Here is a 45,789-nt window from a genome sequence, read left to right as displayed (position 1 = left end):
GGGCTGCATCGGCACGCGGCCGCCTGAATTGCCGATTTCGCTCGGCGGCTGCTGAATGGCGGCGGCTTGCGGGGCCCACTGCCTCTCCGCTGGCCGCAACGGCGCCGTCGAATGTTCATTGTTGACGATGAACCGCTCGGGTGGCGGGAGGTTGCCCTGGTCAAGCGCATCCGGCGAGGGCCGGATCTGCTGTTGGCTAGCAGCTAACGCTGGCGGGGCGGCCTCAACTCCGGCGTGCCCAGAGCCGGCCGCTGCCAAAGCGTCCGCCACGATCCTGTCTGACGCGGGCTTCGCATCGCGAACCCGTCCCAACGCCAAGCGGAGATAACGATTGCCTGGAAACAACCCCTCGGCGAGTTTGATCCGCGAATCATGATCCAGCCCAGAGATCGTCTGGCCCTGACTCTCAAGCACCTTAGAAAAATTGCGAAGATTACGACCATAGATAAGACGGGTGGTTAAGGCCAAGCTGCTGTCACTGGTCACTTGTTCCAAGACATGCGCGTCTGCCTTTGAGGGCGCCGTCACTGGCCACCGGCCAGTCGCTGAATAGCCCGGCTCATGATACGCACGCAGGACGTTCAACGCCGGCTTTATGTCCTTGTTTTGCGGAAAGAAAGTATCGACGTGATCGACCAGGGATTGGTGATTTTTTAGATCAGTCGCTTGGCCACGAGCGCCGAGATCATTCGCCAATCGGCGAAGCGCAGACGAGTATATTCCGAGCGTCGGCGTGCTATGGTGTTGCTGAGCCGCAGCGTGGGCGATCGCCTTATCAATCACGTCCCGGTGTTCGTCCGACAGATGGGGATAGCGGGTAGCAGAAGTCGCTGAATAGCCCGGCTCATGATAGGCACGGAGGGCGTTCAACGCCCTCTTTATTTCCTCCTTATTCGGAAGAAAAGCATCGACGTGATCGACCAGGGATTGGTGATTTTTTAGGTCAGTCGCTTGGCCACGAGCGCCGAGATCATTTGCCAATCGGCGAAGTGCATACCTGTATTTTAGGACCGTGCTCTCGCTATATTTTTGCTGAGCCGCAACGTGGGCGATCGCCTTATCAATAAGGTCCCGGTGTTCGTCGGAAAGATGGGGATAGCCGGTAGCACGGGCGCCACTCGCGACAGGATCGGCTCGGCGCGGCTCGGCCACGTGCGGCTCAAAGCCCGCTTGCCGGGCCTGGCCCGCATTCGGCAAGGGGTCGTGGCGGTCCACGAAAGGGAGCATCGCGTCTGGGACGCGGTGAGTCCCATGGGAGAAGCCTTTGGGGACCGCAAATGAGACGTTTATGGAGTTCTCGATCGCAGCGAGGTGCTTCTCAGACCATGCGGACGGCGCGGCCTCCGCATGCAGCCTTCCGATGTGTTCGGACCATGTCCCTTGAACAGGTACCCCTTCCAATGGCAATTCACCCAACTGCTGCATGGGGGGCTGCATCGGCACGCGGCCGCCTGAATTGCCGATTTCGCTCAGCGGCTGCTGAATGGCGGCGGCTTGCGGCGTATTCAGGGCCCTCTGCCTCTCCGCTGGCCCCAACAGCGCTGTGTAATGTTCATCGTTGATGATCACCCACTCGGGTGGCAGGAGGTTGCCCCGGTCAAGCGCATCCGGCCAGGGCCGGATCTGCTGTTGGCTGGCAGCTAACGCTGGCGGGGCGGCGGCCTCAACTCCGGCGTGCCCAGAGCCGGCCGCTGCGAAAGCGTCCGCCGTGATGCTGTTGAGGTCACCCGGTCCAGCGGGCATCCCTGGCTCGCTGAAAAAAGACGAGGCGGCTTGGTCATCCTGCCCTCGCTGAAGCAGTTCGCTCAACCCCTGTTCCAGTCGCAGAAGCTCCTCTGGATTGGTTGGCGACTCGTCAGCTCGATCATCGAACAGCCGCCGGACCGCCTCGGGAACCCCGTCTGACACGGGCTCCGCATCGCGAACCCGTCGCAACGCGAAGAGGAGATTGCGGTTGCCTGGAAGCAACGTCTCGGCGATTTCGATCCGCGAATCGTGATCCAGCCCAGAGATCGTCTGGCCCTGACTCTCAAGCACCTCAGAAAATTTGCGAAGATTACGACCATATTCAGCACGGCTGCCTAAGGCCAAGCTGCTGTCACTGGTCACTTGTTCTAAGATATGCGCGTCTGCCTTTGAGGGCACCGGCACTCGCGACGGGACAGTCGCTGAATAGCCCGGCTCATGATACGCACGCAGGACGTTCAACGCCGTCTTTATATTACCGTCTTTCGGAAAGAAACTATCGAGGTGATCGACCAGGGATTGGTGATTTTTTAGATCAGTCGCTTGGCCACGAGCGCCGAGATCATTCGCCAATCGGCGAAGCGCAGACGAGTATATTTCGAGCGTGCTCTCGCTATATTTTTGCTGAGCCGCAGCGTGGGCGATCGCCTTATCAATAACGTCCCGGTGTTCGTCGGACAGATGGCGATAGCGGGTAGCACGGGCGCCACTCGCGACGGGAGCCGGATCGGCTCGGCGCGGCTCGCCCACGTGCTGCTCAAAGCTCACTTGCCGCGCCTGGCCCGCATCCGGCAAGAGGCCATGGTGGTCCAAGGAAGAGAGCATCGCGTCTGGGACGTGTTGAGTCCCATGGGAGAAGTCTTTGGGGACGGCGAATGGAACGGGTGGCAGGTGGTTGCCCTGGTCAAGCGCATCCGGCCAGGGCCGGTGTTGGCTGGCAGCTAACGCTGGCGGGGCGGCGGCCTCAACTCCGGCGTGCCCAGAGCCGGCCGCTGCGAAAGCGTCCGTCACGCTTCTGTCTGACGCGGACTCCATATCGCGAACCCGTTGCAGCGCCAAGCGGAGATAGGGGTGGCCTGGAAACAACGTCTCGGCGAATTTGATCCGCGAATCGTGATCCAGCCCAGAGATCGTCTGGCCCCGACTCTCAAGCTCCTCAGAAAATCTGCGAAGACTACGACCATAGACAGCACGGGTGGTTGAGGCCAACCTGCTGTCATTGGTCACTTGTTCCAAGACATACGCGTCTGCCTTTGAGGGCACCGTCACTGGCCACCGGCCAGTCGCTGAATAGCCCGGCTCATGATACGCACGCAGGACGTTCAACGCCGGCTTTATATCCTTAATATCATTGTTTTTCGGAAAGAAAGCATCGACGTGATCGACCAGGGATTGGTGATTTTTTAGATCAGTCGCTTGGCCGCGAGCGCCGAGATCATTCGCCAATCGGCGAAGCGCAGACGAGTATATTCGAAGCGTCTCCGCGCTATGGTGTTGCTGAGCCGCAGCGTGGCCGATCGCCTTATCAATAACGTCTCGGTGTTCGTCGGACAGATGGGGATAGCGGGTAGCAGGGGCGCCAGCAGTCGCTGAATAGCCCGGCTCATGATACGCACGCAGGACGTTCAACGCCCTCTTCATATCATCGTTTTTCGGAAAGAAAGCATCGACGTGATCGACCAGGGATTGGTGATTTTTTAGGTCAGTCGCTTGGCCACGAGCGCCGAGATCATTCGCCAATCGGCGAAGTGCATACGTGTATTTTCGGACCGTGCTCTCGCTATATTTTTGCTGAGCCGCAACGTGAGTGATCGCCTTATCAATAACGTCCCGGTGTTCGCCGGAGAGATGGGGATAGCCGGTAGCGCGGGCGCCATTCGCGACAGGATCGGCTCGGCGCGGCTCGGCCACGTGCTGCTCAAAGCCCACTTGCCGGGCCTGGCCCGCATCCGGCAAGGAGCCATGGCGGTCCAAGAAAGAGAGCATCGCGTCTGGGACTTGAGTCCCATGGGAGAAGCCTTTGGGGACGGCGAATGAGACGTTTATGGAGTTCTCGATGGCAGCGGGGGGCTCAGCCCTTGCGGGGGGCTCAGCCCTTGCGGAGGGCGCGGCCTCCGCATGCAGCCTTCCGATGTGTTCGGACCCTGTCCCTTGAACGGGTACCCCTTCCAATGGCAATTCACCCAACCGCTGCATGGGGGGCTGCATCGGCACGCGGCCGCCTGAATTGCCGATTTCAATCAGCGGCTGCTGAATGGCGGCGGCTTGCGGCGTATTCAGGGCCCTCTGCCTCTCCGCTGGCCTCAATAGCACTGTGGAATGTTCATTGTTGATGATGACCCACCCGGGTGGCAGGTGGTTGCCCTGGTCAAGCGCATCCGGCCAGGGCCGGATCTGCTGTTGGCTGGCAGCTAACGCTGGCGGGGCGGCGGCCTCAACTCCGGCGTGCCCAGAGCCGGCCGCTGCGAAAGTGTCCGCCACGATGCTGTTGAGGTCACCCCCAGCGGGCATCCCTGGGTCGCTGAAAAGAGACGAGGCGGCTTGATCATCCTGCCGTCGCTCAAGCCCTTCGCTCAATTGTTCTAGTCGCAGAACCTCTTCTGGATTGGTTGGCGACTCGTCAGCTTGATCGAACAGCCTCCGGGCCTCGGCAAGGTGCTGCTCAAAGCTCGCTTGCCGGGCCTGGCCCGCTTGCCCCTCTTCCAAGGCGGCATCCTGCACCTGCGACGAAACTGTTACTCGGGATGGATTACTATTTCGCGGGTCCACATTAGCCTCACATCAAACTGTATCGTCAAAGTCCTGCGCTAATCCACGCAGCGGCTCATCGAGTTGAGATTCTGCCGAGAGCCTCTCGTCTGCTATCGTCAAGGGTGCCGGCTCCGGAAGGGCGCCTGTCTGGCTTTCAAAGATGCGTTTCAGAATGCGATCCGAATAATATCGCACCTTCCTCAATTGCAATGGTGGCAGACCTTTGATGAGAACGATCTCGTACTCGTCATTGAGCAGCCGCACCTGTTCGGGACGCAACAGCGGTGCACCTTGATGTGAATTCTGAATGTTCCAATCGAACGTGCGCGCCTGGCTGTAGGAAATCGATTGGGCTTGAAACGTGTATTCACCGATAGCTTTGGAAATGTAGTTCGGAGTCTCGTCATCGGCAGTGGCCATGAACACTTGCAGGCCGGTATTGCTGAGAAAATTCTGCTTGCCAGCCTCGCCATAGGCCCCCGTCAGTGCCGAGAGGCTTTGGATGATGAGCATGAAGCGACCCTTGTAGCCCGCGATGGTCGTAATTGCGGTCTCGATCGCCTCCAGCTTACCCAAGTGCTTGAATTCATCGAGCAGAAACAGAACTTCGTATTTTTCATCCCGGCGAGGCAGCGACCGCTGTAGAATTGAAACGACTTGCTGAAAGAACAGGCGTACCAAAGGCGCGACCACCTCAAGATCGTTCGGACCAACGCAAAGATAGATGCACGTTTTGCGACGGCGAAGATCATAGACCGAAAAATCTGAGCGACTTGTCGCCGCCTTTACAGCGGGATCCGCCCACAAATTGAGCCCGCCATCGCCAAGGACGGACGTGTAGGAGGTTAGGATTTTTGTATCGTTCCCGGCCATGTCGTCGAAGATGCGTTGTGCCTCTTTGTTCCGGGTCTCCATGGCGAGTCGCGCGAAGAGCTTAAACTTCTCCCCCGGCTGGGCGAAGAGATCGTAGACGGCGCCGATTGTTGGCGTGCCCCGCTCGATGCAGGCGAGGATACCCGCGACAAAGAGATCTCGCGCGCCGTTGACGAAACCTTCCGCGCCCTCCCCCTTCGCCGTAATCAGGTTTGCTGCCAAGCGGCGGGCCTCGGTGAATTGCTGCTGTGGAGACAGCGCAATAAGGTCCAACAGCGGATTATAGCAATTCGTGCGCCGCTCCGAATCCAGCGGCGCAAATTTGAACACCTCGGCGCCGGCGGTCTGCCGCGCCCTCGAGGTAAGCTCAAAGAGCTCCCCCTTGACGTCGAGAGCTATCACCGAGCCTTTGAATGTAAGTAGCGTTGGGATGACTATGCCGACGCCCTTACCAGCACGGGTCGGTGCAACGATGAGGCTGTGAGGCTGCTCGCCATTGGTCAGGTAGTAGCCAGGCCAGAAAGGGCCACTCGTCTTCCCAAATACCGGGCCTGTCACGCCACGGTATCGTCGCAGATATCCGGTGCGTCGCATTTCATCCACTCGAGCCCAACGAGCCGTCCCGTGGTGTTCGAGCTTACGGCGCAATACGATCTGCTGAATCAGCAAGACGACCGCGGATGTCGAGAGCACGATAGCCGCGCCCCGATAGAAGACGGGGGTTGCGAAACCCAGATAGAAGGGCGTCTCAAACCAAAAGGCACGGACGTCAAACGTAATCAAAGCCTCGCCGCCACCCCCGTGAAGGAACGTTGCGTACAGACTTGCCGCACAGAAGCCCAAGGCGAGTGAGCAGGCGATGCTAACGGCTATGTTGGGGGGCGTCGTTTTTGTTGAAGGCATTGTTCCATTGCCGGATTAGCCGTAGCTAATGCTGCGGCTTCAAACACCGAACCGACGTCGCGCGATGTCGCCGCCCGACAGATCGATGCCGCAGCGGGTGGTGCAATGGTTGCATCGCACCACCCGGCAGGCGTGGTCTTGAAAGTTACACCAGGCAGGTACATCAACGGCCAGCGAATTGGAGATGGCAAGGCCGTGAACGGAATTCGGGGAGAAAGCGTCACTGTACCATGGCCGAGACCTCAACGGCCGGAGCGATCTCTGCTTCTCGAGGCAGCCATCAGGTCGTCTCGAGCGTGACTGAAGTCGTGGTTAATGGCCTGACCGACTAGACCACCCCGCTGCAGCTGTTCATAGGAGATTTGCGCGCTTGTCGCACGGACTGCAGCCTCAAGACCTGCTATATGGCCGTCCAGATTCGCATTCCGTTCCGCTGCTGCATACCGCGGCGGAGGCATGTGCGGCAAGATATCTTGCATGCCGGGAACTGCGTGAGCTTGGGCCTGTTGATTTGCGTCTAATTCATGATACACGGCGATAATGGCATTTTGTGCGTTCTCCTTGACCATGTGGTGATTATGAGGATCAGCCGCCAATTCAATGGCCTGCTCAAAAATGCGGGATTTATTTGCGTCATTAAACTTACCGAAGTTTTGTGAAGCGTAAAGAGCTCCGAGAGCTTGCTCCGGTGGCTCCATGTTGCCAATGCGATTAACAACAGCATCTTGCATCTGTGGCGTTAGGTAATTGGCTATACTACTGACCGCTCTGACTTGCTCCAATGCGACGTTATCCGGCTGGTACCCCAATCCGTCTGTCAATTTCCGGGCCAGCTCCATGGCTGATTGTCCGAGCTGATTGGCCCGCCTTTCAAATTTCGCGAGGTCAGTTTCTGGCCCGGGTTGAGTGCCCCGAACGGCTGTCCGCGCTTGCGTCCCGAGGTCTTTGAAGCCCCCAAGATTTCGCGCTGTATCGCGCGGGTTAGCGGTTACCAGCCGTTCTGCAACATCGCTCAATGGCCCCTCTGGAAGATCCAGGAGGCCACTGAGTCTCCCCCCGCCTTGGGATGAACTTGCAGCTGCGCGTGCCCGTTTGTTATCGCGATCCATTGCTCGGCCTCCAAAGGCGTTTCTCTACCCCATGAGGTTACCACCGAAGCTTGATCTGCTGAACCAATATGGTGTTACACTTGTAGTCTCGGGGGCTTCTCCCAGCTCTCTGGGTCACGCCGCGAGCCCATCTAAGCCAAAGAAATATGATGAAGTTGGCCTCAAAGACGATGCATGTTTCGCAGCCTGATGGCACGAATGGCACGCCGATGCCGCCTCTTTCGCCTGCTCCTACCCGCCGTTGGAAAACGCCGGCATGATGTCGCTCGCAGCAGCTTCTCCTTTGAGAGCAGACCTGTATGCTCGAGCGTTTCGATGACGACCATCGCCTTTCCAGCCGACACCCGCGGCTGTCCTCCTCCCTTGGCAAGGAAATCAGTCGCGACCTGGTCGGCAATTTGCACAACCCCGCGCTAATGCATTGCCGTGCCATGCCACCACCAAGCCGTTCCTGCTGCAGTTGGGCTTCGACAGCCTTCGCTATCCAGGCGGTTTTCATTTTCGGCAAAGGGTCGCCGCCCTTCCAGGCAAACTCGTCCCGTTTTCTCGATGGTATGAAGGACATCTCGGCGGGAAGCCAAAGCAACCTCAGCCGATGCCGGTCACTACAGGGAGGCAAGTCTTGCCGCATTGGCCGATCGCGATTTCGGCGCTTACCTCGCTACCCAATGCGACAAGCACTCTGCCGAAGGCAGATCGCGCTACCCCGGCGCGCGTCGACGGAAATGCATGCCCCTTTGCTGTGGGCGCCGGTTCCGGTACTGAACCACACCGTCGTCATCGCGACAGGCTTCCCGACCTGGCCGGAAGCTACTTCCTCTACGATCTGAGGCACCGCGCGCGGACGTCCGCCACACACGCTGGCACACTCCGAAACAAAAATGCCCATAGCCCACCGCGCACTGTCATCGGGTGAGGAATATTCCCTGATTGTGAGCATCGAAGACTTCCCTCGTTGGCGCTGCTGCCGCCCGCGACGCGTCTCGGAACTGGCGGCTTTCGCTCCGGCCTCGATGGTCCGTTCCGATTTGATCGGAATAGGAGCGGCGTTAGTGGTCCAAGGAGAACTTCTGATCATTTGGATCTACTCAAGGCCTGTCCGTGACGGCGATCGCCCGGCGAACATGCCGCGACCCAAGATGGTCTGCAAATACATCGAGCGCGGGCTCGAACTCCCGGCCTATGGCCCGGGACAGGCGGGGCGGCCAAACAAGATCGCCCCCTTTGTCGACTATCTACGCGAACGGAACTCAACCTTTCCCGATCTGAGCGCCTGCGCCTGACGCGCGAGATTCGTGAGACCGGCTATGACGACGCCTACACCGCCGTGAAGCGCTTCGTGGCCATGATCCGACTGCAGGAGCAGGTGCGTCCCTTCGAGCTGCAGTTCGAGGCTCCGGCCGGACATCAAGCACAGATCGACTTCGCGCGGTTCGTCACCGAGTTCACCGACGCGCCGGGCGTGATGCGCCATCGTCCGGCTGTTCTCGCTCGTGCTTAGTCACTCGCGCTGGTTCTTCGCCCGCTATGTCATGGACCAGGACCTGCAGACGTATTGCCGCTGTCATATGCAGGCTTTCGACGCCATTGGAGGAAACCCGTCGAGGGCCGACCCACGCGGGCGGCCTCAATACGCGATGACCCGCTCTCACGAAGGTACCGGCCAGCCGTACTGCGCGCGCAACCGAATTCCTTTGTGATCCGTTTCGCGCCTCAGCCGCATCGATGCAGCCGCACCATCGACATCACTTCCTCTGCTTGCAGCATCCCTTACCCTGCATCGCCCCTCGACGGTGCAGGACGCACAGAAATCCCACCTCCCAAGGAGAGGGGGCAGTTCTTCGCCTCGTCAGGGTCAGTTTCTCAATTCGGTCGACACCATCCACCGGCCATTCTGGTCCTGACAGCCTGTTGGCTGGGGTGATCGGGTGGATAGTCCGGACATTGGATTGCGCGCAAGCTGTAGCTGAAGCCCTTCGAAGCCATTCTCCGCTCCGTATTTGCGGGCAGCCTCCTTGCCCGGCTTGAACCGCTGACCGGAACGACGGGCCGTATCCCGAGCGGCGCGGTGAGCGCCAGCGTGAGCGGCTCGCCCGATGCGAGCTTGCGTCGCCTTCCTGATACCCTCCTCCCGCCTGATGCCGGCCCGAGGTGCGTCTGGCCTGACGGCCGACGCCCGCCTAACCACTGTGGCGTGCAGGTCTTTAACGGGCTGTGCAATTTGGAGTATCGATCAATGAGCGGATCAGCTTGCTTCTGATGCCCGCCATTTGCTTTTCGGGCGTCGCACCTGATTCCTCAAGAAGAGCAGCAGGGTGGTTCGATCCGGCACTGACCCTTAAGCGGGGGGCTGGTTTGAGCCGGTGCCGGACCGAACCGTCTCAGGGCAACGCCGGCTATCTCGTGGATGATTGGGACGATCTCGCGGCTAAACGGTGGCGACAATGTGTCACGGAATCACCGTTTCCAACACGCACTTGGCAAATGTGACTAGACGTTTCCGACTGTGCGGCGCAGCCCGGCTTCGGCCAAAGCTCTGCAGTTCGGCCGCGAAACGTGATGTTCGCTGTAGGAAGAGCACTGACCGGCCACAGCGGTCGGGATGAAGGATAGGGAAACACTCACAAGACTGATCCCGCAGCACGACGGGTGATCAACGCACAGTGACCAGCCGCTGCGGCTCGATGGCGCGAACTCGACCAGATCCTCATGCCTTAAGGACTCACACTGGAAAGCCACTGAGTGACGGGATCACCTTCCCGGTTGCTCACATCTAGCCTACCTGAGGGACTCGGAATCATGGCCACACCTAACTGTTGAGACACGTGGCGCCATCGCGCCCTGTCGACCGAGGTCCCTGACCAGCAATGCTGCGTTTCTGGGCGGCGGCCGCGACTACCAGAACTCCTGAATGTGGGACGATGCAAAGAATTGGGTCAATTGTGGGCTGCAGTACATGCCAACCAGCCGCCCTCCGAACGAAACGACATGGTGCAGCATTTCGGCGAGCAGCTGTCCGACCTCGCTTCACCCAGCATGGCTGGGTACAAAGTTATTGCTCCCGCCACGTGCGCCTCCCATTATCTTCGGCGACGTACCGCGGCCCAATCCGATGACGGTGCGCTGGTGGCGATTCGCCCAGTCGATTAGGAAACCAATGCTCACGCGCCCGACGCGATCGTTTCCCTGGATCTACGATTGAGGTCGAGGTGTTGTCGCCGTTTCAGTGGGTAAGATGGGATAGGCTATCTCCGGTAGCTTTCCGGTCAGCGAATTAAGGAAGGCAACGAGCAGATCGACTTCGTTTTGCGTTAATTCTTCGCCAAGCTGGGTGGTCCCCATGATGGCGACGGCCTGTCTCAGATCCCAAACCTTGCCCGAATGAAAGTACGGCGCCGTGATTGCTACGTTGCGCAACGGTGCCACGCGGAAAACATAGGAATCGTCGGCTGCATTGGTGAGGGCAAATCGGCCCTTGTCGTACTCCGGCAGAACATCCGCGCTAGGCTTCTCAACGAGGCCGAATGGGTAATATCCTTCGCCTCCAACGTTGATACCGGAATGGCAAGACGAGCAGCCCTTTTCGATGAAAAGTGCCAGGCCCTGTTTCTCTTCGGAACTGATGGCGGCGTCATCGCCATTGAGAAAGGCGTCGAAGGGGGCCGGCGTGACCAGTGTCGCCTCAAAGGCTTCGATTGCTTTGGCCACGTTTTCGAAGGAAATGCGATCGGCTTCATCCGGGAAAGCCGAATTGAACCACTCGACATATTGCGGCATCGACTTGAGGGTGTCGATGACTTGATCCGGTGTGTTGGCCATTTCGCCACCGGCCTGTATCGGTCCCTTGGCCTGAGCCTTCAGGTCCGCGGCGCGACCATCCCAAAACTGTCCTTTGTTAAAGACGGCGTTAAATACCGTCGGCGCGTTGCGCCATCCCTTCTGCCAACCATGCCCAATCGACGTTTCGCGATTGTCGTCGCCTCCGGTCGCCAAGTTGTGGCACGAGTTGCACGAGAAGACTCCTGACGACGACAGGCGTGGATCGAAGAACAGGGCCCTGCCGAGGGCAATCTTCTCCGGTGTGATCGGGTTGTCGGCGACCGCCGGCCTGGATGGCAAAGGCTTGAAGGTGGCCAGTGCCGTTTGTTTGAGATCTACTGGGATCAGTTGCGCAGCAAATGCGGTGGCCGCCAGAAAGGCAACAGCCATCGCAATGAATAGCATTTTCATAAATGGTGTCCTTGCGGTATGCACGGCAACCATTCTCCACATGCGGTTCGCGAACGCCTTGCGCTAGATCAGCGGATCGAGAGAATCTGGCCTGCCGGCCGGGCCGTCATACGGCATGGAGCGGCAGAAACCGTAACGGTGTGTTCATCGCTCCGGCAGCGGATTCAAAGAGGTGGGCGCGCAACATCGCTGTCTGTTCGCCCGAGGGGTTGGTTGGTTCCGTGGTCCGTCGCGACAATGCCACGATAACGCCAACGTGCTTCTACGACCGAAGTTTGGTACTCCAGCCGATGCACGGCTGATGGCATCGAACCAAGCTTTCTGGGTCTTCCGCTCTCGCTTTTGCAAAATTCAAAGGGACGAGATCGGGAACGAAAGACAATACTGACCCAGTTACGGGACAGCCATAACCGCGCAGATCAGCGTTCACGACCGCTTGATACGGCGCTACAGACCTCGATATTGGGACGGTATCGAATAATCCTGTCGAGACATTTGTTGCTTTCAGCGGAGACCACCACTAGAAGCGACGCTTCGCCGACTAAGGTTCAATCCGCCCGGAGAGTTTCATGACAGAAGAAGCCTACAAAAACATCGACAACCTCATCCAGCTTACCGCTGATGTCGTGTCAGCCTATGTCTCCAACAATCCGGTCCCGGTGGGCGATCTCCCTGCACTGATCGGCCAAGTGCACGCGGCACTCGAAGGCAGGATCGGAAGTGTCTCCGCAGAAGAGCCGCAGGTTCTGAAGCCTGCTGTCCCGATCAGGAAATCGGTGACGCCGGACTACATCATCTGCCTCGAGGACGGGAAGAAATTCAAATCGGTAAGGCGCCATCTGTCGACCCACTATGGTATGACGCCGGATGAATATCGCGCAAAATGGGGGCTGCCCGCGGATTATCCCATGGTCGCGCCGAATTACGCCGCCGCGCGCTCTGCGTTGGCCAAGACGATGGGGCTCGGCCGCAGACCGAAACAGCCAGAGACGAACACGCCGCCGAATAGGACCCGTAAGAAGGTCGCAGCTTGATACCATCTTTCTAGATCCGTTCTGGAGCGGGCGGCTGCAACAGGCGTGATCTGTACAGAACGTGAAAAAGGCGGGGGCCCACTCCCGCCTCCTTGGAGACGACGTGACTTCACTAGGAATTTACGCCCGCTTGCAGCCACCTGCTGCCTCGGCCTTCCGGTCGATCCATGTTCTCGCCCGCTCTTATCAGCAGTCATCAGCACATCCGGCAGGTGCCGCGTCATTCCGGCTCTTGCCCGGACGCAGGAGAAATTCAGCCAGCTCTGCTGAGGCTGCCAGCGAGGACTTGCCAGCGCGTCAGTCGATCTCAAGTTTGACTTCTCCCGTAAGAGACGTCTCGAAAGGACCGGGCTTGATGTCTCTGGTCCCGGCAGTCTAGTTAGCCCGCGTCAGTTCCGAATTTTGGGCGGACAGGCGGAAACAAACTTGGTCAGCCGTTTGAGTTTGCTGCGTCAATCCATCTTCCGTCGACGAAACCTCGGCACTGCGGATCACGCGTTGAGGTTGACTGGGTGCTTGGGCGCAAGACCCCTGCGCCGGCAGGATTCGACCGGACGACACTTCACCTCCGCCTTTCGTTGACAAACGCTGGTTCGCGGCCAAACCGGAACGAATTTGACATAACGCAGAGACACAGGAGATCGCAGCGGTAGAAGGAGGACAGTTGTCAGCTTGGGAGAGAAACTGTTGCGGACTTCTATCTTGAAAAAATATCGCGAGGCTCTCCTGCCTTGGTACACCATCTATCCGACTGTGCCGGAGTTCTCCGCCGCGGTCGGCGCCGAAACTTATGAGGGATGGCTTAGGGGTCTACCGGCTGACGATTCGGTGTCGCTCTATCTCCATGTTCCGTTCTGCCAATCGATTTGCTGGTATTGCGGCTTCCCTACCACCATCTCCCGCAATGATGCGCCGATCCTTAATTATCTGGCGGTCGTACGTGACGAAATCCGTTTGGTCTTGGAGCAAGTGCCGCAGGGGCTGCCCGTGAACGACGTGCATTTCGGCGGTGGAACCCCGACCCTTATCGGGCCGGCGGAGTTTTTGGCCATGATCGAACTCCTGCGCCGCCGCTTCGCGTTCAGGAAACCCGCTACGATCGCCGTCGAGATTGACCCGCGCACGTTCACGGCCGAGATCGCCGAAGCGTTGGGATCAGCCAACGTGAATCGCGCCAGCCTCGGAGTGCAGAGCTTTGATCCCATTGTTCAAAAAGCGATCAACCGGGTCCAGAGCGAGGCGCAGACGGCCGCTGCCGTCGATGAGCTGCGTCGGCATGGAGTAAGTCGCATCAACTTCGATCTGATCTACGGTCTCGCGCATCAGACGGTCCAGTCATGCGTCCAGACCGCGACGTCGGCGGTCGCGATGCGCCCCAACCGGCTTTCGGTGTTCGGGTACGCGCACATTCCGTCTGTCATAAAGACTCAGCGCCTGATTGAGGAGACAGCCCTGCCGGACAGCGTTGCCCGCGCGGAACAGGCCGCGGCCGTGGCCGAGACGCTGGTTGCCGCCGGCTACGAAGAGGTCGGCCTCGACCATTTCGCCTTGCCGGACGACGAACTTATCGTGGCGCAGACTAGCGGTCGCCTGCGGCGTAACTCGCTGGGTTACTCGGCCGACACCTGCAAAACCCTGATCGGTTTCGGCACATCGGCTATCGGTCGTGTCGGCGAGGGTTACGTCCAGAACGAGGTTACACGGGATTTCTACAGCCGGCACATCGCAGCTGGCCGGCTGCCAACGTCAAAGGGCTACCGTCTCACGGACGAAGACCGCGTGCGAGCCGCCATTATCGAGCGGCTGATGTGCGATTTGGAGGCCGATGTGCCGGCAATCTGTGCGGCCCATCGATTTGATCCGATTCGTTTTCGCGGTTCAGCTGAGCGGCTGGCAATGCTGGCTGAGGACGGGATAGTGGACATCGAAAAGGGTTTCATCCGAGTGCGGCAGGAGCATCGCTTCCTGATTCGCGCTGTTGCTGCCGCATTCGATGCTTTTCGCGACCGGGTTGGCTCGTAAGCACATCCAAGCAACGTGAGGCGAGTCCAAGGGATGACCGATCGTGCTAAACGGCACGCTCATGAATCACCGCAGGCGCCAGTGATGGCGGCCTTGCGCCGCCTGAAGTGCTTCGCGTTCCGAATGGACCAGCGTTGCCGCCTATGAACGCGTCACAATCATTCGACCGTGACTGATTTGCGAGTTGCTCGGCTGTTCGACATGCCCCATGACTACCGCCGTTGGGTAGGCAAGAAGCTGTGTCGGCAGCGAGAAGATCAGGATGATCTCGTCTGTGGCCGGCAGCACGAGTGCATCGTGTCAAGTTTCGATTCGGCTGCCCCCTTTTTCATCAGTGCCGAGGATCAACAGTTGGCGTCATGGGCCGAAACTAGCTTAGCCATAGCCAGTCTAGCCATGGCTAGTAAAGACGTGGGTACGATCCCAGAATCCTAATGCCATCGATAGCCGCCAACGCAGCCAGCGCCGGGTGCGTCGAAACGTGTCCAGCGACATCGATGACATACTGATGGGTGTCCAGCCGCTGGCATGTTGGACGCTGATAGATGTTGAGAACCACTAAATCTTCCTTCGAGAACATGTTCAGTACATAACTGAGGTCTTGCTCTGAAACGCGGAGATGAAGTGTCGTCCGGTCGAATCCTGTCGGCGCAGGAGTGTTGCGCCCAAGCACCCACCACCGGGTTACGTTATGTAGCCCTTCTTCGATTCCTGTTCGCAAGATCTGCAGATTGTACAGCTTGGCTCCAAGTGCAGGACCAAATGCCGCTATAGATAGAGACTTTTGCTCAGCCACGAAAGATGTCGTTCCCATGCGGCTCTCTCGCTCGACGTTCGGCATGTTCTCGTCCAGCCACGCGGCCACCTCCTGCAAGGCTACGGGATGGCCCATTACCTTGGTGATCGTCGCGAAACTCGCATCCTTGCTTGCAATCAGGCTGTAGCTCAGGACCTTCGGATACTCGGCGATGATCCTGGGAGACCTCGAGCTTAGGATTTGATCGAGGTAAGGAGTGGTTCCGACCAGAGAGGTCGTAGCTGGGGCGCATGCGACGTCGACGCAGCCCTTTTCATATGCTTCGAACAATCCGTCGCTGAACGGAACGAGTTCAACTTGGTCACCAAAGATGTCCAGCGTGGCTTGATGTGTCCAGGTACCCTCGGGGCCAATGTACCCGGCCCTCTTGATCCCGGAGATGTCAATCGCTGGAGGCCGCTTGAATTGCTCGTTCATTCTCCGGCCACACTCGATCGAGAGTGCGTCAGACCCCACATCCCAGGCAGAATCACATGTGGAGAGATTGACTGCAGAACATAAGAAGCCGGGGACCCGCCCCTCTCCACTCGCAAACATCTTGTTTCAGTAGGAATTGGCAGCTTCCCCAATCTGCTGCCCCGGTCGGCGATGGGATCCAAGTTCTTGCCCGCTCTTATGGGGCGGTCGGTGGCACGTCTGCCCGGCTCTTGCCGGGCAGAAGCAGAAGAGTTCAGCCAGCTTTGCTGAGACTGCCAGCGGAGGACTTGCCAGTACGGCGGTCCTGTTCGATCTCGTAGTTGATCTTCTGGCCCTCATTAAGGGTCGAAAGGCCCGCTCGTTCGACAGCCGAAATGTGGACGAAAACATCCTGACCGCCATTGTCGGGCTGGATAAATCCAAATCCCTTGGTGCTGTTGAACCACTTTACCGTTCCGGTCGCCATAATCGTATTCCTCTGTAACCATTTCGATGTGGGCAGGCCATGAGCCAGTCCGCTTCATATCCGAGATTTCAGGAGGAGCAAAAGCGAAAATTGCAAAAGCCCCGCTCCAATGGCAAAGCGGCTCGCAAGGCCCGCGGTGACCGCCTGTCGCCGGAAGCATCTCCCGCGCTGGCGCTCGGAATGGCCCAAAAAATCAAGCAAGTCCTGCAACGCTCCAGAAATTCCAGAACCGCGTCTATCGCTGGTTTTGGAGCCCTATCGCGGGATCTGCGATCTACATGTGAGCAAGGGTACCCTGACGACCCAGCAGCTGCGGCGCGCGCTAACGCCACCACATTCGTCGCTCTCCAACGGGTAGTTTACCTAGCCACCTTGTAGAGCGGCAAGGGATTCCCATTCGCCGTGTCAGATCCGACAATGTCGGATAGACAACAGAGCAGATCCGATAAATCACATTGCCGAAAGGGTTTTGCCATTTGGCACGGCTCGTGCGCGGTCATCGCAAACGCGTCACGAAGCCAGGAGAGTCGCCCCGTGATCCCCCACCAAAAATTGCCGCCTCACCTTTCCCCCTCGGACTCAAAGATAACGCTCGAGCCGGCCTGGAAGCATGCTGAGGGCTCATCCCGGCCCGGCTCTGTCCACTGATCCACCTGCTCCCAGTAAGGCCGACGAGGACGCGGAACCTTCAAAATGAGGACAACTCACTTCGCCTCGAACCTTGCCCACCGCCCGGTCACCACAACCGAAGGCATCGATAAATCTTCGGTCTGGCTGGCTGTGCGGGACACTTTTTGCGACCGCGGTGGCGGTTGTGACCACCGCTCCGGTTCTGGCTGCCACCGATGACATAAAGGCAACGAATTTACTGCTCGACAACGGCATGGAGGTGGTCGTCATCCCCGATCATCGCGCGCCCATCGTCACTCGCATGGCGTGGTACAAATCTGCAGCGCCGACGAGCCGCCGTGGAAACCCGGCATCGCGCATTTTTTCGAGCATATGACGTTCAAAGCGACGGCCAATCATGCCGCCGGCGAGTTGAACCGCGCGGTGGCCGAGATCGGCGGCGCACAACGCCTTCCCTCTTACCACTATACCGCCTTCTACGAAGGAGTGGCGTCCTCGGCGTTGGAGCAGATGATGAGCGCTCGGATAGCGTCCACGACGAATACGTATCCGCTCCGGTCTGCGATTCAGCGTTATTACAGCTCCAGTTTCCTCTTCAGTTCCGCGTTCTCCTTGCGCAAGCGTTCCGCGAGCAGGCTCTTCAGTCGCTTGTTTTCTTCTTCAAGCGCGAGGAGATCCTTCAGATTGTCACCATCCGATGCAGGCGGCGCAGCCTTCTTCCATTTATAGTAGGTCTGTTCCGAGATGCCGGCCTGCTTTACGGCATCCTTGTGACTGGCGCCGCCGCTAATAGACTTCTCGATCTGGGCGAGCATCTGGGCACGCTCCTTTTCAGAGTAAATCTTCCGTCCGGTCCGCACGGCCGCTGCTGGTCCTTCCTCCGCCTGAGGCGCCGTCTTGGCGGCATTCTTCCGAGCAGGCTGCCTAGGCTCAGCCTTCGCCTTCCGCGACCGGGGGGCTTTCTTCTTTTCAGGCGTCTCCACTTTCGCTGCCGGTTCTGTGGCAGTTTTTACTGATTCAGCTTCCAAGGGATTTGCCATAAGATGCTCCGCTCCCAGTTTGTGCATGTGTTCAGCATCAAGCGCTACGGCACTAGAGTCAATAAGGCGACCATTTGGCAACTCCATCTCCTGGAGTTCCCTTGTTGTCTCGGCCATTGCTGCGGAGAGATCGACATCGCTCCAGATGGAACGACCCCGTTTTTGAGAACTGCGCTTCTGTCTGATCTCCACCGTGAACGGTCGGGTCTGCCGCCTCATAGTTTCTTTCCTTGTTGGACACGAATTTACGCGGAAGTCGCGGCAGACGACGAATGAACGTCAGGGCCTTCTTCTGTCGCCCGAGCTATATGCACCGACGGCGCGAGCAAGCCTGCTGGCTACCACACCCTGAACAGACCGTTTCCTATGAAGCCTGTGAGCAGGTGGGCTATGCCATCGGCATCGACGAGGAGGTCGATATCCCCAAACCTGTCAACATGCAAAGGCTATTTCCCCGTGTGTCCGATAGTACATCGACGGCGTGCATCCAAACTCAGAGAAGCTGCTCCAGAGCGCCGTTCCAATCTCGGTCCCGGAGCGCGTGCCCGTAAAGGCCAACTCGTGACTGCAGGCCTGCACGCCTTCTGTGCCTCCGATCTCTCTCTGCCTTCGCTCGACGCTTTCTCGCCGTGCCCTCGCCAGCGCTAGCGCAACGGTCGCCCTGCCCCGGATACCGAGGTTCGCGTTCAATTTGGCGAAGCCGCCTGAGGGAGTGCAGCAGTCGCCGCCGCTCTGGTTCTTCTTCTTCCAGATGCCGCCAATCTCGATCCGGCGGTTGCGCGGCGTCCTGCCATAGAGGCGATACACCGGAGCCTTCGGGTTTGTGTTTCAACCGGCTCGCCAGTGATGTGGATGTCGAAGGTCAGAGTGGCGAAGTTGCCGCTCAGGGTGTTGGTTTCGGCATCGCGATCGGATCAAGTCGACGATGTGGCTAATCGGAAGCCTCGCCGGAGGCATACGCTCAGCCGGATGCCATCGTCGGATCTTCATCGCTCGCGCTAGGCATCACCGGTTATCTGGACTCTAACAACCTGTCCGCGGCCGAGACCCATAGAGCCACGGCCGTCTGCAATGCCCAGGCAAGGTCTTAAAAACCTCGCTGTGCCTGAATGCGCTTCGAGGAGCATTGCACACTGCGTAGTTCCAGGTCCTACATCTCCGATAAATCCAGCGCCAATCATCCGTACCCTTCAGGTGCAGTTGATGGGTTCCGAGCTCAACAATCGGATTCGAAGCGTAAACCTCCGTTCGTTTAATTCCCCGCCTTTCCACCACTTCCGACTTTAGCTCTACGCCAGCGACGTCGATCAAATGGAAACATAACGCAATCGCGCACGGTGAGCGGCTCGAGTTGGTCTCGGAGCTAACTTCAGGCCACTCGTTCTGTTTTGGCCAGTATGCCGTTGCAAAAAATCCTATCGTAGATAGTTGAAAAGAAGCCGTAGTTTCGGCGCTGGTGATGCGGTTCCAACGAGTGGTGAATGCGATGGGCCTTGTCGTCGCCAACGACATATCGAAGCGACCCAAGACCGATGCGGGTGCAGAGTGTGAAAGATGGGTCTGAAAAGCAATGAGCGTCATGGCAACACAAGGCACTACGCCAGATTCGAAGCGGAACAGCGTGAGTGGTAGTGCCACCAACCCTAGCCTTCCGGGGCGTTGTGACATCGCCGCGTTCATCGCGCGCTTCAGGTCAGCGCCGGGAAATCAGATGGCGCGAGGTCGCCATACCGGAAATCGACCTTCAAGCGGTCGGGATGGTAATCAGGCCATGGCGGACTGGCGCGCAGTCGCTCGCCGTAGCCGCAAACTGCATCGGGCCGGTCCGTTTTGGCAGCGCGCTGCTGGCCTTGCTGCGGACCAGCGAAGACGTACGCGAGTCCTTGCGCCTTGAACGACCTGGATTAAACGTTCCGCAGCCAACTGGTCGTAAGCGACGCTAACCGGCGTTCGCGAAACGCCGAGCTCATTTGCCAGGCGGGACGACGGCAGCTGACCGCCCCGTTCATAGAGCCCGGCCAGGATCTGCCCGCGAAGAGCTTCGTAGATTTGGCGAGCGCCCAGCCCTGGCGAGCGACCTGCCGACGCGGCACGGGAAGACTGGACCATTTGCTTTATCGCCAACTGGACGCAATCTGAACCAGTGTGACGGCATTGTCCCCGAAATCAAGAGGACTCAAAATCAATGATCGGCGCCGAAGATCAACTTGGAACCGATGCACCAACAACGCCGGCCTCGAACGACGCCGATCTAGCATTCTCCACCCGGGCCATCCATCATGGCTACGATCCGGCCGGCTTTTCCAATTCCGTTCAGCCGCCTGTGTTTCTTACCTCGACCTACGGATTTGAAAGTGTGGCAGCAAACGAGGCGGCCGCAGCGCTTGGCGGAAGACTCTACGCACGCGAATACAACCCGACCACCGAGATCCTCGAAAAACGGCTCGCCAATCTCGAAGGAGCCGAAGCTGGGCTGGTCGTTGCCTCGGGGATGGCGGCTTTCGGCACGCTGATCCTTTCGCTGCTTTCGCAAGGTGACGAACTCATTGTCCACAAGACGATCTATTCCAACACGCTCGCCATGGTCGAACAGGGATTGCCGCGGTTTGGCATCAAGGTCGTTGCGGTCGATCTCTCAAATCCGAGCAATCTCGATGGCGCCATCACTGACAGGACCCGGCTCGTTTTCTTTGAGACGCCGATCAACCCGCTGAGCCGAATCCTCGACATCGCCGCCATTGCCGAACACGCCCATGCGCGCGGCGTGAAAGTCGCGGTCGACAGCACCTTCGCCTCGCCTGCCCTCCAGCGTCCGCTGGAACTCGGAGCGGACATCGTGATGCATTCGTTGACCAAGTACATCAACGGCCACGGCGATGCGCTGGGCGGCGCGATACTCGGTGATGCGAAAACACTGCACCTGCTGCACGAAACTGGCCTGCGTTATGTCACCGGGGCAGCGCTCTCGCCGATGTCGACGTTCCTGATCTTGCGCGGGTTGAAGACGCTCACCTTGCGTATGGAACGTCACAGTGCCTCTGGGCTTGCGGTCGCTCAGGCGCTCGAGGGGCACCCGGCTGTGGCTTGGGTGAGCTATCCGTTTCTCGGCTCTCATCCCGACCATGAGATCGCGCATAGACAGATGTCGCAGGGCTCGGGCATGTTGGCTCTGGGCCTCCACACTGGGTTCGAAGGCGCGCGCCGTATGATGGACCGGCTCAAGCTAATCACCCGGGCGGTCAGCCTCGGCGACGCAGACAGCCTCATCTATCATCCGGCAAGCCTGACCCGCTCGCGCAAGTCAATTCGCCAGGAAGCGCATTTGCCTGATGAAGTTGGCGACGACCTCATGCGCCTGTCGGTAGGACTCGAAGACGCGGCCGATTTGATCGCGGATCTGCAGCAGGCACTGGACGCGGTCTGATGCCCAACGCTTTACCCAACCCAACGACGGGAGCTTCAGCATGGCGTTCCTGACCGGCCTTTCCGCCTTCCCAATCACACCGGGAGATGCTGAGGGCCACGTCGATGCCCTGGCGCTGCGCAAGCTGATTGCACGGCTTTGCGCAGCAAACGTGGATTCCATCGGCCTGCTCGGCAGTACCGGCACCTATATGTATCTCTCGCGCGAGGAACGCCGCCGCGCGCTTTCCGAGGCACTGGACGAGACGGGTGGACGGATCCCGGTCGTGGCGGGCGTGGGCGCCTTGCGCACTGACGAGGCGGTAAAATATGCAAGTGACGCAAAGGCCCTCGGCGCAGCCGCTGGCTTGCTCGCGGCCGTCTCCTACACTCCGCTCACCGACGACGAAGTTTTCGAGCATTTTTCTACAGTGGCGCGCGAAAGCGGTCTCCCAATCGTGATCTACGACAATCCTGGAACGACGCATTTTCGCTTCACGCCAGCGCTCGTCGGGCGCCTGGCACAGCTGCCTGGCATCCTCGCAATCAAAAACTCAACCGGCCGGGGCGATGCCATCAAACGCCATCTGGTGCACCAGAAAAAAATCGTGCCAGAAGGTTTCTCGATCGGCTACAGCGGCGACTGGAACGCCGCCGAGGCCATGATCGCCGGCGCCGATACATGGTACAGCGTCCTCGGTGGCATCTTGCCCGAGCCCTGCCTGGGGATTGTCAGAGCCGCTCAGCACGGCGATCACGCAGAAGCACACCGGATCGACGCCACGCTGGCCCGGCTGTGGGAGCTTTTTGAGCTGTTTTCGAGCCTTCGCGTCGTCTACGCGCTCGCCGAGCTCCTTGACATCTGTCGCGCAGAGCCCCCACGGCCAATCATGCCGCTTCCCGCTGCCGCGAAGCGCCAGCTCGCGGGCGCCCTGGCCCGCCTGGGATCAGATACCGGATCGTAAGCCGCGAGACTTCAAATCATTGAAGGGAGAACATGTACTACTGGAACCTAGCCGAGAGGTTCTCTACGATCTGATCGAGAACGACGCGCGCTCGGCGTCCTGATCACCCATGGATCGACGGGACTCGAAGCCAATCACATCCCCTCCGAACTCGACAGCTCGCCAGGAGAATTTGGCGCCCTTCGAGCCACGTTGCACCTAACAACCTGGTCTGGCGGGATCGGCGAGGAGGTGCTCGTCGTGTTCCGGGCCTCCGACGCCTACATTTCTCCGCAATGGTATACGATCAAGCACGAGTTCCACAAACAGGTGCCGACATGGAACTAGCTCGTAGCCATGCACACCCTAAGTATCAAAGCGTCGACGTGCAAACAGCATCAGTCGCTGCGCAGGATCTTTGCTTCAAGCGCGGCTGCCACAAAAGCTCGTCGAGCAGCTGGTGGATGAGCCTCACCACGCAGTACCTGCAAACAGGCGTTCATCGCTACCGTCCGTTTCTCGGTCTGACGATGAAGATCACGCAGCAGGATAGCGGCCGCGTGATTGACATCGAATACGATACGCTCTGAGCTGCGGCCGCCAACCTGAACAACGACCGCCCTCTCAAATCTCTGCAAGCCGGTCATCTCTCGACCCCCCGGCGTTCATGCGTCAATAGGCCGAGCTCGTCTTCTTTGCCGAGCCGAGCCGGTTCCGCTGCGAACTGTGAAATGTCGAGCCAATGCCCTCTTGACCAGCCCCGCGCCAGCCTCACACGAGTCGCCGAAGCCTAGGCTCGGTCTTTTCCACTGCCCCCCTGCAGTCAGGCAGCTATTGCTTGGCGGAGGCTGCATCCTCCAACATACGGCGCGATTCGCAAAGCTGAAAAGGCGTCGCGCGCTGCACTTACAGACCTCCTCCTTTCGCAACGTTCAGATTGCTCCCTCAAACTCTGGATCACCGGCGCTGCTGGCCTCTGTCCAAAAAAAGCGCCGTTAACGAATTTTTTTAACCCGCCAATGCTTAATCGCGAGACTGAAGGCGTGAGGTGATCGATGGGGGACTCAAACATAAGCGCGTTTCCGCTGCATCGGCGGCGGAAATTGGTCGAAGGTATCGCCCGGGTTCTGGAATGCAAGAACGGGGAGGACGCCAATGCCTTCTGGCGCAGCACCGTGAAGACAATTCTCGTCCAACTGTCCCAATTAGGAATTGCACGGGGGCTCGCCGAACAGGAAATTGGAACGCTTCTCCGTGCTGTCTTAAGCGATATAGCCACCCGGTCTGCGAGAGTCGCACAATAGCATGGGCTCACGGAAGACTTGCGCGTGAAGAACCCCGGGGCTTCGCCGAGGCTAGCATCATTGCATCCGTCAATTGTAAGGTCTTCTCGAGGCGCCTATATCCAAGGACCGATGGCGGCGGCCTTGACTGAATTGGTAGCTGCCGCCGCAGAGCGTGTCGCTCGAAGACTTTCAGGTACGAGCTGACGACGACGACAGCAGACCCTCCTGCTTTGGTATCCGACCGCAACGCCTGTTGAGACGAATGTCCGTCCGGCAGTGAAGATTGAGTCAGGCGTGAAGTCGGCACTCGACCCGAACACGCCGCAGATCATTCGACCTTATGTCGATGAAGATGCGCCAGGTCTCGATCTGAGGGTGCCCAACGTCACCACGGTCGATCCAGAGCGGACCTTTTGGGATAAGGCCGTGATTTTTCACGGCCTGCGTCGCTGGTTTGAGCGTCGCGGCGAACTGCGTGGTGACGGCCAACGGATCTCGCGCCACTACTATGACATTCATCGGCTCATGAAATTCGAAACCGGCCGCCGGGCGATCGCGAAGATGGAGCTTGGCGCCGACTGCGTGGCTCATGCTCGCATGTTTTTCAATCGCAAGGACTACGACCTTGCGACTGCGGAGCCGCCGACATTTGCTCTGCTGCCATATGACGGAATGATTGACGCTTTGGGGCGAGACTATGTTGCCATGAGCGCCATGATCTTCGGACCCGTCCCGAATTTCGACTTGGTGATCGAGAGCGTCCAACGGTTGGAAACCCTGTTGAACGCGCCAGAAGGCTGACATCTTGCCTCCCGCGTGTTCGCCACTTGTGCTTCGAAACTCGCATAAAGGCAGACTGGTGTGATGTCCGGAAATGTCTTGGCACTCACGGAGTTTACCAGTCCGGAATTATGGGTCGCTGGTGTGTGGCTATGCGATTGTAAACAGGAGAGTTTTATGGCTGAGGGTAGGTTTCCGATCCTGAGACCGAGTTTACCAATGGCCTCAATGACAGGTTATTCCGGATTGGCATTAAGTGACTGGATTTCCGCCGGATATGGGCGCCCTGTTGGTCAACCAATTATAGTCGGCAACAGATTGGTCAACCTGAAACGACAGGATTGGTAAAAACTGAGGCAGCCCGTCGACCAAGGTCCCGCTCTGCGCTTCCCCTACAATCGCGTTGTGCCAGACGGCGTCAGCATCTCAGCGTGGGCATTGTGCGCAGGCTTCAAAGTCCTGACTTAATTCCGGACAGCGACAGATAATTCTGAACGCCACAGCACTGCGCTTGGAGGAAGCTCTCCACGATGCTGGGCGAGGGTGCCAGCCTACTTCCTTGTCCGCCGCCATGAGCCGATTGTGGTGGCGAAGAAAGTCCATCCAGGTATGGCGTGCGGAATGTCTCTGTCCAAAGTGAGGGCGTTGAACGTTTCCGTGGAGCAGTTGCGCGCGTCAGCGCGGTAAATCGTGTCGGTATGCGCCGCAATGCCGCAATGCAGCCCAGAAAGGCCTTGAGTCAAAGATTGGGCGCAGCGGCTAAAGTTGAGCCAATGAATTTTTTAGACGATTGTCGGCCTCGGCCGGGTCCGGAAATTCCGGTCCGAATCTACGAGCGGCAGCTATGGGTCGCACTCTGGCGTCTGCAAGGTGCTTATCCAACGACTGTTGTGTGGCGAACCGGCCATATCGCGTCGTGTGTGCGTCGCCGTGGCGCTTAGGGTGTCATTTTGCCCCCTACCGGAATCGACCCGGGAAGCTCGGCAAATGAAAGGCGCGCCGGCGGACGCCACTGGTTTCCTTTCTCAGTTGAACTTGATGCTCGCCTGCACGAACATGCCGTAGCGCTCTGCCTGCCAGTCCACGACCTGCGGGGAACCGCCGGCCGGAGTCTCTTCGAAATGCGCGGCACCTTCAGATGCCACCCTCCAGTAGCGGGCGCCGACGCCGATGTTGAACAAATCTGTGACCTTGTAGTTCAACACCGCCTCGAGTTGGACCCCATGCCCGTCGCCGTCTTCAGGAGTGGGGTTGATCGCTGGGCGCCAATGGTGCCGATCTTTGCCGTTTAATCGCGTGAACAGGAGCGCCACGTCGCCAGAAAGGCTGAGCCGTTCGGTGAGTTGCGTCTGCCCGGCCAGTCCGAGTCGCAGCGAATGCCAATCGTTGTCCTGGCTGATCACGCCGACATTGGTCGGCAAAGCCGGCGCGCATACCTGCGAGATAGCCGCCTGCTGCGCGCAACCGACAGCGTTGTAGCGCTCGTTCCAGAAGTTATAGCCGACCAAAGCACCGATGCGGTAGCGCGGCGTGTTCCAGAAATAGTATCCCAGATCAGTGGTGAAATAGGTGATGTCGCCGGCGCGCTGATCACTCGACGTATTCGAATAAGGTTCGACTGTTGGCGGGAAATCCTCGTCGACGAGAGAGCCCTCGCTGACTCCGCCCGCACCGAGGAGGCCCTTGACGAAAATGCCGGTCGGATTGTGGGTTGCGTTGAAGAAGACTTCGCTCGAATGCATATCGAGATGGTCGTAAGTGAGCCGAGAGATCAGCAGCGTGCCACTGTCGTCGTAAAGGTCCTTCGATGCTTCGCCGGTACTGTACCAGTTGCGTAGCCCAGCCTCGAACGAAAAGACTGGGGCCGCTGCCCCGGCTACAATTGCCGGATCGGTTATCACCGGAACATCGGCAGCGGTAGCGATCTCCGTCAGCCCACAAAGCGCCAAATATGTCAGAAACAGTCGCTGCATCAGATAATTCTCCTTCGTGTCCCCGGGTGTCGGTCTCGGGCTCTGTCGCAAATGTTCGGTAAGAAGGTCACGGCTTTGAGCGCTCTTCGGGTTCTGAGAAGCTCATGATGTAAAGGCCGGCAGTTGGACTGATCGGGAATCCGGCTGTGCACGTACGCCTATCAGCATGCCCTCCACACAGTTCTGTCTCACCTCCACTGTCTCTACCGGCGGAGACGACCTTTGATGGCACTTCCGCAAGAAACTCGTCGTCACGAACGTACCCATGCGGGACAATCATTGATCCGCCATTGCGTCCGCCCGGTGACAGCAGAATCGTAGCAAAACGCATGCCGAGCTGGCGCACTGTCTGGCTGCACCGTTTTCTCCATACCGGCGGCCTCGCCCATACGCTTTTTGGTCGGTCTTCCGACATTCTTGCCGAGCTTCCGACGCAAAAAAGGTTTGCGGATTGAAGCGTTCGTGACCAGGCCCATGCTGCAACGCCTCCAGCTCAGCGGCGAGATGTGCTTGAGCAGATGATCCGGAATCTCGCTACGCACGTTGCGTAAGTGGGTAGCGGCCCGTTCGATATACACCGTATTCCAGTGTACGATCGCGCTGACGACGAGGTTGAGGCCGGAGGCGCGGAACGCCTGGCTTTCGAACGATCGGTCCCGGATCTCACCGCGCTCGCGGAAGAAGACGGCGCGCTTCAGCTTATGCGCCGCCTCACCCTTGTTGAGGGGGCCGGCCTGGCAACGTCGGCGTAGCGCTGGACTTGAGTACCATTCGATTATGAACAGCGATCGCTCGATTCGGCCGAGTTCGCGCGGGGCCCTTGCGAGTTGGCTTTCCTTCGGTGATGCTGACAGCTTCTTCAGGATCGTTGACGGCACGACTGATCGCGTCGTGATCGACGCCGCCAGATGAAGAAGATCGTCCCAGTGGTCGAGAATAAGCGTGGTGTTGATCGGCGCTCCGATGTGGTCCGACAGCGCCGGGTAGGCATCATTTTTCTCGAAGGTGTGGAACTTCCGATCTTTGAGATTGCGCAGCCGAGGCGCAAAGCGCTTGCCGATCAGAGCGAACAACCCGAACACGTGATCGCTCCCGCCGCCTAACGATAGCACGCACTCTCAAGATTATGGACAGGCGACGGCCGTTCGGCAGCGGGCTTCGTCGCTAGCGAGGACGAGGGTGTCGGGTCTCCAACCAAATGTCGGAGGTCGGACATCGAAGGCAGCTTACCATTTGGGTCGTCGAAAGCTTTGTTGCCTTGGCACGATTGGTGCAACGGATGATCCGCAAACGTTGCACAAACCAATCCGATGTGAGGGGGGCGTCATTGCGTTGACCGTCCAATCAGTCTTCACGCAGTGGCTGCCGCGCTCGCTTGCGGACGCCGGCCAGCCCAATAGCTCATCAATCCAGTCTGCGCAGAACAATACATAGAATGGGAGCGAGATCAGCATGAACTCGAATTTGAAATGTTTGGCCCAAGCAACTGCCATGAACTTGCTCTGGACGGTCACCGCTACGTCGGCGCACGAAGGTATGTGGATGCCGGGCCAGACTGCGGAAGTGGGCGCGGCCATGCAGGCGGATGGGCTCCAGATCGATCCCGCGCAGTTGAGCCGACTGTATGCTGCCCCGCTTAACGCGATCGTATCACTGGGCGGATGCTCCGCCTCCTTCGTCAGCCCGCAAGGACTGGTCGCGACCAATCATCACTGCGTGTTCCCATCCATGCAGTATAACAGCAGGGAGAGCCAAGACTATCTAACCAACGGCTTTCTAGCGAAGAGCCTGAGTGAAGAATTACCCGCCGCGCCCGCCAGCCGCATCTATGTGATCGAGGATGTGCGGGATGTGACCGCCGAGATGCTTAGGGGCGTCTCGGACATGCTGAGCGGCTTTGCCCGCCATGAGCAGCTCGACACGAACCGCAAGGCGCTAATCGCTGCATGTGAAGAACAGCCCGATCGCCGCTGCGACGTGAGGCCCTATTATGGCGGCGCCTTCTACTACCTCCAGCAGAAGCTTGAAATTGAGGACGTGCGCCTCGTCTACGCGCCCGCGCTCGGCATCGGCAACTTCGGCGGTCAAACGGACAATTGGATGTGGCCGCGCCACACGGGCGACTTCGGTTTTTATCGCGCGTATGTCGCTCCTGATGGTTCCTCCCGGCCCTATGCGCGCGACAACGTGCCCTACCGGCCGAAGAGCTGGCTGCGCATGGCCTCTAAAGGCGTCCAAGAAGGCGATTTCGTGATGGTCGCCGGCTTTCCCGGCGCAACCCACCGGCTCCTCACCGCCGATGAAGTCCGGTTCAACTTCGCCGACTACGAACCACTGTCCCAGCGTTTGCTCTCGGATTATGCCGCTCAGATCAACCAAGCCACGGCAGGCAATCGCGAAGCGCAGATCCGCTACGCCTCCATCCTGCAAGGCGTGGAAAACTACAAAAAGAAGCTGGCGGGCGATCTAGCCGGCGCCGACGCGATCGGCCTCGACGCGCGGAAGGCCATCGAGGAGAAAGCTTTTCGCGCCTGGGTCGCCGAGTATCCCGTGCGGCAGACGCGCTTTGACGCAGCAATCCGCGAACTGGACGGGATGGTGGGCGAGAATAGCCGGGCTTCGCTGGCGAGGCTGCGCCAGGCGTTGCTCAATCGCGCGCAACTACTGTCATCGGCACGCATTCTCTATCGCTGGACAAAGGAGCACGAGAAGGCCGATGAAGACCGTGAAAGCGGCTTTCAGGATCGTGACCGTAAAGAAATCTCGGATCAGCTGACGCAGATCGAGCGCGCCTATTTGCCAGACATCGATCGAAAGCTGTTCGAGGCCGCACTCGACGAATATCGCCGGCTGGATGCAAAGGACCGCGATACTGCTTTCGAAAGCGCTTTGGGCCAAATTGGCCTTGACCGACTTTATGCAGACACCAAGCTCGCAGACACGGCAACGCGGCTCGGCTGGCTTGACAAGCCCGCTGCTGCCTTCGAGGCGTCGGAGGATCCTTTCATCAAGCTGGCGGTCGCTCTCTATCCCGGCGACATAGCTGCGGAGCACGCTGCGAAGGACCGCGCTGGACGCACCCAGGCGGCTCGCGCCATCTATATGCACGGCCAGCGTGCCTACCAGCAGGCAATCGGCCGGCTGATGTATCCCGACGCGAATGGCTCGCTGCGCATCACCTGGGGCAAGGTGGCGGGGCGAACACGCGACGGGCAGATCTGGATGCCCTTCACCACGGCCGAGGGACTTCTGGCCAAAGAAACGGGCAAGGGTGAGTTCGATGCTCCAGATGCGGCTATCGCAGCGATCCGAGCCAAGGATTATGGCCCCTATGTCGCGCCGGCGCTGGGCACGTTACCGGTCAACTTCCTGTCCACCGCCGACATCACCAACGGCAACAGCGGCTCGGCGACGCTGAACGGACGCGGCGAGTTCGTGGGTCTCGCCTTCGACGGCACGCTCGAGGGCGTAATCGCTGACTGGGGGCGCGACGCGGACCTCAGCCGCAGCATCCATGTCGACAGTCGCTTCATGCTCTGGACCATGGACAAGATTGACGGCGCTGGCCGGTTGCTAAAGGAGATGGGAGTGCTGCCGTCGCGCTCCTGAGCGGGGTAGTCTGGCGGTAGGCGCACGCGTCGGCCTCAGCCAGCCAGAACGGCACTTCGGCGACATTGACGTGAGCTTACCACAGCGATCGTTGACGTGCTCGCCTCGCGGCAAGGTCCGGTTGCCGTTGCGCTTAAGTGACCAACTCGTCCGCATCCGTCCCATTCTCGGGTGGTACGGGCCTGCGGCGACCGGTCGATCTGGACGGAATGGCGTCGGCAGACGGAACTGCTCAAGTCGATCGTCGACGGCCTGCATTGTAACCATCCAGATGGATATCTGCGGCCGCACGGCATCGACTACGAGTACTTCGCCGTAAACGCTCAGAGGAGGAAGGGCAAACCCCCTCCACCCCGCCGCTCAGCCCGTAACAGACCGCTTTCCGGTTTGCCCCCGGGCTCTTACACTAACCCGGAAACACCGCCGGTCGGATGACGGATATCTCTCCGGTTTTCCCTCTTTTCAACCCAGGTGCCTGCCGCTCGTGGAAATGAGTTTTGGAGGTAGCGCTCAGCGAGGAGCCGCGCTCCGGCGCGGAGCGCAAGCTCGCGGCAAGGAAGAAGCCGATACGCGCTGGCAGACTTTGATTATAGGCCCACAAGATCACACACCAATCACACTTAACCTCGCTTGAACGGGCCAGGCCGCCGAGGTTCGTTGAGACGCTCTGTACGACACCGCCGGTGGTCAAACCGCTGCAACAGATCCTTCACATCAATTTACAAGATCTTCACGATCCCCAGCCGTTGACAATGGTACGGTCACCGCAAGCCTGAGGTCCGGCACGGCTAACAGAAGTAATGCCGAATACCCTCGGACCGCCGCACAGCACGCAACATCGGGTTAACAGCAATGGTAAAGAAGAGCGCTCATCTTGGTTGAAGGTCATTGGGGTATTGGTCTGCTATACGTCCAAGCGGCTCAGTGTCTTGGTCTTCAACGTCATTCGCTGCCCGCAGCGCCTGCCGGTCACCTTCCGCCCTTTCCATCGCTTAGAGAGTGAAGTGCCACCATGTCCGAACAACCCTTGCCGACGCTGCCGATGTGGCGCGTCGATCACATCGAGCCCTCGCCCGAGATGTTGGCGTTATGCGCCAATGGCCCGATCCACCGCGTGCGCTTCCCGTCCGGACACGAAGGCTGGTGGGTGACAGGCTACGACGAGGCCAAGACGGTGCTGTGCGACGCGGCATTCCGGCCCGCGGGAATGCCGCCGGCGGCATTCACCCCGGATTCGGTGATTCTCGGTTCGCCGGGGTGGCTGGTCTCGCACGAGGGGGGCGAGCATGCCCGGTTACGCACGATCGTGGCGCCGGCCCTCAGCAACCGCAGGGTGAAGCTGCTCGCGCAGCAGGTCGAGGCGATCGCCGCGCAGTTGTTCGAGACGCTAGCGGCCCAGCCCCAGCCCGCCGACCTGCGGCGCGACCTCTCCTTTCCGCTTCCGGCCATGGTCATCAGCGCGCTGATGGGCGTGCTCTACGAGGATCACGCCTTTTTCGCCGGGCTGTCCGACGAGGTGATGACGCACCAGCATGAAAGCGGCCCGCGCAGCGCGTCGCGCCTGGCCTGGGAAGAATTGCGCGCCTACATTCGCGGCAAGATGCGGGACAAGCGCCAGGATCCGGGCGACAACCTGCTGACGGATCTGATCGCGGCGGTCGACCAGGGCAAGGCAACCGAGGAAGAGGCGATCGGCCTGGCGGCGGGCATACTGGTGGCGGGGCACGAGAGCACTGTCGCGCAGATCGAATTCGGCCTGCTGGCCATTTTCCGCCATCCGCAACAGCGCGAACGCCTGGTTGGCGATCCGTCCCTGGTGGACAAGGCGGTGGAGGAAATCCTGCGCATGTACCCGCCGGGCGCGGGCTGGGACGGCATCATGCGCTATCCGAGGACCGACGTGACCATCGCGGGCGTGCGTATTCCCGCGGAGAGCAAGGTGCTGGTCGGCCTGCCGGCGACGTCGTTCGATCCGCGCCATTTCGACGACCCAGAAATCTTCGACGTCGGACGCGACGAAAACCCGCACCTGGCGTTCTCCTACGGGCCGCACAACTGCATCGGCGCGGCGCTGGCCAGGCTGGAACTCAAGGTGGTGTTCGGTTCCATCTTCCAGCGCTTTCCCGCGCTACGCCTGGCCGTGGCGCCCGAAGAACTGAAGTTGCGCAAGGAGATCATCACTGGCGGGTTCGACGAGTTCCCGGTGCTCTGGTGATGCGCGGACGCCGCCGGGGATCACGATCTTCTCCGCAATTTGCCGGCGCGCCGGGCGCGCGCCGGTCTGATCAGCCAGCCAACAGGTAACCAGGATGGACGTGCAAGAAACCACAGCAGCATGCCGGGACGCCTTCGCCGAACTGGCGTCGCCAGCGTGCATCCACGACCCGTATCCGTTCATGCGGTGGTTGCGCGAGCACGATCCGGTGCATCGCGCGGCGTCGGGCCTCTTTCTGTTGAGCCGCCACGTCGATATTTACTGGGCGCTCAAGGCCACCGGCGATGCGTTTCGGGGACCGGCGCCGGGCGAACTGGCGCGCTATTTCCCGCGTGCGGCGACCAGCTTGTCGCTCAATCTGCTGGGGTCCACGCTAGCGATGAAGGACCCCCCGACGCATACGCGGCTGCGCCGGCTGATCTCGCGCGATTTCACCATCCGCCAGATCGACAACCTGCGGCCGAGCATCGGGCGCATCGTCGCAGCGCGCCTGGACGGCATGGCGCCCGCGCTGGAGCGCGGGGAGGCGGTGGATTTGCATCGGGAATTCGCGCTGGCCTTGCCCATGCTGGTTTTCGCCGAACTGTTCGGCATGCCCCAGGACGACGTGTTCGGGCTCGCCGCCGGCATCGGCGCCATTCTGGAAGGCCTGAGCCCGCACGCCAGCGATCCCCAGCTCGCCGCGGCGGACGAGGCCAGCGCCAAGGTGCAGGCCTACTTCGGCGACCTCATACAGCGCAGGCGCACCGATCCCCGCCACGACATCGTGTCGATGCTGGTCGGCGCACACGACGACGATGCCGACACGCTGTCGGATGCGGAGTTGATCAGCATGCTGTGGGGCATGCTGCTGGGCGGCTTCGCGACCACTGCTGCGAGCATCGACCATGCGGTCCTGGCGATGCTGGCGTATCCCGAACAGCGGCACTGGCTGCAGGGGGACGCCGTGGGCGTTAAGGCATTCGTGGAAGAAGTCCTGCGCTGCGACGCGCCCGCCATGTTCAGCTCCATTCCGCGTATCGCCCAGCGCGACATCGAACTGGGCGGCGTGGTGATTCCGAAGAACGCGGACGTGCGCGTGCTGATCGCGGCCGGCAATCGCGACCCGGACGCCTTCGCCGATCCCGACCGCTTCGATCCCGCGCGGTTCTACGGCACCAGTCCTGGCATGTCGAGCGACGGGAAGATCATGCTGAGCTTCGGCCACGGCATCCACTTCTGCCTCGGTGCGCAACTGGCCCGGGTGCAGTTGGCCGAGAGCTTGCCGCGGATCCATGCGCGCTTCCCCACGCTGGCATTGGCCGAGCAGCCGACCCGGGAGCCCTCCGCGTTCCTTAGGACGTTCCGCGCGCTGCCGGTGCGGCTGCATGCGCAGAGGGGCTGAGATGCGCGTCGTGGTCGACCAGGATCTGTGCGGAACCACCGGCCAGTGCGTGCTGACGCTGCCGGGCACCTTTCGCCAGCGCGAACCAGACGGCGTGGCCGAAGTGTGCATGGCGACGGTCCCGCCGTCGCTGCACGCGTCCGTGCGGCTCGCGGCCAGCCAGTGCCCGGTCGCCGCCATTCGGGTGATCGAAACCGACGCTGGCCATGGCGAGCGCGCCAGCGCCGACCCTGCGCCTTCTCCGGCGGAAACCGAGCGGCATGCCGCGAAAGACCAACGCAATCCAGAAGGACACGATGAGACGGTTTGAAAGCAAGGTGGCCGTGGTGACCGGCGCCGGCGCCGGCATTGGCAAGGCATGCGCCCTCGCCATCGCGCGCGAGGGCGGCAGAGTGGTGGTGGCCGACATTGATGGCTCGGCGGCCCTCGCCTGCACCGCGCGGATCGCGGCCGAAGCGGGCCACGCGCTGGCCCTGGCCATGGACATCGCCGATGCCCAGGCGGTGGCAGCGCTGTTCGAGACGGCGGAGCGGCACTTCGGTGGGGTCGACCTGCTGGTGAACAACGCGAGCGCCATGCATCTGACCCCGCGCGACCGCGCGATCCTCGACCTGGACCTGGCGGTATGGGATCAGACCATGGCGATCAATCTGCGCGGCACGCTGCTCTGCTGCCGACAGGCCATCCCACGGATGATCGCCCGCGGCGGTGGCGCGATCGTCAACATGTCGTCGTGCCAGGGGCTCAGCGGTGACACCGCGCAGACGTCCTACGCCGCGTCGAAGGCGGCGATGAACATGCTGTCGGCCTCGCTCGCCACCCAGTACGGTCATGCGCAGATCCGCTGCAACGCGGTTGCGCCGGGTCTCATCATGACCGAGCGTCTCCTCGCCAAGCTGGACGAGCGCATGCAACGGCATCTGCGCCGGCACCAGCTCCTGCCGCGCGTCGGCCGCCCCGAGGACGTGGCCGGGCTGGTGGCGTTCCTGCTCTCCGACGATGCTGCGTTCATCACCGGCCAGGTCGTGTGCATCGACGGCGGCATGCTGGCGCATGTGCCGACGTACGCCGACGGTGGCAACAGCCGCGCCGTGCGGCCTGCCGGCGACACCGCCGAAGCGGCCGCGGCGCCGCGCTGCTGATGGACATGCTGCTCAACCCGCTGAACCGTCGGCATCGGCTGCGGCACAACATCCCGGTCGTGCCCGGCGCTTTCCCCCTGGTCGGGCATCTTCCCGTCATCGTCTGCGACCTGCCGCGCCTGCTGCGGCGCGCGGAACGGATGCTGGGCAGCCACTTCTGGCTGGATTTCGGCCCTGCCGGACACCTGATGACCTGCACGGATCCAGATGCGTTCGCACTACTCCGGCACAAGGACGTGTCCTCGGCGCTGATCGAAGAGATCGCGCCCGAATTGCTTGGCGGAACGTTGGTCGCCCAGGACGGCGGCGCGCACCGGCAGGCGCGCGATGCGATCAAGGCGGCGTTCCTGCCCAAGGGGCTGACCCAGGCCGGCATCGGCGAGCTGTTCGCGCCCGTCATCCTAGAGCGGGTGCAGGCGTGGCGCGACCGCGGCGTCGTCACCATCCTGCCCGAAACCGGCGACCTGATGCTCAAGCTCATCTTCAGCCTCATGGGGATCCCCGCGCAAGACCTGCCGGGATGGCGTCGCAAGTACCGGCAACTGCTGCAGTTGATCGTCGCGCCCCCGATCGACCTGCCCGGACTGCCCTTGCGGCGCGGCCGCGCCGCCCGCGACTGGATCGACGCGCAGTTGCGCCAGTTCATCCGCGACGCGCGCTCGCATGCCGCGCGCACCGGGTTGATCAACGACATGGTGAGCACCTTCGATCGCAGCGACGATGCGCTCTCCGATGAGGTCCTGGTCGCCAATATCCGCTTGCTGCTGCTTGGCGGTCACGACACCACCGCCTCGACGATGGCCTGGATGGTGATCGAGCTGGCGCGGCAGCCTGTGCTGTGGGACGCCCTGGTCGAGGAGGCGCAACGCGTGGGCGCGGTGCCGACCCGGCATGCGGACCTGGCCCAGTGTCCGGTCGCCGAGGCGCTGTTCCGGGAGACGCTGCGCGTGCATCCGGCGACCACGCTCCTGCCGCGCCGCGCGCTGCACGAATTGCAACTCGGACAACGGCGCATTCCCGCGGGCACCCATCTGTGCATCCCGCTGCTGCATTTCTCGACCTCGGCGCTGCTGCACGAGGCGCCTGATCAGTTCCGTCTGGCGAGGTGGCTGCAACGCACGGAGCCTATCCGGCCGGTGGACATGCTGCAATTCGGTACCGGCCCACACGTCTGCATCGGCTACCACCTGGTATGGCTGGAAATGGTGCAATTCTGCATCGCCTTGGCGCTGACCATGCACAAGGCCGGGGTGCGGCCGCGGTTGCTGAGCGGCGTCGAAAAAGGCCGGCGCTATTACCCGACCGCACATCCGTCCATGAAAATCCGCATCGGATTCTCATGAGCCCGCATCGCATGCCCCGTGTGGCGAGGCAGCGGCTCCGGCGACGCGCGGCATTGCTGCACTCGGTGCGTGCGCTCGGTGCGACGCCGGCAACACCGCGGCGGCTCGCCGCCCGGCGTGGCCGTCTCCTATCAGGTACAAGGACATGAACATCATGCAGACCGGTTCCACGCTACACGACGACCGAACCGGCGTTTCCGCGCTCGGCGGATCGGGCGCGCAGGCGCGCGGCGCATCCGGCAGGCTGCTGCCGGAGATCTGGATGCAGGACGGCGCAAAGCGGGTCGAACAGGCGCTGGCGCGTCTTCTCTGCGCCGAAGGCGACAGTGACACCGAGCTGATGGCGGGGATGCGCTACGCCACCTTGCATGGCGGGAAGCGCACGCGCGCCTTGCTCTGTCTGGCTGCCGGCGCACTGGCCGACACGCCGGCGCACATGCTCGACGACGTCGGCGCCGCCATCGAGATGATGCATGCCTGTACCCTGGTCCACGACGACCTGCCCGCGATGGACGACGACGTGCTTCGCCGCGGCATTCCGACCGTGCACGTCAAGTTCGGCGAAGCCACTGCGATCCTGGTCGGCGATGCGCTGCAGGCGCACGCCTTCCTGACCCTGGCGAGCCTGGATCCGCCGGGCGACAACCGTGTCGCGCTCGTGCGCGAACTGGCGCAGGCGGTGTCCGCCGAGGGTGCCGCAGGCGGGCAGGCCATGGATCTGTCGCTGGTCGGAAAGCACGTTGAGCTGGACAGGATCGTAGCGATGCACCGGATGAAGAGCGGAGCGCTAGTGCGCGCGTCCGTTCGCATGGGCGCGCTATGCGCCATCGCGGAGGATGCCGCGCACGCTGCGCTGTACTGTGCGCTCGATCGATACAGCGCCTGTTTCGGCTTGGCGCTGCAGGTGGTCGACGACATTCTCGACGCGACCGCGGATACCGCGACGCTGGGCAAGACCGCCGGCAAGGACGCGGCGGCGCAGAAGCCGACCTGCGCGTCGATCATGGGGCTGCGGGCAGCGCGCCAGTTCGCGCTGGATCTGTTGCGCGACGCGGGGGAGGCCATTGCCCCGCTCGGGCCGCGTGCGGAACGGTTGGCGCAGATGCTGCAGCGGGCCAACGCGTATCTGTTCAAACACGCGCCATGCGCATGAGCGCGCCCGTGCGCATGGAGTCGCCCCTGTGCCGCTGCGATCGCCGGCGGCAGCGGTGCATGCTGCACTGCGTCCAAGTCCGCGGCGCCGATCGCAGCGGTTGCCCAGCACGCCCGCGGCGCATGCGGCGCGCTGCGCGCGAGCTTCTGCGGCGGACCGGCGCCAGCATCGGGGCGCGTCGCCGCGCCGGAGAAGGGAGGCCGTCCGGCGCTGCCCATGCGCCGGGCCGCGACGGGGCCGCGGCGACGTGCGGCGTCTGCCCGATCCTGGTTCTCGTCAATCCTCTGCAGAAGGAACATCCCGCGTGGATGCGCTGTCCGAACAGATCCTTTCCGAATTGCGCCACCTGCTGAGCGAGATGAGTGACGGCGGCAGCGTCGGTCCGTCCGTCTACGACACGGCGCGAGCTCTGCAGTTCCACGGCAACGTCACCGGTCGGCAGGACGCATACGCGTGGCTTATCGCGCAGCAACAGCCCGATGGCGGATGGGGAAGCGCGGACTTCCCGCTGTTCCGCCATGCGCCCACGTGGGCGGCGTTGCTGGCATTGCAGCGTGCCGATCCTCTTCCCGGCGCTGCCGACTCAGTCCACGCTGCAACCCGGTTCCTCGAGCGCCAGCCCGATCCCTACGCGTATGCGGTGCCGGAAGACGCGCCGATCGGCGCGGAGCTGATCCTGCCGCAGTTGTGCGGCGAGGCTTCATCCCTGCTCGGCGGCGTGGCGTTTCCGCGCCACCCGGCGCTGTTGCCGTTGCGGCAAGCGTGCCTGGTCAAGCTCGGGGCGATGGCGACGTTGCCGAGCGGCCATCCGTTGCTGCACTCCTGGGAAGCCTGGGGGACGTCGCCGACCACTGCATGCCCGGATGACGACGGCAGCATCGGCATCAGTCCGGCGGCCACCGCCGCGTGGCGTGCGCACGCCATGACACTGGGGAGCACGCCGCAGGTCGGGCGCGCCGACGCGTATCTGCAGGCGGCATCGCGGGCGACTCGCAGCGGCATCGAAGGTGTCGTTCCCAATGTCTGGCCGATCAATGTGTTCGAGCCATGCTGGTCGCTGTACACCCTGCATCTGGCCGGGCTGTTCGCGCATCCCGCGCTCGCCGAAGCGGTGCGCGTGATCGTCGCGCAGCTCGACGCCCGCCTGGGCGTGCGCGGTCTGGGCCCGGCCTTGGACTTCGCGGCCGATGGGGACGACACCGCCGTTGCGTTGTGCGTCCTGCGCCTTGCAGGCCGCGACCCGGCGGTCGATGCGTTGCGCCATTTCGAAATCGGCGAGCTCTTCGTCACCTTCCCCGGCGAGCGTAATGCCTCGGTGTCGACCAACATCCATGCCCTGCATGCGTTGCGACTGTTGGGAAAGCCCGCCGCCGGCGCCAGCGCCTACGTCGACGCCAATCGCAACCCGCACGGTCTATGGGACAACGAAAAATGGCACGTTTCTTGGCTGTATCCCACCGCGCATGCGGTCGCTGCGCTGGCGCAAGGCAAGCCCCAGTGGCGCGACGAGCGCGCGCTGGCGGCGCTGCTGCAGGCGCAGCGCGACGACGGCGGCTGGGGCGCCGGTCGCGCGTCCACATTCGAGGAAACGGCTTATGCGCTGTTCGCGTTGCACGTGATGGACGGGAGCGAAGAGCCGGCAGGGCGCCGGCGCATCGCGCAGGCGGTGGCGCGTGCGCTGGAATGGATGCTCGTCCGCCATGCGGCGCATGCATTGCCGCGGACGCCGCTGTGGATCGGCAAGGAACTGTATTGCCCCACCCGGGTCGTGCGCGTGGCCGAACTCGCCGGGTTGTGGCTGGCGCTTGGTTGGGGGCGGCGCGTCGTAGCCGAGGGAGCAGGAGCGGCGCCATGATCCAGACCGAACAGGCGCTGCAGCAGGTGCTGGAATGGGGGCGTTCCCTGACCGGGTTCGACGACGAGCATGCCGTTGAGGCGGTCAGGGGCGGCCAGTACATCCTGCAGCGCATCCACCCGAGCCTGCGCGACACCAGCGCCCGCACCGGCCGCGATCCGCAGGACGAAACGCTGATCGTGGCGTTCTATCGCGAACTGGCGCTGCTGTTCTGGCTCGACGATTGCAACGACCTTGGCCTGATCGCGCCGGAGCAGCTCGCCGCGGTGGAGCAGGCGCTGGCGCAGGGCGTGCCGTGCGCGCTCCCCGGATTCGAGGGCTGCGCTGTGCTGCGCGCTTCGCTGGCCGCGCTCGCCTACGATCGTCGCGACTATGCTCGGCTTCTCGATGATACCCGGTGCTACTGCGCGGCGCTGCGCGCCGGACACGCGCAGGCGGCAGGGGCGGAACGCTGGTCCTACGCCGAGTACCTGCACAACGGCATCGATTCGATCGCCTACGCGAACGTGTTCTGTTGCCTGTCGTTGCTGTGGGGGCTGGACATGGCGACCTTGCGCGCGCGTCCGGCGTTTCGCCAGGTCCTGCGGCTCATCTCCGCGATAGGGCGCCTGCAGAACGATCTGCATGGACGCGACAAGGACAGGTCGGCCGGCGAGGCCGACAACGCGGCGATCCTGCTGCTGCAGCGCTATCCGGCTCTGCCTGTGGTGGAGTTCCTCAACGACGAGCTGGCCGGCCATACGCGCATGCTGCACCGGGTGATGGCGGAAGAACGCTTTCCCGCGCCGTGGGGACCGTTGATCGAGGCCATGGCGGCCATCCGCGCGCAGTACTACCAGACCTCGACCAGCCGCTACCGCAGCGACGCTGCGGGGGAAAGCCAGCGTGCGCCGGCCTGAACGCGCGGGAGGCGGCGGCGAGCCCGCGCTGCCGGCGGTCCGATCCGACGCAACGCCGTCGCCCGATGGGACGGATGAAGCGAGCATGAGCGACACCGCCCTGAGCCGGCGCAAGGACGACCATCTGGACATCGTGCTGGATCGGCGGACGGCGCCGGCCACGGGCGCCGCCGGCTGGGAGTACATCCGTTTCGAACACTGCGCATTGCCCGAGTTGGACCTGACGCAGATCGACCTGCGCGCCTCGCTGCTGGGCAAGACCATGCGCGCGCCGCTGCTGATCAGCTCCATGACCGGCGGCATGCCACGCGCCGAGGCCATCAACCGGCATCTGAGCGAGGCAGCGCAAGCCTTGGGGATCGCCATGTGCGTCGGTTCGCAGCGCGTGAGCCTGCAATCCCGCAACTCCCTGGGGCTGACGCACGCGCTGCGCCGCCTGGCCCCAGACATTCCCTTGCTGGCCAATATCGGCGCCGGGCAACTGCGCGAGGCCGACGGCCTGGACCTGGCGCGCCGGGCGGTGGATGCGCTGGAGGCCGACGGACTCATCGTCCATCTCAATCCACTGCAGGAAGCGGTACAGCCGGAGGGCGACCGCGACTGGCGCGGCGTCCTGGCGCAGATCGCTCGCGCCGCGCGCAGCGTGGGCGTGCCGATCGTGGCCAAGGAAGTGGGGGCAGGCCTGTCCGCCTCGGCGGCCTGTGCGCTCGTCGAGGCGGGCGTGGTGGTGATCGATGTCGCCGGCGCCGGCGGCACCAGTTGGGCCGCGGTGGAGGGCGACCGCGCCCGCGATGCCGCCGACCGTGCAGTGGCGATGGCGTTCGCCGATTGGGGGATTCCGACCCCGGCCAGCATGCAGGCGGTACGTCGGGCGCTGCCAACGGTGAAGCTGATCGCGTCGGGCGGGATCCGCGACGGCGTCGACGTGGCCAAGGCCATCCGCCTGGGCGCGGACATCGCCGGGCAGGCGGCCGGCGTGCTGCGCGCGGCGACGGTGTCCACCGAGGCGGTTGTCGCGCATTTCGAGATCGTCATCCGCCAGTTGGCCGTCGCCTGCTTCTGCACCGGCTCGGCTGATCTGGCGGCGTTGCGTCAGGCGCGCTTGTTGCCCTCGGCGCATCTGCCCGCCGGTTGATGCCGGCGTCGCCCGCACCTGGCGGCGAGCGCCTAGGCTAGCAGGCTGCTGAAATAACGCCACGATAGACTACTGATCCACCTTAGCGAGGCGGTTCGATGCAAGGGAGCGACGTGTTCATGGAGCAGCTGTCCACGATGAAGCGGTGGAGGGTCAGTCTTCTCTCGCTCTCCACGGTGACGTCAATGATGAAGTTGCCAGGCGATGAGAACGTGCAATTATGCTATGCTCCCAAAGCACAAGATGCGCAGAGCTCTGCAGGCAAGCGGTCTGTAGACTGACGTTCCAGTCTGCCCTTTTATGCGACTTATGCGACTTATGCGACTTTGACCCGTAGCAGCTAAGTTAAAATGTCCGGATCTGGCAAAGTAGGAATGTCGCTCCTGCTCGTGTTGCCAATCTCTCGCCTTCGACAGCACGGGAGATTTGCAGGTTTGGGACGCTTCCTCCTCACGGCAACCGCCGGCCCAAAAGGCAATGAACTTACGGCATCCTGGTCAATCGTTCGGTTTGTAGGAGAGTGCCTCGATGCCTTTGCCAAAACCCGGCGCGGTTCAAGTATTTGATTGCAAATCTCCTCGAGTGTGGACGTTGCAAACATTTAAGAAGCCTTTTCTAAAGAACGCTAAATTTACCGGTTCTCAATATCGATAAGCGGAATTCATCGAATCAATAGGGTTACCGCTCAAGAGCTGGCCGCCACTGCTGCGGATAACAGCACATGCGGCATTCAAGCCCGTTTGTACCGCGCCCTCGACCCACCCGCCGGTAAAGGAGCATCCACATCCTGCGAGATACAAGCCCGTGTCTTCTTCCGGTCTTTTTGCGGTAGCGAATTGAAAAAATAACCGTTCTGAATAGATGTCTTCACCAGGATAATTGAGCTTGAAGGCACCTACTGAATATGGATCCATCAGCCAATCGTGCTGCAGGACATGACGTTCATAGTCACCGTTAGCCGGGACTAGATGACGGGCGAAATCAGGGGAAATGGTGGCCAGATCATCGACCAGACGCTGGCACCGTTCCTTTTTGTCCAGAATGGAAAGCATTTTGTTAGCATCATCTTCCCATGTATAACTTAACAGCACCACGCCCTTACCATCCGGATCATCTGGCTGATAGTCTAGGCAGTAAACCGCTCTGGCAAGGCCATCTGACAAGATGGTTGTCGGCGAGCCCTTTTTTAACCAGAACTTGTTTTCCGTCAGCATAAACAGCTTGGAAGAGCCGGTAAGGTGAGTTTCTCTGACCGCTCGCAAAACTTCGTTAGTAAGAAAGGTTCCATCCGCCGTGAGACGATGGGCCAGCTCCATAGCTCGATTGCTGGTAGTGACGATGACGCGGTCAAAAGGCACGACCTGCCCTCCTGCGCATGTCACGAGAATCTGACCGCCCTGTTTGTAAATACGGCTTACATGACCGTAGCGGACACGCTGCCGCAAACTCACACCGTTAAGCTCCTGTTCAGCCAACCGTTTCACCAACAGGGAGATCCCTCCCATAATCAGGCGCTGATCGTCCTCGTACCCGTTAATTACTAGACGCAGCATCTCAGTAAACGCGGCTTGGTACACAGGTAAAAAGCCTCCAGATCCAATCCCCAGCGATCCGAAAAGCTCAAAATCTTCCGGCCTTTTCCAAGGTACGCGCCCTGGTGGCTGCGGTCCGGTAAAGATGGTGACGAGGGCCGAATAGAAGGAGATGTCGCGAAACGAATCTAGCCAGGCCTGCCATGCGTCACGAGCTTGGTCAAAGCGATGCGACCGAAGCAAAGTTGTGATCTTCGCCGGTGCGGGCAGTTGAATCCCTTCGTGCACGTAACCGTCGCTTATCAAAGCCTGCCATCCTTGATGAACGCGTCTGAACAGTGGCGGCGGAGACTCGCCGGCCTGCCATAAATGACGCGCACCTCGATAGTGCACCTCGGTATCCACGATGCCCGGATCGGGGAAGGAAGCTGCGGTATCTATCCTCAATTTGTCCAGATAATGGAACAGGCAGGTTGCGCTGGAAGGAAAGCGCATAGCGCCCATCTCGGCAATGAGATGCGGTTCGCGCGGGTCGAAGATTTGTGACCAAGCCCGCCCACCCATACGATCCCGCGCCTCAAATAGCACGATGTCCGTTATTCCGGCGCGCAAAAGTTCAGTCGCCGCCACCAAGCCACTGATGCCGGCGCCCACAATGCCAACCCGCGGGCGCCGGCTGTTTTGAGCAAAGCTCCCAATACCACCTTCAGACTCGCTCAATCGCAAGAACGGTCCATAATCATACAGAAGATCGATACTCGGCAATGAATTTCTTGCGATGGTATTGTTCAGCATACCGCTCTCCGGTGATAGCTATATTTCTTGAGATCTAGTGTGGCCGCCCTCAGAATGCCTCCCCCGTTAAATTGGAACGCTGGCCACAGCATAACAATTGCTGCTCACCGGAGGCGCAATTAACGGTGTGTATTAGCAGAGCTTGCCAGCTTCTGTACTTAGTAATAACAATTACTGCAAACGCATCTCGCTAATCGACGATTGACGCAAGTTTATTTGGATGAGAATGGATTTCTCAGCCGAAATACATCGCGTTCCTCTCATATTGGGAAGTCGCTCTCCTGCCACCGAGCATGTTCCAAAGACTCGCGCGCGATATCTTCTATTAGTGCTTGCTAACGATCAATATTATCTATTTCTTTCTATCACTCAATTCCCACTCATTGAATTAATATTACGTTTCATATGTAATATAATACTCTTCCTCACTGATCAGAACCCATTTGTCCATTCTCTTCGGCCGATGGACATGATGCGCCAAGGCTGGTTTTCGAGCTTGCGCCAAGCATCGCAGCAATGGGCGACGATATCGTCATAGGATTTGAAGATGCGGTTCGACAGCCAGTTTTCGCGCATGACGAGCCAGAGGTTTTCGACCGGGTTGAGCTCCGGTGATTTCGGCGGCAGTGGCAGGATGGTGATATTCGTGGGCACGACGCCTGGCGTCCTTTCCGGCAAGCAGCCTTTGGTTGCTTCCATCGACGGCTATATCACTTTGGGGGGCGAGGATGAGGCAGCTGACTACGTCGACGAAAACGGCCAGGCCTGGCAGGCCACGCCCGGTGCAGTCGCGTGGGTGGCGGAGGTTACCAGAAAGCTGAAACCACGACGACGGCGTAACTGACCGCCGGAACCGATGGGCGTGTTCTAATTTGGGTATACCCGGCCTGAACACCCGCCATGAACACGTCGCAACCGGAAAGCCTGTTTTGGGCTCAATCGTCGTTATGAACAGAGCATCGCGCCGGCACACCCAAAATGAACAGCTTGCATGACCCGCATTGGATACGCCCGCACCTCCACCACCGACCAGAACCTCGCCGGGCAGATCGCCGCGCTCAAGGCCGCCGGCTGCGAGGTCATTCGCGAGGAGCAGAAGAGCGGCTCTACCCTGGAAGGCCGTCCGCAACTCAACACCATTCTCGACTTCATTCATGCTGGCGAGACGCTTGTCGTCACCCGGATTGACCGCCTGGCCAGATCGCTGCGCGACCTGCAGATGATCGTGGACAAGCTCAAGACGAACGGCGCGCATCTCTCCGCGACAGAACAACCTGTCGATACGTCGACCGCCGCCGGTAAGGCCTTCTTTGACATGCTTGGTGTCTTTGCCGAGTTCGAGACCAATCTGCGGCGCGAGCGCCAGGCGGAGGGAATCGCTGCCGCCAAGAAGCGCGGCACATACAAGGGCCGGCCGCCGAAAATCGACCGCGACGCGATCCAGCAAAGGCTTAAACAGGGTCAGGGCCCAACAAATCGCCCGCGATCTCGGCGTCTCACGCGGTACTGTCTATCAGGTGAGGAAGGGCAAATGACGAAGGGCAGGCTCATAACCCGTCTGACGCCAGCGACATGCGAAGAGATCCAGACCCGCATGCTCGAAGTCTGCCAGAAGATCGCTGAGGACCATGGCCTGGTCATCGAGGGCGCCGGATGGCACGGCACGGATACCGGCTTCTTCTTCGAGCCCGTGTTCCGCGTCAGCATTCCCGCTTCCGACGGCACCGCATTCAATCTCGAAAAAGACAGGTTCGAGTTCTTGGCAGAGCAATTCGGATTGGCCCCTTCGGACTTCGGACGCGAGTTCCGCACCGGAAGCGAACGGTTCCGGATCACCGGCATCGATCCAAAGCGGCCACGCTACCCGATCTCCGCTGAGCGAATTCCCGACCGCAGAGGGTTCAAATTTGCCGCCGAAAACGTCGCCATGCTCCTCCAAGCCAAGGAGAACAAGCCGTGACGTTCTCGGATTATTCCGCAAGTTGGCCAAAATCGCATATGTGGGGTCAGAACAAGAGCTGCTCAAAATCGTACGCTAAGGGCGAACGAGCATGAACTGAGCTTGCTTGGTCTCACGATTGCCGGGGCGCGACGTCTGATCCCAGTGGATAACCGTCGCAGCAGAATAGCTGCTGTTTCCACATCCAGTCTGCTCGGCAACATTCAGCGGCAGTTGGTGTTGTGTGCGGAGTTGAGCAGTGGCCAGGCGCAAGATTCTCAAAGCTCCGGATCGACGGGAGCTTTTCGATATTCCGGCTGATGAGGACAGCCTGATCCGACACTATTCATTGTCCGCGGCTGATC

Annotated in this window: 28 protein-coding genes and 9 pseudogenes; 23 read left to right on the top strand and 14 right to left on the bottom strand. The window is 60.9% G+C overall.

Features of this window, described 5'->3' with window-relative positions; genetic code table 11:
* The 3 genes and pseudogenes from AC0L2P_RS29175 to AC0L2P_RS29165 form a co-directional block, all read right to left on the bottom strand.
* Positions 1 to 4,257 (bottom strand): annotated as a pseudogene (locus tag AC0L2P_RS29175) (hypothetical protein); the annotation flags it as partial.
* 270 nt (positions 4,258 to 4,527) lie between these two features.
* Positions 4,528 to 6,273, bottom strand: a complete 1,746-nt coding sequence (gene virD4, locus AC0L2P_RS29170) for a type IV secretion system ATPase VirD4 (protein WP_473506312.1) — start codon at positions 6,271 to 6,273, stop codon at positions 4,528 to 4,530.
* A 242-nt stretch (positions 6,274 to 6,515) separates the two neighbouring features.
* Positions 6,516 to 7,112, bottom strand: a complete 597-nt coding sequence (locus AC0L2P_RS29165; RefSeq protein ID WP_473506310.1) for a hypothetical protein — start codon at positions 7,110 to 7,112, stop codon at positions 6,516 to 6,518.
* Between the two features lie 1,365 nt (positions 7,113 to 8,477).
* Here AC0L2P_RS29165 and AC0L2P_RS29160 point away from each other — a divergent pair.
* Both AC0L2P_RS29160 and AC0L2P_RS29155 read left to right on the top strand, forming a co-directional pair.
* Positions 8,478 to 8,983: pseudogene (locus AC0L2P_RS29160) on the top strand (IS21 family transposase); the annotation flags it as partial.
* A 1,375-nt stretch (positions 8,984 to 10,358) separates the two neighbouring features.
* Positions 10,359 to 10,578: pseudogene (locus tag AC0L2P_RS29155) on the top strand (5-methyltetrahydropteroyltriglutamate--homocysteine S-methyltransferase); the annotation flags it as partial.
* Here AC0L2P_RS29155 and AC0L2P_RS29150 read toward each other — a convergent pair.
* Positions 10,575 to 11,612 carry a cytochrome-c peroxidase gene (locus AC0L2P_RS29150; RefSeq protein WP_473506308.1) on the bottom strand — a complete coding sequence of 346 codons (1,038 nt, stop codon included), beginning with the start codon at positions 11,610 to 11,612 and terminating at the stop codon, positions 10,575 to 10,577. The pseudogene AC0L2P_RS29155 and the gene AC0L2P_RS29150 overlap by 4 nt on opposite strands.
* Before the next feature lie 569 nt (positions 11,613 to 12,181).
* On the opposite strand from AC0L2P_RS29150, the gene AC0L2P_RS29145 reads away from it, so the two are divergent.
* Positions 12,182 to 12,646 (top strand): Ros/MucR family transcriptional regulator, encoded by a 465-nt coding sequence (locus tag AC0L2P_RS29145; RefSeq protein ID WP_473506306.1) that lies wholly within the window; start codon positions 12,182 to 12,184, stop codon positions 12,644 to 12,646.
* Positions 12,647 to 13,333: 687 nt separating this feature from the next.
* On the top strand, positions 13,334 to 14,668 hold the full coding sequence (hemN, locus tag AC0L2P_RS29140) for an oxygen-independent coproporphyrinogen III oxidase (protein WP_473506320.1): 1,335 nt from the start codon (positions 13,334 to 13,336) through the stop codon (positions 14,666 to 14,668).
* A 158-nt stretch (positions 14,669 to 14,826) separates the two neighbouring features.
* Here hemN and AC0L2P_RS29135 read toward each other — a convergent pair.
* The 3 genes and pseudogenes from AC0L2P_RS29135 to AC0L2P_RS29125 form a co-directional block, all read right to left on the bottom strand.
* Positions 14,827 to 14,997 (bottom strand): annotated as a pseudogene (locus AC0L2P_RS29135) (SIS domain-containing protein); the annotation flags it as partial.
* Between the two features lie 71 nt (positions 14,998 to 15,068).
* A complete protein-coding gene (locus AC0L2P_RS29130) occupies positions 15,069 to 15,902 on the bottom strand; it encodes a prephenate dehydratase (protein ID WP_473506304.1) in 834 nt (277 codons plus the stop codon).
* Positions 15,903 to 16,155: 253 nt separating this feature from the next.
* Positions 16,156 to 16,368, bottom strand: coding sequence for a cold-shock protein (locus AC0L2P_RS29125; RefSeq protein WP_095777381.1), 213 nt, complete (start codon positions 16,366 to 16,368; stop codon positions 16,156 to 16,158).
* Between the two features lie 757 nt (positions 16,369 to 17,125).
* Here AC0L2P_RS29125 and AC0L2P_RS29120 point away from each other — a divergent pair.
* Positions 17,126 to 17,517 (top strand): annotated as a pseudogene (locus AC0L2P_RS29120) (M16 family metallopeptidase); the annotation flags it as partial.
* Positions 17,518 to 17,573: 56 nt separating this feature from the next.
* Here AC0L2P_RS29120 and AC0L2P_RS29115 read toward each other — a convergent pair.
* Together AC0L2P_RS29115 and AC0L2P_RS29110 are read right to left on the bottom strand one after the other, a co-directional pair.
* A complete protein-coding gene (locus AC0L2P_RS29115; protein ID WP_473506302.1) occupies positions 17,574 to 18,257 on the bottom strand; it encodes a transposase in 684 nt (227 codons plus the stop codon).
* A gap of 1,545 nt (positions 18,258 to 19,802) precedes the next feature.
* On the bottom strand, positions 19,803 to 20,147 hold the full coding sequence (locus AC0L2P_RS29110; protein WP_473506300.1) for a winged helix-turn-helix domain-containing protein: 345 nt from the start codon (positions 20,145 to 20,147) through the stop codon (positions 19,803 to 19,805).
* A 76-nt stretch (positions 20,148 to 20,223) separates the two neighbouring features.
* Between AC0L2P_RS29110 and AC0L2P_RS29105 the strand changes: the two genes are divergently transcribed.
* The 3 genes from AC0L2P_RS29105 to AC0L2P_RS29095 all read left to right on the top strand — a co-directional run bounded on the left by AC0L2P_RS29105 (position 20,224) and on the right by AC0L2P_RS29095 (position 22,732).
* Positions 20,224 to 21,462 (top strand): trans-sulfuration enzyme family protein, encoded by a 1,239-nt coding sequence (locus AC0L2P_RS29105; RefSeq protein ID WP_473506298.1) that lies wholly within the window; start codon positions 20,224 to 20,226, stop codon positions 21,460 to 21,462.
* Positions 21,463 to 21,502: 40 nt separating this feature from the next.
* Positions 21,503 to 22,405: a dihydrodipicolinate synthase family protein gene (locus AC0L2P_RS29100; protein ID WP_473506296.1), complete on the top strand. Its 903-nt coding sequence runs from the start codon at positions 21,503 to 21,505 to the stop codon at positions 22,403 to 22,405.
* A 99-nt stretch (positions 22,406 to 22,504) separates the two neighbouring features.
* Entirely contained in the window at positions 22,505 to 22,732 is a 228-nt protein-coding gene (locus AC0L2P_RS29095) for an FMN-binding negative transcriptional regulator (RefSeq protein WP_473506318.1), read from the top strand.
* A gap of 50 nt (positions 22,733 to 22,782) precedes the next feature.
* On the opposite strand, the gene AC0L2P_RS29090 is transcribed toward AC0L2P_RS29095, so the two are convergent.
* Positions 22,783 to 23,031, bottom strand: coding sequence for a DUF982 domain-containing protein (locus AC0L2P_RS29090; RefSeq protein WP_473506294.1), 249 nt, complete (start codon positions 23,029 to 23,031; stop codon positions 22,783 to 22,785).
* A gap of 408 nt (positions 23,032 to 23,439) precedes the next feature.
* On the opposite strand from AC0L2P_RS29090, the gene AC0L2P_RS29085 reads away from it, so the two are divergent.
* Positions 23,440 to 23,688, top strand: coding sequence for a DUF6074 family protein (locus tag AC0L2P_RS29085; protein ID WP_473506292.1), 249 nt, complete (start codon positions 23,440 to 23,442; stop codon positions 23,686 to 23,688).
* A 204-nt stretch (positions 23,689 to 23,892) separates the two neighbouring features.
* Positions 23,893 to 24,471 (top strand): annotated as a pseudogene (locus AC0L2P_RS29080) (nucleotidyl transferase AbiEii/AbiGii toxin family protein); the annotation flags it as partial.
* Between the two features lie 1,004 nt (positions 24,472 to 25,475).
* Here the strand turns inward: AC0L2P_RS29080 and AC0L2P_RS29075 are convergent.
* Together AC0L2P_RS29075 and AC0L2P_RS29070 are read right to left on the bottom strand one after the other, a co-directional pair.
* Positions 25,476 to 26,351 carry an omptin family outer membrane protease gene (locus tag AC0L2P_RS29075; RefSeq protein ID WP_473506290.1) on the bottom strand — a complete coding sequence of 292 codons (876 nt, stop codon included), beginning with the start codon at positions 26,349 to 26,351 and terminating at the stop codon, positions 25,476 to 25,478.
* A gap of 545 nt (positions 26,352 to 26,896) precedes the next feature.
* A pseudogene (locus tag AC0L2P_RS29070) lies at positions 26,897 to 27,523 on the bottom strand (Tn3 family transposase); the annotation flags it as partial.
* A gap of 352 nt (positions 27,524 to 27,875) precedes the next feature.
* On the opposite strand from AC0L2P_RS29070, the gene AC0L2P_RS29065 reads away from it, so the two are divergent.
* The 10 genes from AC0L2P_RS29065 (at position 27,876) to fni (ending at position 41,158) form a co-directional block, all read left to right on the top strand.
* On the top strand, positions 27,876 to 30,032 hold the full coding sequence (locus AC0L2P_RS29065) for a S46 family peptidase (protein WP_473506288.1): 2,157 nt from the start codon (positions 27,876 to 27,878) through the stop codon (positions 30,030 to 30,032).
* Between the two features lie 1,012 nt (positions 30,033 to 31,044).
* Positions 31,045 to 32,247 (top strand): cytochrome P450, encoded by a 1,203-nt coding sequence (locus AC0L2P_RS29060; protein ID WP_473506286.1) that lies wholly within the window; start codon positions 31,045 to 31,047, stop codon positions 32,245 to 32,247.
* A gap of 94 nt (positions 32,248 to 32,341) precedes the next feature.
* Positions 32,342 to 33,631 carry a cytochrome P450 gene (locus AC0L2P_RS29055; protein ID WP_473506284.1) on the top strand — a complete coding sequence of 430 codons (1,290 nt, stop codon included), beginning with the start codon at positions 32,342 to 32,344 and terminating at the stop codon, positions 33,629 to 33,631.
* Position 33,632: 1 nt separating this feature from the next.
* Positions 33,633 to 33,941 carry a ferredoxin gene (locus AC0L2P_RS29050; RefSeq protein ID WP_473506282.1) on the top strand — a complete coding sequence of 103 codons (309 nt, stop codon included), beginning with the start codon at positions 33,633 to 33,635 and terminating at the stop codon, positions 33,939 to 33,941.
* Complete coding sequence (locus tag AC0L2P_RS29045; RefSeq protein WP_473506316.1) at positions 33,928 to 34,773, top strand: SDR family oxidoreductase; 846 nt, start codon at positions 33,928 to 33,930, stop codon at positions 34,771 to 34,773. The genes AC0L2P_RS29050 and AC0L2P_RS29045 overlap by 14 nt, the downstream gene beginning before the upstream one ends.
* Entirely contained in the window at positions 34,773 to 36,116 is a 1,344-nt protein-coding gene (locus tag AC0L2P_RS29040) for a cytochrome P450 (RefSeq protein WP_473506280.1), read from the top strand. The genes AC0L2P_RS29045 and AC0L2P_RS29040 overlap by 1 nt, the downstream gene beginning before the upstream one ends.
* A 154-nt stretch (positions 36,117 to 36,270) precedes the next feature.
* Complete coding sequence (locus AC0L2P_RS29035) at positions 36,271 to 37,269, top strand: polyprenyl synthetase family protein (protein ID WP_473506314.1); 999 nt, start codon at positions 36,271 to 36,273, stop codon at positions 37,267 to 37,269.
* A 304-nt stretch (positions 37,270 to 37,573) separates the two neighbouring features.
* Positions 37,574 to 39,124, top strand: a complete 1,551-nt coding sequence (locus AC0L2P_RS29030) for a hypothetical protein (RefSeq protein ID WP_473506278.1) — start codon at positions 37,574 to 37,576, stop codon at positions 39,122 to 39,124.
* Positions 39,121 to 40,023: a terpene synthase family protein gene (locus AC0L2P_RS29025; protein ID WP_473506276.1), complete on the top strand. Its 903-nt coding sequence runs from the start codon at positions 39,121 to 39,123 to the stop codon at positions 40,021 to 40,023. The genes AC0L2P_RS29030 and AC0L2P_RS29025 overlap by 4 nt, the downstream gene beginning before the upstream one ends.
* A gap of 85 nt (positions 40,024 to 40,108) precedes the next feature.
* Positions 40,109 to 41,158, top strand: coding sequence for a type 2 isopentenyl-diphosphate Delta-isomerase (gene fni / locus AC0L2P_RS29020; protein WP_473506274.1), 1,050 nt, complete (start codon positions 40,109 to 40,111; stop codon positions 41,156 to 41,158).
* Positions 41,159 to 41,799: 641 nt separating this feature from the next.
* Here the strand turns inward: fni and AC0L2P_RS29015 are convergent.
* Both AC0L2P_RS29015 and AC0L2P_RS29010 read right to left on the bottom strand, forming a co-directional pair.
* Positions 41,800 to 43,485 carry an NAD(P)/FAD-dependent oxidoreductase gene (locus AC0L2P_RS29015; protein WP_473506272.1) on the bottom strand — a complete coding sequence of 562 codons (1,686 nt, stop codon included), beginning with the start codon at positions 43,483 to 43,485 and terminating at the stop codon, positions 41,800 to 41,802.
* A gap of 432 nt (positions 43,486 to 43,917) precedes the next feature.
* Positions 43,918 to 44,142 (bottom strand): annotated as a pseudogene (locus tag AC0L2P_RS29010) (transposase); the annotation flags it as partial.
* On the opposite strand from AC0L2P_RS29010, the gene AC0L2P_RS29005 reads away from it, so the two are divergent.
* From AC0L2P_RS29005 to AC0L2P_RS28995, 3 genes and pseudogenes are all read left to right on the top strand, one after another.
* Positions 44,033 to 44,329 carry a hypothetical protein gene (locus AC0L2P_RS29005; protein WP_473506322.1) on the top strand — a complete coding sequence of 99 codons (297 nt, stop codon included), beginning with the start codon at positions 44,033 to 44,035 and terminating at the stop codon, positions 44,327 to 44,329. The pseudogene AC0L2P_RS29010 and the gene AC0L2P_RS29005 sit on opposite strands and share 110 nt — an antisense overlap.
* Before the next feature lie 147 nt (positions 44,330 to 44,476).
* Positions 44,477 to 45,020: pseudogene (locus AC0L2P_RS29000) on the top strand (recombinase family protein).
* A complete protein-coding gene (locus tag AC0L2P_RS28995; RefSeq protein ID WP_473506271.1) occupies positions 45,017 to 45,445 on the top strand; it encodes a hypothetical protein in 429 nt (142 codons plus the stop codon). Before AC0L2P_RS29000 ends, AC0L2P_RS28995 begins: the two are co-directional and overlap by 4 nt.
* Positions 45,446 to 45,789: the final 344 nt, after the last annotated feature.

The organism is Mesorhizobium sp. WSM4836 (assembly GCF_055811815.1).
Note: the sequence above shows the minus strand (reverse complement) of the source record. Positions and strands in the feature narration are given on the sequence as shown.

Coding starts and splice junctions, on each gene's coding strand:
- virD4 (WP_473506312.1), bottom strand. CDS start 6,273: ATGCCTTCAACAAAAACGACGCCCCCCAACATAGCCGTTAGCATCGCC.
- AC0L2P_RS29165 (WP_473506310.1), bottom strand. CDS start 7,112: ATGGAGCTGGCCCGGAAATTGACAGACGGATTGGGGTACCAGCCGGAT.
- AC0L2P_RS29150 (WP_473506308.1), bottom strand. CDS start 11,612: ATGAAAATGCTATTCATTGCGATGGCTGTTGCCTTTCTGGCGGCCACC.
- AC0L2P_RS29145 (WP_473506306.1), top strand. CDS start 12,182: ATGACAGAAGAAGCCTACAAAAACATCGACAACCTCATCCAGCTTACC.
- AC0L2P_RS29130 (WP_473506304.1), bottom strand. CDS start 15,902: ATGAACGAGCAATTCAAGCGGCCTCCAGCGATTGACATCTCCGGGATC.
- AC0L2P_RS29125 (WP_095777381.1), bottom strand. CDS start 16,368: ATGGCGACCGGAACGGTAAAGTGGTTCAACAGCACCAAGGGATTTGGA.
- AC0L2P_RS29115 (WP_473506302.1), bottom strand. CDS start 18,257: ATGAGGCGGCAGACCCGACCGTTCACGGTGGAGATCAGACAGAAGCGC.
- AC0L2P_RS29110 (WP_473506300.1), bottom strand. CDS start 20,147: ATGGTCCAGTCTTCCCGTGCCGCGTCGGCAGGTCGCTCGCCAGGGCTG.
- AC0L2P_RS29105 (WP_473506298.1), top strand. CDS start 20,224: ATGATCGGCGCCGAAGATCAACTTGGAACCGATGCACCAACAACGCCG.
- AC0L2P_RS29100 (WP_473506296.1), top strand. CDS start 21,503: ATGGCGTTCCTGACCGGCCTTTCCGCCTTCCCAATCACACCGGGAGAT.
- AC0L2P_RS29090 (WP_473506294.1), bottom strand. CDS start 23,031: ATGACCGGCTTGCAGAGATTTGAGAGGGCGGTCGTTGTTCAGGTTGGC.
- AC0L2P_RS29085 (WP_473506292.1), top strand. CDS start 23,440: ATGGGGGACTCAAACATAAGCGCGTTTCCGCTGCATCGGCGGCGGAAA.
- AC0L2P_RS29065 (WP_473506288.1), top strand. CDS start 27,876: ATGAACTCGAATTTGAAATGTTTGGCCCAAGCAACTGCCATGAACTTG.
- AC0L2P_RS29060 (WP_473506286.1), top strand. CDS start 31,045: ATGTCCGAACAACCCTTGCCGACGCTGCCGATGTGGCGCGTCGATCAC.
- AC0L2P_RS29055 (WP_473506284.1), top strand. CDS start 32,342: ATGGACGTGCAAGAAACCACAGCAGCATGCCGGGACGCCTTCGCCGAA.
- AC0L2P_RS29050 (WP_473506282.1), top strand. CDS start 33,633: ATGCGCGTCGTGGTCGACCAGGATCTGTGCGGAACCACCGGCCAGTGC.
- AC0L2P_RS29045 (WP_473506316.1), top strand. CDS start 33,928: ATGAGACGGTTTGAAAGCAAGGTGGCCGTGGTGACCGGCGCCGGCGCC.
- AC0L2P_RS29040 (WP_473506280.1), top strand. CDS start 34,773: ATGGACATGCTGCTCAACCCGCTGAACCGTCGGCATCGGCTGCGGCAC.
- AC0L2P_RS29035 (WP_473506314.1), top strand. CDS start 36,271: ATGCAGACCGGTTCCACGCTACACGACGACCGAACCGGCGTTTCCGCG.
- AC0L2P_RS29025 (WP_473506276.1), top strand. CDS start 39,121: ATGATCCAGACCGAACAGGCGCTGCAGCAGGTGCTGGAATGGGGGCGT.
- fni (WP_473506274.1), top strand. CDS start 40,109: ATGAGCGACACCGCCCTGAGCCGGCGCAAGGACGACCATCTGGACATC.
- AC0L2P_RS29015 (WP_473506272.1), bottom strand. CDS start 43,485: ATGCTGAACAATACCATCGCAAGAAATTCATTGCCGAGTATCGATCTT.
- AC0L2P_RS29005 (WP_473506322.1), top strand. CDS start 44,033: ATGCGGTTCGACAGCCAGTTTTCGCGCATGACGAGCCAGAGGTTTTCG.
- AC0L2P_RS28995 (WP_473506271.1), top strand. CDS start 45,017: ATGACGAAGGGCAGGCTCATAACCCGTCTGACGCCAGCGACATGCGAA.